This is a genomic window from Paracoccus sp. PAR01, assembly GCF_014851995.1.
GTDB classification, from domain to species: Bacteria; Pseudomonadota; Alphaproteobacteria; order Rhodobacterales; family Rhodobacteraceae; genus Paracoccus; species Paracoccus litorisediminis.
On sequence record NZ_JACVAW010000012.1, the window covers coordinates 1 to 54,154 of the forward strand.

The window sequence follows — 54,154 nt, forward strand, 5'->3', positions numbered from 1 at the left end:
TGCCGGAAACCAATGGCCGGGTGGCCGAGACCTTTGTCGACATCAACCAAAGCGTCAAACAGGGCGATCCGCTGTTCCGGCTGGACGATACCAGCCAGCGCGCCGCGGTTGAGACCGACCGCCGCGCTTTGGCCGAAATCGAGGCCGAACTGAAAGTCGCGCAGATTCAGGTCCGCGAGGCGGATGGCCGCATCGCGCAGGCTCAGGGGATGCTGGCGCAGGCCACGGACGAATATGAGACCCGCAATACCCTGCTCAAGCAGAACTCCAGCGCCGTCGCCCGCCGCGATGTCGAGCGTGCGCAGGTGCAGGTCGAAACCCAACAGGGCATGGTCGATGCGGCCATCGCCGCGCGGGATGCGCTAAAGGCTCAGGTCGAATTCCAACTGCCTGCCCGCAAGGCCAGCGCCGAAGCCGCCCTGCACGAGGCGCAGGTCGAACTGGACAAGACGCTTGTGCTGGCAGGCACCGACGGGATCGTCCAGCAGTTCGCATTGCGGCCCGGCGATGTGGTCAACCCGATGCTGCGCCCGGCGGGTATCCTGGTGCCGCAGCGGCAGGTCACCGGTCTGGTCGCCGGCTTTGGCCAGATTGAATCCCAGGTGATGAAACCCGGCATGATCGGTGAAGTCGCCTGCATCGCCAAACCGTGGCAGGTGATCCCGATGGTGGTGACCGAAGTTCAGGACGTGATCGCCGCCGGTCAGATCCGGCCCACGGATCAGCTGCTTGACATGCAAAACCTGGTACAGGGCGGCACGATCACCGTGATCATGGAGCCGCTGTTCGAAGGCGCGCTGGACGGGCTGCCGCAGGGTGCGACCTGCATCGCCAATGCCTATACCAGCAACCATGACGCGCTGGACGATCCCGGCACAGGCTCATTTAAACGCTTCGGGCTGCATGCGATCGACACGGTGGGGCTGGTGCATGCGCTGATCCTGCGCATTCAGGCCATTCTGCTGCCGGTGCAGACGCTGGTGTTGAAGGGCCATTGAACGTAGCGGGCGGGCCGGTTTCCCGGCCCGCCGCTGATCTTATTGCTTCACTTCCTCGGCGGGCAGATGCTCGCTGCCGCCCAAGGCCCAGCGGGTCAGCGGCCGCGCCGCCAGGATCAGCAGCACGCCCGGGATGACGCTGCCCCAGAACAGCCGATCGAACAGATGCGGTAGGCTGGTCGGGCTGGAAGTGTCCATGCCCGTCGCCAGCAGCCCCGCCATCAGGCTGCCCAGCGAGCTTGCAACGAACCAGAAGCCCATCATCTGGCTGGTGAAGCGCTGCGGCGCGAGACGCGAGAAGGTGCTGAGGCCAACCGGGCTAAGCAGCAGTTCGGCGCAGGTATGGATCAGGAAAGTGCCGGTCAGGAACAGGAACGACACTTTCGCGCCACCCGCCGCCATCCGTGCCGCAGGCACCAGCAGCCAGAAGCCCAGACCCACAAGGATCAGCGCAAGGCCGAATTTCACAAAGACCGAGATCTCCCATTTGCGCTTCTGCGCGGTCAGCCAGAAGGCGGCAAACAGGGGCGTCAGCAGCACGATGAAGGCCGGGTTCAGGTTCTGAAACCACGAGGCCGGAACCTCGAAACTGCCCAGCTGACGATCGGTCAGATCGGCGGCAAAGATCGACAGCGACGACCCGGCCTGCTCGAAGCGCGACCAGAAGACGGCAGCGGCCACGAACAGCACCGCCAGAACGATCATCCGGCGTTTCTCGGCGGGTGTCAGGTCACCGGCGAAATAGATGTTCAGGAAGAAGCCCACCGCCACGGTGACGATCAGCACACCCATCGCGCCTGCAATTCCGGTGGCGCTGGACAGGTCCAGCCAACCGGCCATCATCATGCCTCCGATCACCAGCACCGCCGCGCCACACAGGATCACGGTGGTCAGATGGTCGAAACGCGCCGTCCCGCTATCGGGATGGTGATGCGGTTGGGGAGCCCCGCCCAGACCGCGCAACGAGTTCTTGCCCGCATAGATGAAGTTCACCAGCCCCAGGGTCATGGCGATGGCAGCGGCGCCAAAGCCCCAGTGCCAGCCCCATTTCTCGCCCAGATAACCGGCGATGAAGCCGCCAAGGATCGCACCGATATTGATGCCCATGTAGAAGAACGAAAAGCCCGCATCGCGCCCGCCGATGTCGTCCTTGTCGTAAAGCTCACCGACCATGCTGGAGATATTGGGCTTGAGCAGCCCGGTACCGATGGCGATGCAGGCCAGCCCGACCAGGAACAGACCCGCGCTTGAACCGGCAAACGCCAGCAAGATATGGCCGATGATGATGACCACGGCACCGACGGTGATCGCACGGCGCGAGCCCCAGTAACGGTCGGCGATCCAGCCGCCCGGCAGGGCAAGGATATAGGCCGAGGCCGTATAGATGCCATAGATCGCCACCGCATCCGCGGTGGCAAGGCCAAGGCCGCCATTGGCGACGACATCGACCAGATAAAGAACCAGGATGGCGCGCATCCCGTAATAGCTGAAGCGCTCCCACATCTCGACGAGGAAGAGCGAGGTCAGACCGGCGGGGTATTTTCCGAGTCGGGTCATGTTTACCTGCGACTTTTTCATTCGCGGGACGGGTTACTCCAGCTTGCTCCGGGGGGAAATGGGCAGATGGACGTCCGACGCAGGGTATTTTGCACCTTTTGCTTGATTCAGTCCCTCGAATTCTGTCACTTGGCCTGATCGGCCTGTCATCCTGACTGCGCATAATCTCGCTGCAATGGACCGATTCCCGCGCTTTTCGGCCCGCGCCCCCTGATCGAACAGCCCATGCATTTGGCTTGATTTGTCAGCCATCGCCCCGCAGGATTCACCGCGAACCGAACCCGCGCCCGACAGGCTGCGACGATTTGTCGGCCCGACAGGGGCCTCGCACAGCCTTCCTATATCTTGTGTTTTTTGCTCATCAGACCCATATAGGTGGAAGTTTTCCGACAATTTCGCAGCCAGGACAGGCCCATGAACCAGATCCATCCCATCGAGAACGATTCCGTCTTTGCGGCTCCGATCGCCGAGCAGATCTGGGACATGAAGTACCGCCTGAAAGAGGCCTCGGGCGCACCGCGCGACCTGTCGGTGCAGGACACCTGGCGGCGCATCGCCCGCGATCTGGCCCGAGTCGAGGCCGACCCCGCCGCATGGGAGGATCGCTTCTACGCCGCGCTGGAAGGTTTCAAGTTCCTGCCAGCCGGTCGGATCATCGCGGGCGCAGGCACCGGCCGCGACGTGACGCTGTTCAACTGCTTCGTCATGGGCACCATCCCCGACAGCATGGCCGGTATCTTCGACATGCTGAAGGAAGCCGCGCTGACCATGCAGCAGGGCGGCGGCATCGGCTATGACTTCTCGACGCTGCGGCCCAAGGGCGCGCCGGTCATGGGGGTGGCGGCGGATGCCTCGGGGCCGCTGACCTTCATGGATGTCTGGGATTCGATGTGCCGCACGATCATGTCGGCCGGCTCGCGCCGCGGCGCGATGATGGCGACCATGCGCTGCGACCACCCGGATGTTGAGGAATTCATCACCGCCAAGCAGGACGCCAAGCGGCTGCGCATGTTCAACCTGTCGGTGCTGGTCACCGATCCGTTCATGGATGCGGTCAAGGCCGATGCCGACTGGCCGCTGGTCTTTGGCGGCAGGACCTTCCGCACCGTCAAGGCACGCGAGTTGTGGGACCGCATCATGCAGTCCACCTATGACTATGCCGAGCCGGGCGTGATCTTCATCGACCGCATCAACAAGGCCAACAACCTTGGCTATTGCGAAACCATCTCGGCCACCAATCCCTGTGGCGAACAGCCCCTGCCCCCCTATGGCGCCTGCCTGCTGGGCTCGGTCAACCTAGCCCGGCTGGTGACGCATCCGTTTACGGACAAGGCGGAACTGGATGCGCGCGGCTTGGACGAACTGGTCCGCACCGCCGTCCGCATGATGGACAATGTCGTCGATGCCTCGAAATTCCCGCTGCCCCAACAGGAGGCCGAGGCCCATGCCAAGCGCCGCATCGGGCTGGGCGTCACCGGACTGGCCGATGCACTGCTGATGCTGGGCCTGCGCTACGGCGCTGACGATGCCGTCGCCCATACCCGCGTCTGGATGAAGGCCATTGCGCGTTCGGCCTATCTGGCCTCGGTGGATCTGGCCCGCGAAAAAGGTGCCTTCCCGCTGTTCGATGCCAAGAAATATCTGAAATCCGGCTTCATGCAGAAGATGGACAAGGATGTGCGCGATGCCATTTCGCAGCACGGTATCCGCAATGCGCTGCTGACCTCGATCGCGCCGACCGGGACGATCTCGCTTTACGCGGGCAATGTGTCGTCGGGGATCGAGCCGGTCTTTGCCTATGCCTATACTCGCAAGGTGCTGCAAAAGGACGGATCGCGAACCGAGGAAGAGGTCGTCGATTACGCCGTCCAGATGTGGCGCGACCTGCATGGCGATGCGCCTTTGCCGGATTATTTCGTCAACGCCCAGACGCTGGCACCCCGCGATCACGTCGCCATGCAGGCGGCGGCGCAGGAATGGGTGGACAGTTCGATCTCCAAGACCATCAACTGCCCGCAGGATATCGGCTTTCAGGAATTCAAGGATGTCTACATGGCCGCCTGGGATCTGGGCTGCAAAGGCTGCACCACCTATCGCCCGAATGACGTGACCGGCTCGGTCCTGTCCGTCGAGCCCGAGAAGAAGCCCGAACCCACACCGGCTCCGGTGCCCGCCCCCGCCGTCACCCCCCTGGCCCGCGCCGAGGTTCTGTCGGGCGAGACCTACAAGCTGAAATGGCCCGACAGCCAGCACGCCATCTATGTCACCGTCAACGACACCATCGACGAGGACGGCATCCGCCGCCCGTTCGAGGTCTTCATCAACTCCAAGAACATGGAGCATTTCGCCTGGACGGTGGCGCTGACCCGGATGATCTCGGCCGTATTCCGGCGCGGCGGCGATGTGGGCTTCGTGGTTGAGGAACTGAAGGCCGTCTTCGACCCGCGCGGCGGATCGTGGATGAAGGGCAAATACGTGCCCTCGATCCTGGCCGCGATCGGCAATATCCTTGAACAGCACATGATCGCGATCGGTTTCTTCACCGCGCCCGAAGCAGCTGCCGCCGTCCCGGCCATCGCGACGGAGCGGCCCAAGGGTCAGGCCTGCCCCAGCTGCGGCGAGTTCACCGTGATCCATGCCGATGGCTGCGAAAAATGCACCAGCTGCCTCTGGAGCCGCTGCGGCTGAAGCCACTCTCCCCGGTTTCTTTCTTGTAGAAATATCCCGGGGAGATCCCGAAGGGATCGGGGCAGAGCCCCCTGCAAGGCATGCCACCGGCGCGAACAGCGCCGTCAGGCCACCTTGCCCAAGACCCCACCAACCTGCCCGGCCATGGCGCGATCCTCGATCACGATCTGCGCCAGCTTCGCCCCGATCATCATCGCGGGCGCGTTGGTATTTCCGGACACGATCTCGGGCATGATCGAGCAATCGGCGACACGCAGCCCTTCGACCCCGCGCACCCGCAGGCGGGGATCCACCACGGCTCGATCATCCACCCCCATCCGGCAGGTTCCGGTGGGGTGATAGATGGTGGTCGAATTTTCACGCGCCCAGGCCAATGTCTCGTCATAGCCCTGAACGCCGGGGGCGGGCCGGAACTCCTCGGAAATCGCTGCGCGCAGCGGCTCGGTCCGGGCGATCTGGCGGGCGATCTCGATGCCCGCGACCACGGTGTCGCAATCGGTCCGGGTTGACAGGTAATTCGGCTGGATCAACGGCGCATCACGTGCGTCGGGACTGCGCAATGTCACCGTGCCCCGGCTTTCGGGACGCAACTGGCAGACCGATTGCGTGAAGGCCGAGAACGGATGCACGCCCTCGCCGGGGCTGTCAGCGGACCAGGGCTGGATGTGGAACTGGATGTCGGGCGTGGCCAATTCGGGCCGGGTGCGCAGGAAACCAAAGACCAGACTTGCCGCCATGGTCATCGGCCCCGTACGGAACAGCGCATATTCCAGCCCGATCCGCGCCTTGTTGAACAGGCTGCGGACCTCATCGTTCAGGGTCGCCTCGCGGCATTTGAACACCAGCCGCGCCTGCAGATGGTCCTGCAGGTTGCGGCCGACCTCGGGCGAATGGCGGGCGACGCGGATGCCCTGCCCGGTCAATTGTTCAGCGTCACCGACACCCGACAGCATCAGCAATTGCGGAGAGCCGATGGCCCCGGCGCACAGGATCACCTCGCGCGCGGCGCGGATCACGTCGCGGCTGCCGTCGGGGCGGATAATCTCGACGCCCGTGGCGCGGCCTTCTTCGATCACCACGCGCAGCACCTGCGCATGTGTCTCGATCCGCAGGTTTGCGCGGTCGCGGATCGGCGTCAGGAAGGCCTTGGCCGAGGAGCAGCGCCGCCCCTTGTCCACGGTCAGCTGGAAATGCCCGACCCCGTCCTGAACCGGGCCGTTGTAATCGGGATTATAGGGAATGCCCTGCGCTTTCGCGGCCTCGATCCACAATTCGCAGATGCGGCGGCGCAGGCGCGGATCGGAGACCTGCAGCGCGCCTTCGGACCCTCGCCCCTCGCCGCTGCCGCGCTGGAACGTCTCCAACTCCTCGAAAAGCGGGCCGACCTCGGACCATGACCAGCCGCGATTGCCCATCTGCGCCCAATGGTCGTAATCCTGCCGCTGGCCGCGCACGTAAAGCAGCCCGTTCAGCGAGGACGAGCCCCCCAGCACCTTGCCGCGCGGCCAGTAGATGGCGCGTCCGGCAAGGCCGGGATCAGGCTCGGTCCGGTAGCACCAGTCGAATTCGGGATTGTGCATGGTACGGAAATAGCCGACCGGAATGTGTATCCATGGGCTGGTATCGCGGCCCCCGGCCTCTAGCAGGGTGACGCGGATGCCCGGATCGGCGCTCAGCCGGTTCGCCACCACGCATCCGGCGGAACCAGCGCCCACCACCACGTAATCGGAAATTTCCTGACCTACGGCCATGTCTTATCCCTCACAGTGACAATGTGGCGGCGCCCCGGTGGCGGGACGCCGCAGTGCCTTGGTTAGCCGCGCGCCTCACGCCGCCCGATCAGGATCGCGCAGATCATCGACACAAGACCGGCAAAGACCACATAGCAGCACAGCCAGAACGGATCGTTGTTGTTCGAGGCCATCAGCCATGTCGCGATCATCGGCGTGATCCCCGAGGCAAAGATCCCCGAGAACTGATAGACGAAGGACACGCCGGTATAGCGCACGCTGGGATCGAACAGATCGGCGAACAGCGCCGCCTCGGGGCCGTAGCAAATCGGGTAGATGATGCCAAAGGGCAGCACGATCCCCAGAACGATCAGCACCGGATTGCCCGAGGTCATCAGCGCGAATGCCGGAAACACGCTGAGACACAGCAAAAGCGCGCCCATCGCATAGGTCTGCGGTCGCCCGACCCGGTCGGAAAGCCGGCCAAAGAACGGGATGCAGAACACCATCACCACCGCTGCCGCGCAGACCGTCCACAGCGCGAAACTGCGCTCGAGTCCGACATACTTGGTCAGGTAGACGATCGAGAACACCGCGAAGATGTTGAAGAACACACCGTCGATATAGCGCGCGCCCATGCCCAGTGCGACATTGGCCGGGTAGCGCTTGATCATGTCGGTAAAGGGCAGGCCCTGATCGCGGCCCCGCGATTCCGCCTTGGCCTTCTCGAATTCCGGGCTTTCACCGATATTGCTGCGGATCCAGGTTCCCAGACCGACAAGAATGATCGAAGCGACAAAGGCCGAGCGCCAGCCCCAGGCCAGGAAGGCCTCTTCCGGCAGCATGGTCAGCAGCGCCATCACCCCGGACGCCATGAACAGACCCAGAGACAGGCCGATCTGCGGGATCGAGGCATAGAAGCCGCGCTTTTCCTTGGGCGCGAATTCATAGGCCATCAGCACTGCCCCGCCCCATTCGCCACCGATGCCAATGCCCTGCAGGATACGCAGAAACAGCAGGATGATCGGCGCGGCGATGCCGATGCTTTCATAGGTCGGCAAAAACCCGATGGCGACCGTTGCACCGCCCATCAGCAGCAGGGTGATGACCAGCATCGTCTTGCGTCCGATGCGGTCGCCGAAATGGCCAAAGACCAGCCCGCCCAGCGGACGGGCGACAAAGCCCATCGCGAAGGTGGCATAGGCCAGCAGGATCGAGACGGTTTCGTTGTCCGTGGGAAAGAACAGCTTGTTGAACACGATCCCGGCAACGACGCCGTAAAGAAAGAAATCATACCATTCGATGGTCGAGCCCACGAGGCTGGCGAACACGACCTTTCTGACATTGTTCTCATGTTTGGCAGTGCCATAGGCACCGATGCTCAGATCCGACATTCCGCCCTCCCGTGCGTTGTTCGTCGTCTGCAATCTGTTCGGAACCGGCACGCTCCTCCCATGCCGGTGATCGGATGCTGCCCGAGCCATCGGCATTGAGTCAAAGTAATTTTGAGACAATGAGTCTCATTTATGACAGAACGCATATCCGTTCCGCGGTTGGACAGCGCCCCGCCCCGCGCTAGACTGGCGCCCCGGACAGGAAAGCATGATGCCGATGGACCAAAGCCCCGACTCCATTTCCAGCGCACCCAGCCTGCGCAACCTGCAGATCCTGCAGGTGATCGCACTTGAGGCGCGGCCGATGACGCCGACCGAGATCAACGCCGTCCTTGGCCTGCCCAAGCCCACCATCCACCGGCTGGTCGCCAATCTGGAACAGGAGGGCTATCTCTCGCGGCATCTGGACGGGCGCAGCTACCTGCCGGGCCCGAAACTGCGCGAGATGATGCTGGGCGTGATGCGTGCCGGTCACCACCACCTGCCCCGGCGCGAGGTGCTGATGCGGCTGAACGAATCCGTGGGCGAGACCTGCAACCTGTCGATCCCCGACGGCGATGCGATGATCTATGTCGACCGGGTGGAAACCCATTGGCCGCTGCGGATCGCGCTGAAGGTCGGCTCGCGCGTGCCGCTGCACGCGACCTCGGCGGGCAAGGCGGCGCTGGCCCAGATGGGCGCGGCCGAATTCGAGCGCTTCCTGTCCAAGGCGCGGCTGCATGCCCATACCGAACGCACCATCACCGATCCCGCCGCCTTACGCAGCGAAATTGCCGCGATCCGCACGCGCGGCTACTCCACCGATAGCGAGGAGTTCGTGCCCGGCATGATCGCGGTCGCCGTACCGGTGCTGGACCGCGCCGGATTGTTCTGCGCGACGCTGTCCTTCCACGCCCCCGTGCAGCGCCTGTCACTTGAGGACGGGCTGAAACACCTGCCCGCCTTGCGTCAGGCCGCGAGCGAGTTGACCGGTCTGACCTGAGCTATCGCATCTGCTATTTGTAGCTCGCGTCGAGACATCAACGCCTGAATGGCAAGAAAACAAATCATATATTCCGACTAATGTGTTGAAATATTTAAAGATATATCGATACTCCGCTTTCCGGCATCGCAGCTATCCTGTGTGCTGCACGCGGAAGGGTAAAATCTGATACAAAGCGCATTGCACCGCCCTATCGCCCCCCGGATCTTGTATCTTGGCCCAGATTTCGCCAAAGTCTTTGGCCTGAAATTCCTTGGAAGGACCACGCCAGATCATGCGCATGCGCGACACGTTCATCAAGCCGATGCATCCGGAGGGTCGTCGTTTCGTCGCGATCTTTGCTGCCATCACCCTCGCGCTGTTCCTGCTGTGGGAGCCTCTGGGCTGGATCGGGGTCGGCCTGACAGTCTGGTGCTACTACTTCTTTCGCGACCCCGAGCGTGTCACCCCCAACCGCCCCGGACTGGTGATCAGCCCGGCTGACGGCATCGTCTCGCTGATCGAGCCCGCAGTTCCGCCGAAGGAACTGGGCATGGCCGACGCGCCTCTGACCCGCGTCAGCGTCTTCATGAGCGTGTTCAACTGCCATGTGAACCGCGCCCCGGTCGCAGGCCGTGTCACTGCCGTCGCTTACCGCCCGGGCAAGTTCTTCAACGCCTCTCTCGACAAGGCCAGCGTCGACAACGAACGCAACAGCCTGTGCATCGAGATGGAGGACGGCCGCCAATTGGCCGTGGTCCAGATCGCCGGTCTGGTGGCGCGGCGCATCGTCTGCTTCGTCAAGCCGGGCGATGCGGTGACGCGCGGCGGACGCTTCGGCCTGATCCGTTTCGGCTCGCGCCTTGATGTCTATCTGCCGCCGGGCGTTGAGCCTCTGGTCAGCATCGGCCAGACCATGGTGGCCGGGGAAAGCATCATCGCCGACCTCACCTCGACCCGGACCGAGTGATGTCCGAGAACCCGCAAAAGCCCTCGGGCGAATTGACCCTGCTGCAACTGCTGCCCAATGTGCTGACGGTGGCCGCCATCTGCGCGGGCCTGTCGGCGATCCGCTTTGGCGTGCAGGGCAACTATACGCTGGCCGTGCTGCTGATCATCCTTGCCGGGGTGTTGGACGGGGTGGACGGGCGGTTGGCCCGCGCACTTGGCAGTTCCAGCAAGATCGGCGCCGAGCTGGATTCGCTGGCCGATTTCCTGAACTTCGGCGTAGCGCCGCCCCTGCTGCTGTATTTCTGGGGCCTGGACCATTTCCGCGGCATCGCCTGGATCTCGGTTCTGGTCTTTGCGGTTTGCAGCGTGATGCGGCTGGCGCGGTTCAATGTCGGCGCCAAGGCCGATGCGACCGAACGCCCCGATACCGCCTATTTTCAGGGCGTTCCCTCGCCCGCCGGTGCGCTGCTGGTCATGCTGCCGATGTATCTGTCCTTCCTGTTCGGCAACAAGCCCGTCCTGCCCGAGCCGGTCATCTGCATCTACATGGTCGCCGTAGGGTTGTTGCTTATCAGCCGCATTCCGACATGGTCGTTCAAGAAAACCCGCATATCGCGCGAGAACGTCAAGTTTTTCCTGATCGCGGTGACGGCAACGCTGGCCGCCCTGCTGACTTTTCCTTGGGCGACGTTGATTGTGCTTTGCCTTGCCTATGTAGGCATGGTCATCTGGGCCTTGTTGGAGAAACGCAAATCATCTGCGGGTTGAGCAAGGCATATGGATATAAAGGCGGTACAGGCGTCCTACTCACGCTGGGCCCCGATCTATGACGGGACGTTCGGGGCGCTGACCAATGGGGGCCGAAAAAAGGCCGTCGGTTACATCAACTCACGTGGTGGCAGCGTGCTGGAGGTCGGGGTCGGAACCGGCCTGTCGTTGCAGCACTACGAGCCCGGCATGCGGGTCACGGGCATCGATTTCAGCCATGAAATGCTGGAAAAGGCACGTGAGAAGGTCGAAAAGCAGAACCTGACCCAGGTCCACGAATTGCGGCAGATGGATGCCCGTTCGCTGGACTTTCCCGACGACCATTTCGATACCGTGGCCGCCATGCATGTGCTGTCCGTGGTGCCGGAACCCGAAAAGGTCATGGCCGAGATCGCGCGGGTCTGCAAACCGGGCGGCAAGGTGGTCATCACCAACCATTTCGCCCGCAGCGAGGGCGCGCTGGCGGCGATCGAAAAGGCCTTTGCGCCGCTGGCCAATGTCATTGGCTGGCATTCCGATTTCCGCATCGAGACCGTGCTGGGCGAATCCTGCCTGCAGCTTGAATCGCGCGAAACCATCCCGCCCTTCATGACCTTTCTGGTGCTGGGCAAACGTCAGCCCAACTGAACGAAACCACCGGGCGGAGATCCGTCCGGTGGCCAATTTCAACAGGTTATTGCCGAAACCTAACGCGCCAATCCCGCTGCCGCCAGCCATTCGACCGAACGCATGATCCGGCCCTTGTCGCGCAGTTCAAGGATCAGCCGGGGCGAGGATTTCAACTCGGCCAGCGCGCGAAACACTCCGTGCCACAGGATATTCCCCTCGCCAATCGCCCAGTGGCGGTCGGCATATCCATCGGCATCCTGCAGATGGACGTGTTGCAGACGCTCGCCCGCACGGCGGATGAAATAATCCACCGGCGGCGCGCCGGTCGCGCCATGGGCGTAATGCGCGTGCCCGGTATCGACAGACACCGCCATGGCCGGGGAATCGAAGCTGTCGGCAAGGATGCGGCGGATATCGGGGTCCTTGTCCTCGATATTCTCGACGACCATGGTGACCCCGATATCTTCTGCGCGGGCAACGACCGGCGCCATGATCTTGTGACAATTCTCGATCACCCAGTCATAGGCCGAGCGATCCGAGAAATTGTCCAGATTGTTGAAATCCCAGGTCGTGTAGGGCGAATGGATGACCATCTGAGTCGCACCCAGATAGTCGCAGACTTCCAGCCCCTGCAGATATTTCCGGGTGATCACCGCCTGCATGTCGGGATCGGGATTGGCGATGTTCAGGCCCCAGAACGGACCGTGGATGCCCAACCGCCCCTGATAGCCAGACAGGATAAGGCGGGCCTGATCGGCCACCGATTTCCAGTCGCCATTCAGCAGATCGGCATCGAAGAAATCCTGAAGCTCGACATCGCGATCCTCGGCAAGGATGAAATCGCGAAAATCCTCAAGCGCCGCAGTCGGCAGCGCCATGCCCAGCAATGGCAGGTCGGTCATGATCAGGCTTTCTCGAAAAGGGGAAGGGAAAGATCGCTTAACAATGTGTGGAATTCGTCCATGCCGTGGACAAGATGATGCGCGCCCGCGTCAAGCAGGCGGTCGGCATGGCCCTCGCGGTGTTCCGAAGGGCCGATAAAGCCCACGGCCAGACATCCCGCGTCACGGGCGCACAGGATGCCATGCGGGTTGTCGTCGATGAAAATCGCCCGTTCCGGCGCGACGCCAAGACGCGCGGCGGCGAATATTGCCAGATCGGGGGCGGGCTTGGCACGGGCGACATGCTCGGCCGAATAGACGTGCGGACCGAAACGCCGCGCCAGCGGCGTCCGCGCGATGGAACGGTCCAGCCGCCGGATGCTGGAATTCGAGCAGACCGCCATGGCCACGTCGAAGTCCCACAACACGCGCTCGATCCCCGGTATGTGCGGGATATGCTGGTCGAACATCTGGAACAGCATCCGGTCGGCTGCCGCAAACACCTGTTCGGCGTCCAGTCCCGCCTGCGCCATCCATCCCCGGCTTTGATCGCCACCATTGCCGGAAAAGATGCGCGCGGCCTCGTCCCGGTCCATCGGGAAACCGGCAGCGGTAATGGCCTGCGCCAACGCCCCGCAGCCCAGCGGTTCGCTGTCCAGCAGCACGCCGTCGCAGTCGAAAAGGATCGCGTCATAACTCATGCGGTGCATTCCTCGGTCATCAATTCGCGGACAAGGACGGGATTGTCCGAGACGATATAGCCCGGGCCGCGCGCGATCCAGTGCCGGATCAGGTCGGGGTCGTTGACGGTCCAGACCGATGTTGCCGCCAACGGGCGCAGGCTGCGGATCAGGTCGAACTCGGCCTCGAACAACTCATGATGGATGCCGACGATATCAACCAGCCCATCGACCTCGGCCAGAAGCGCCGCGATGCCACCCTGACGCGTGGCCCAGTCGCGGTTGACCGAGATCAGCCGCCCGAATTCCGGGGCAACATCGCGGATCTCGCGCACGACGGAAATGTCGAAGCTGTGCAGGACCGAGCGCGCCTGCAACCCGCGCTGGCACAGCGCCTCGGCGGCCATGGCGACCATGCCGGGATAGGGCTGGCCGTTCTGATCCGCCTTGAGTTCGACATACAGATCGGCCGTGTCCGGGGTCAGGATATCCAGCACCTCGTCAAAGCTTGGCACGCCTTCGTCGATCAGCGCACCATCCGGGCCCTTAAGGCGCAGCGCGCGGCGGCTTTCGGGGGTCAGGTCACGGACAAGACCCACGCCGTCCGTCGTACGCTCCAGCGTGGCGTCATGGATTACCACCAGTTCACCGGCATCGGTCAGGTGCAGGTCGAATTCGATGGCGTCGAAACCGTGCCGGACGGTCTGGCGAAAGCCGTAGGCCGAGTTCTCGGCCCAGAGGTTGCGGGCGCCGCGATGCGCCATGATCTTGGACATGTCTGTATCCTTCGTTCAGCGGATTGTCGGGTCCAGCCGGTCGCGCAGCCAGTCCCCCATAAGCGAAATACTCAGCGTCGTCAGCACGATCACCACGGATGGAGCCAGCATGATCCATGGCGCGCGCGTCAGATATTCGCGGCCAAAGCCCACCATGTTCCCCAGAGAGCTTTGCGGCGGCTGCACCCCAAGCCCCAGAAAGCTAAGGCCGGATTCCATCAGGATGATCTCCGGGAAGGTCAGAGTCATCGACACGATCAGGGTCGAGGCGACATTGGGCAGGATGTGGCGCAGATAGACCCGGCGCGGTGTCGCGCCCAGTTGCACCACTGCCGCCGCATAGCCCTGGGCCGAGGCCGAAATCGCCAGCCCGCGCGCGATTCGGGCGTACCGCTCCCACCCGTAAAAGCCCATCAGGCAGACCAGCAGCCACATGGACGAGCCGAAAAACGCCAGCACCGCCAGCGACATGATCATGAAGGGTAGCGCCGCCTGAAAATCGGCCAGCGCCATCACCAGATGCTCGACCCAGCCGCGGAATTGCGCAGCCAGGAAGCCCAAGGTGGTGCCAAGGACCGCCGACAGGATCGTCGCGCCAAAGGCGATGACCAGCGACACCCGGATCGACTGGATCAGCCGCGACAGCACGTCCCGGCCCAGTTCATCCGTGCCCAGCAGGTGGCCCGGCGTGCCCATCGGCGCCAGCCGCGCCATCAGGTCCATGCGGGTGATGTCATAGGGGCGGATCTGATCGGCAAAAATCGCCACCAGCACCATCGTTGCGATCCAGATCATCGACAGCACGACAAGGAACGGCATCTTCAGACGGATGCGGGTCAGCAGATGCGGCGCGGGAAGGACGGTTGCAGTCGTCATCATCGGTCCTCAGTGAGCAGGCTTGGCGCGCAGGCGCGGGTCCAGCAGGCCATAGGAAAAATCGACCAGCAGATTGGCCACCACCATCGAGGCGGCAATGACCAGCAGCAGGCATTGCACCACCGCCAGATCGCGGTTCGCGACCGAGACGACGATCAGCCGCCCGATCCCCGGCCATGAGAAGATGCTTTCGACCACCACCGCGCCTGCGATCAGCGCGCCCAGCATGAAGCCGATCAGCGTGACGATGGGCACCGCCGCATTGGGCAGCGCGTGGCGCCAGACCACCTCGCGCCAGGGCAGGCCCTTGGCCATGGCGGTGCGGATATAGGGCTGGCCCAGCACCTCGATCATGGCCGAGCGCGAGAACCGCGCAAGGATGCCGATGCCGCCGATGGACAGGGTGGCAATGGGCAGGATGGCGTGACGCCAGCTGTCCTGCCCGCCCGAGGGCAGCCAGTCCAGCCGGACCGCAAAGACCAGAACCAGCACCAGCCCAAGGACAAAGGACGGGATGGTGAAGCCAAAGATCGACATCATGATGACGCCGCGATCCGCCACCGACTGGCGGTGCAGCGCGGCATAGACCCCCGCCGGAATGCCGATCGCCAGTTTCAGGATCAGCGCGGGCACGGTCAGCGCCAGCGTCGCCGGGATGCGCTGCAGCACCAGATCGATGGCGGGCGACTGGTCGCGCATCGAGACGCCGAAATCGAAGCTGAGGATCTGGCGCAGATAGGCCAGGTATTGCTGCCACAGCGGGTCGTCCAGACCCCAGCGGGCGCGGAAGGCATCGACCGCGTCCTGCGGCGCATCCGGCCCCAGCAGGACCTGCGCCGGATCGCCCGACAGGCGCAACACGACAAAGGCAAAGGTCACGACCAGCAGGATGGTCAGAAAGGCGCGGGCCAGCTTGGCAAGGATGAAGCGGATCATGGAAACCTCAGGCGGCAACGGGCCGGGCGTGGCCCAGCTTCAGGCAGGCGGCCTGCCGCCCGTCATGCTCGGCCAGTTCGGGCCGGGTCGCGGCGCAACCCGCATCGGAATGGCGGCAGCGCGGATGAAAGGCACAGCCGGACGGTCGGCGCGCGGGATTGGGCGGCTCTCCCTTCAGGATGATGCGCCCGTCCAGCCCCTGCCCCGGTTTCGGGACCGAGGACACCAGCGCCCGCGTATAAGGATGGCGCGGGTCTGAAAATATCCGGTCCGAGGAGGCGATCTCGACCACGCGGCCCAGATACATCACCGCCACCCGGTCACAGATATTGCGCACCACCTTCAGGTCATGGCTGATAAAGACCATGGTCAGCCGCTCTCGTTCCTGCAATTCGCGCAGCAGGTTCACCACCTGTGCCTGAATCGAGACATCCAGCGCCGAGACGGGTTCGTCGCAGACCAGAAAACGCGGGCGACTGGCCAGCGCGCGGGCGATGACGACGCGCTGGCGCTGCCCGCCGGACAGTTCATGCGGATAGCGGTCGGCCTGATCGACGCGCAGCCCGACCCGCGCCATCAGCGCGGCCACGCGGTCGCGGGCGTCCTCGCCCTTGGCCAGACCGTGGATCTCCAGCGGCTCAGATATCTGGCGGCTGATGGTCATGCGCCGGTCCAGTGCCGCCAGCGGGTCCTGATAGACCAGTTGCATATCGGCCCGCAGCTTGCGCCAATCCGCGCTGCCGGGGGCGGGCATCGGCTGGCCGCGATAGCGGACCTCGCCCTGCCACGGCCGTTCCAGTCCCAGCAGCATCCGGCCCAGCGTCGATTTTCCCGAGCCGCTTTCCCCGACAATGCCAAGGATTTCGCCTTCGTGCAGTGTCAGGTCGATGCCATCGACGGCACGGATATCATTGGCTTTTCCAAACAGGGGTTTGGCAGTGGCATAGCGCTGGACCAGCCCGCGCACCTCAAGCAACGGGCTCATGCCGGGACCTCCTGCTGGGTCATGTGTCGAAGTGACGATTGAACGGGATGAAAACAGGCGACCGCGCCGCCGGAACGCTGGTTCTTCAGGTCCGGGGCATAGGAATTGCACAGCGACGATGCGGCATCACAACGCGGAGCAAAGGCGCAACCGGCAGGCAGGGCGCGCGGATCGGGAACCGTGCCCTCGATCGGGCGCAGCCGGGCGCGGCCCGCCTCCAGATCGGGGATCGCGCGGAACAGCCCGTGCGTATAGGGATGGGCAGGTGCCGCGAAAAGGCTGTCGATGTCGTTCGCCTCGACGATCCGGCCCGCATACATCACCGCCGCCCGATCACAAACCGCCGAGACCGCGCCAAGATCGTGGCTGATAAACACCATAGCCATGCCGGTCTGACGGCGCAGGCCAGCCAGCAGGTCCAGAATTTGCGCCTGAATGGTCGCGTCCAGCGCGGTCGTCGGCTCATCCGCGATCAGCAGGTCGGGTTGGCCAGCAAGGGCCATGGCGATCATGATGCGCTGGCACTGACCGCCGGAAAACTCATGCGGGTACAGGTCGATGCGACGCTTGGCGTCGGGAATGCCGACCATATCCATCAGCCGCAGTACCTCGGTCCGGGCCTGCGCACCGCGCAGCCCGCGATGCAGGCGCAGGCCTTCGCCAATTTGCCGACCTACGCGCTGCACCGGGTTCAGCGAAGATGACGGGTCCTGAAAGATCATCGCGATGCGGGCACCGCGCACCCCTTCCAGCGTGGTCCTTGGCGCGCCGATCAGTTCCTGCCCGTCCAGCCGGACCGAGCCCTGAACCCGCGCCTTGCCCAGCAGCAATCCCAGCGCTGCCAGCCACGTTACCGACTTGCCGCAGCCGCTTTCGCCGACCAGACCGATGGCCTCGCCGCGGTCGATATCCAGATCGATACCGTGCAGGACCGGAACGCCGTCAAAGGCGACCGTCAGATCCCGGATGGAGACGAACGACATGCGCCGCCCTCCTGTCTTGCTTGGAAAAATGAAACAGGGCGGATGCTGTCACCCGCCCTGCCCGTTCGAAATCAGACGCTCCAGTTCGCGGCGCGGAAATCCATGGCAAAGGCCGGCGCGGCCTTCCAGTTCAGCTCGGATTTCATGCCGGTGAAGACCGCGTTCTGGTGCAGCACGGTATAGGCCGGGTCCTCGCGTTCGCAGATTTCCAGCAGCCGGGTAATCGCCTTCTTGCGGTCGGCGTGGCTGGTCGAGGTCTCCATGACCACGGACAGGCGGTTGACCTCGTCGTTCCAGAAGTCGCGCTTCTGCTGAGCCTCGCCATTCGGGCCGAACTGGGTGATCAGCGGCGTGATCGGGTCGTTGATATTGTTCGAGGCCGACCAGTCGCGCACGCCCTTGACCCCTTCGGGATCGTGGATCTGCGCCCAGTTTTCCTTCATCTGGATTTCGACGTTCAGGCCGACCTGCTTCCACATCTCGACCAGAATCTGCGCGGTGGGGGTCTGGTTGGTGTAGTAATTGTTCAGCAGGCGGTAGGGGATCGCATCGCCCTTATAGCCCGCCTGTTTCAGCAGGTCGCGCGCCAGTTCGGGATTGTATTCCGGCACGGTCCAGCCTTCGACGAACATGTCCGAGGTCTTGAAGCTGTCGAACTGCATCCCCGCCGGGATCGCGGTCTGCCCACCCCACAGCGCATCGACGATGGCCTTGCGGTCGATCGAATGGGTAAAGGCGCGGCGCACCAGCGGATCGGCCAGGATCTCGTTCTGCTTGTTGAAAACCGAGATGCGGTGGTTCCAGATGGTCGAGGATTGCACCTCAAGCCCCGGAGCCGCCTGAATGGTGGCGATTTGGTCGGGCGGCAGGTCGCAGGCGAAATCATATTCGCCCGACAGCAGCCCGTTGACGCGGCTGGCGACCTCGGGGACCTCGACGAAGCGGATGCGGGCCAGCGGCGGGCGGCCGCCCCAGTAATCGTCGAACGCCACCAGCGTCAGCGACACGTCGGGGCGGAATTCCTCGACCCGGTAAGGGCCGGTGGTAACGGGTTTCGCGGCCCAATCGGCATAGGTCGCGGCCTCGTCCCAGGCGCGCTTGCTGGCGATCTGCGAGCCGAATGCATACAGCCGCCCTTCCAGCGTCACGTCCGGCGTCGCGTTGTGGAAGCGGACGGTGTATTTGTCGACAGCCTCGACGCCGCGCAAGGCGGGCCACAGGCGACGGGCGATGCCGGGGACGCTGGCGGGCAGCTCCTTGGCCGATTGCGGCTTGAAATCCGCCTCATACAGGGTCTTGCCGCCCGCAGGCTCGGTCCCGGCGAAAAGCCGTTCGTTCGAGAAGGAGAACACCACGTCCTCGGCGGTCAGTTCGTCGCCATTGTGGAAGCGGACGCCCTGACGCAGCTTGAGTTCGATGGTCTTGTCGTCCAGCCGCTTCCATTCGGTGGCCAGACCCGGCACCGGGCCCTGATTTCCCATCCAGTCGCGCAGGATCAGCCCTTCCCACAGGTTCGGGAAGAAGACGCGCTCGCCGACGTTGGACTGTTCGTACCAGATGTCCAGCGTGTTGTTGTTGGTGATCTTTTGCACGGCGATGGTGATTTCGCGGCGCTGGCCCTGGGCGCGCAAGCCGCGCGGCAGGATCAGCGAACCGGCGGCGGCACCGAACAGGCCCAGCGTGTGGCGACGGTTGATAAGCATCATTCCCTCTCGTGTTCTTCTGTTGCGACTTTCCGTGAAGGTCGCGCAGCCTTTGCGCCCTGAACGTGGCGCTGGGACGAGAGTCCGGTGACGTTTCAATGAAGTTTGCCTGGCAGACGGTTGCGCCGCCGCCGGTTTCCCGGCGACGGCGCGGCTTTCGGCAGGCGCTTGGGGTGGGCTAACCCTCGTGCGCGCGCTGCAAAAGATAACCCTGAACCTCGCTGGCCGGGGCGGCGGGGGTCGCGTCCATGTCCTTGGGCACGGTCCAGCCCGGAGCCACCCCGCTCATGTCGGGCAGCTCATGCGCGATGCCCTTGTGGCAATCGATGCAGGTGCGCTGGCCGGTCAGCAGATACTGGCTGTGGATATTGGCGGCGCGCGGCGCCTGTTTCGACAGGTCCATGGCGACCGCCGTGTGGCAGTTGCGGCATTCCAGACTGTCATTGGCCTTCAGCCGCGCCCATTCATGCTGGGCCAGCTCGATCCGCTTTTCCAGAAACTTCTGGCGGGTGTTGACCGTGCCGAATATCTTGCCCCAGACCTCTTTGCTGGCCTGCATCTTGCGCGCGATCTTATGCGTCCATTCATGCGGCACATGGCAGTCCGGGCATGACGCCCGCACCCCCGAGCGGTTCGAGAAATGGACCGTATGCGACAGTTCTTCATAGACGTTATCGCGCATCTCATGACACGAGGTGCAGAATTTTTCGGTGTTGGTCAGCTCCAGCGCGGTGTTGAACGCGCCCCAGAACATGACCCCGCCGATGAACCCGCCCAGCGTCAGGAAACCCAGTCCCAGCGTTCCCGCCGGAGTCCAGAGCACGCGCCAGAACCATTTGAACGGAGCGAGGATCCAGTGCAGCATGTCACTGATCCCCCGCCGTTTCCGTGCCCATATCCGCCATGTCGGTAAAGGTGTTCTTCACCAGCGCCTCGGTATCCGCCTGCGGCACATGGCATTGCGTGCAGAAATAACGTCGGGGCGAGACATCGGCCAGCATCTGCCCCTCGCGGGTCATGAAATGCGTGATCGAGATCATCGGCGCGCCCGTCCCCAGCGAGTTTTCCCGCTTGTGGCAGGACAGGCAGCGGTTGGCATTGACCGATAGCTGATAGCCCTCGATCGAATGCGGAATGATCGGCGGCTGTTCGGGATAGGCGCGCATCTGGCGCACGTCATCGGTGACATAGCGTTCCAGCGGCGCGGCGGGGATCGGCTCCATCGGCTGGGGCGTGGGGCCTGTCAGTTCGGGCGGGTCCTGTGGAAGGCCCTGCGCCAGGGTCAGGCTGGCGGCGCAGCAGGCAAGGACAATCATGGCAGTCCGGATCGCGTTCATCACACGGCCTCAATCTTGACGGCACATTTCTTGAAATCGGTCTGCTTCGAGATCGGATCGGTCGCGTCCAGCGTCACCTTGTTGATCAGCTGGCTGGCATCGAACCACGGGACAAAGATCACCCCCTTGGGCATTCGGTTGCGGCCGCGGATTTCCACCCGCGAACGGATCTCGCCGCGCCGCGAGATCACCCGCACCTCCATGCCCTGATTCAACCCCCGCTCACGCGCGTCGGTGGCGTTCATGAAGACCTTGGCACCGGGAAAGGCCTTGTACAGTTCCGGCACGCGCATGGTCATCGAACCGGAATGCCAGTGTTCCAGCACGCGCCCGGTGACCAGCCAGAAGTTGAACTCGTCATCCGGGCTTTCCGCGGGCGGTTCATAGGGAACGCCGATGATCAGCGCCTTGCCGTCGGGATAGCCATAGAACTGCACGCCCCGACCTTTTTCGACAAAGGGATCGTAGCCTTCGCGGAAGCGCCAGCGGGTTTCCTTGCCGTCCACCACCGGCCAGCGCAGACCCCGGATCTCGTCGCTTTGATACATGTCATAGGGGGCAAGGTCGTGGCCATGGCCGCGGCCAAAGCTGGCATATTCCTCGAACAGGCCCTTCTGGATGTAGAAACCGAATTCCTGCGCCTCGGGGTTGGCATAATCCTCGCGGATTTCGGTCAGGGGAAACTTGTCGACCTGACCATTGGCATAGGCGACCTCAAAGATGGTCTTGCCCTTGTATTCGGGATTGGCCTCCAGCAGTTCCGCGGGCCAGACCTCATCGGTGGTGAAGCGTTTCGAGAACTCGACCAGTTGCCACAGATCGGATTTCGCGTCGCCCGGCGCGTCGACCAATTGGTGCCAGGCATGGGTGCGACGTTCGGCATTGCCATAGACGCCCTCTTTTTCCACCCACATGGCGGCGGGCAGGATGATGTCGGCAGCCATCGCCGTCACCGTCGGATAGGCGTCCGAGACCACGATCAGGTTGTCGGGATTGCGATACCCCGGATAAGCCTCGTTCGAGCTGTTCGCACTGGCCTGCAGGTTGTTGTTCACCATGATCCAGTAGAAGTTCAGCACCCCGTCATGCAGCATCCGGTCCTGCTGCACGGCGTGGAAACCGGGCTTCGTGTTCAGAAGCCCATGAGGAACCTTCCACAACTCCTCGGCATGTTTGACATGTTCGGGATTGGTCACCACCATGTCGGCGGGCAGGCGGTGGGCGAATGTCCCCACCTCTCGCGCCGTGCCGCAGGCCGAGGGCTGGCCGGTCAGCGAGAAGGGCGAATTGCCCGGTTCCGAGATTTTCCCGGTCAGCAGGTGGATGTTGTAGACCATCTGGTTGGCCCAGACGCCGCGCACATGCTGGTTGAAGCCCATGGTCCACAAGGACATGACCTTGCGGTTCGGATCGGCGTAAAGCTCGGCCAGTTCCTTGAGGAAGCCCGGTTCGACCCCTGAAAGCTTGCTGACGTAATCCAGCGTGTAGGTTGAGACCAGCGCCTTGTAGGCCTCGAAATCCGAGGGGTCCATCTTGCCCGCATCGGCCGCACCGGTGGCCTTCACCTCCAGCGGATTGTCGGGGCGCAGGCCATAGCCGATATCGGTCTGGCCCTTCACGAACTTGGTGTATTTGTCGACGAAGTCCTGGTTCACCGCACCGGATTCGATGATGTGATTGGCGATGTAGTTCAGGATCGCCAGATCGGTCCCCGGCTTGAACACGATCGGAATGTCGGCCAGATCCATCGAGCGATGGGTAAAGGTCGACAGCACCGCGCATTTCACCCCCGGCGTGCCCAGCCGACGGTCGGCCAGCCGCGTCCACAGGATCGGGTGCATTTCCGCCATGTTCGAGCCCCACAGCACGAAGGCGTCGGCATGTTCGAAATCGTCATAGCAACCCATCGGCTCATCGATGCCAAAGGTGCGCATGAAGGCCGTGGCCGCCGAGGCCATGCAGTGGCGCGCATTCGGATCAAGGTTGTTCGAGCGCAGCCCGACCCGCATCAGCTTGGTCGCGGCATAGCCCTCCAGCACGGTCCATTGCCCCGAGCCGAACATGCCGACCCCCTCCGGCCCCTTGGCCTTGAGCACCTCCTTGACCTTGGCGGCCATGACGTCGAAGGCCTCGTCCCAGCTGACCGGCTCGAACTCGCCTTCCTTGTCGAAGACGCCATTGGTCTTGCGCATCAACGGCGTGGTCAGGCGGTCCTCGCCATACATGATCTTGGACAGGAAGTAGCCTTTGACGCAGTTCAGGCCGCGGTTCACTTCGGCCTGCATGTCGCCATGGGTGGCGACGACCTTTCCTTCCTTGACGCCGACCATCACCCCGCAGCCGGTGCCGCAGAAACGGCAGGGCGCCTTGGACCACTTGATCTGCAATGCCTCGACCCCGCCCGGAACGGGCTGGGCCAGAACCGCAGCGGGAAGCCCGGCGGCCGTCGCCGCGAGCGCCGCGGCATGGGCCTTCAGAAGGTTACGTCTGGTCTGGTCGACACTCATCTTAGCTACCCCGCATTCTCTGCGTGCTCGAACACCATGTTGGCGCCAAGGACACCGTCTATCAGATTGATCTGCGTCAGTTTTTCGCCAAGTTCGCCGCTGCTGCGGCCTTCGATCGTGACCACGATCCGGCGATCGTCGCGGCCATGCACCTCGACATTGTCGTGGCGGGAAATCTGTTCCAGCACAGATTGCATCGCTTCCGGGACGACGCTGATCACGGCAGAGGACACATGCCATTCCTCATTCTGCATCGGCCATGTTCCTTTCGATGATGCCAATTGCCCCGTTCGGACAGGGCGCAATGCAGGCGCCACAGCCCGTGCAGGCGGCGGTGTCGATTTCGGGCAGAAAGGGGCCGCCGATGCGCGGCCGCATCGAGATCGCGTCCTCGGGGCAGGTGTCGCGGCAGGTCATGCAGCTGATCCCGGCATGCGTAAGGCAATCGCCGGAAATCGCGACCAGATGGCCCATGATCCGGGTTTCGCCAAAGACCGGCTCGGGGCAGGCGCGCGCGCATTCGCCGCAAAAAGTGCATTCGTCGCACGGCAGCAGGATCACCCGATCCTGCGCGATGGACAGGATCTGCTGCGGACAGGCGCGGACGCAATCGCCACAGCCGGTGCAGGCGTCAAGCGACACCGCCCCGGGCGGGCGCGGTTCAAAAGGCGCGGGAAGCGGGCGGCCCCTCAGAAGCTGGCGGCGCGATATGCTGGCACTGGCTGGCATATCGGGTCAGTGCCCGACTGTCGGCGGTCCGGGTGGGCCTGTGAATATCTGGTAAATCCAGACGATGAAGCCATAGGCTCCGACAAAGGCAATCGAAAGAATCGGCCAGATGGCCAATGCAAGCAAAAGGAAAATCGCAAGTTCCCTGAACCGTTGGCCGGGGGCGATGGGCCTTTCCTGCGTATCGTAGCGAGCGTCGGGCAACTGTATTCCCCCATGCAAGGCAAACGGGCAAGCTGTCGAAGTGCTGACTGAACAGGAAAAGCCTAACATGAGAAAACCACCCTCGAAAGAGAGCAGTTTTCACAATTAGATCGCTGATTGAATTGGTGTTGCAATCAATCCAACGGCGAGCGGACGGCTGATCATCCCCCGCCGTTGGATTGGGTATTTCATGCGCGATCAGCCGCGGCGCGCGGCCTCGATCGCGGCCACGTCGATCTTGCCCATCGTCATCATCGCGGCAAAGGCGCGGCTGGCCTCTTCGCCGCCCGCAGCCATGGCCTCGGTCAGCACGCGGGGGGTGATCTGCCATGACAGGCCCCATTTGTCCTTGCACCAGCCGCATTCGCTTTCCTGCCCGCCATTGCCGACGATGGCATTCCAGTAGCGGTCGGTTTCCTCCTGATCCTCGGTCTCGATCTGGAACGAGAAGGCCTCGGAGTGATGAAAATAGCTGCCGCCATTCAGCCCAAGACAGGGAATGCCCGCCACGGTGAACTCAACGGTCAGGACATCGCCCTTCTTGCCCGAGGGATAGTCGCCGGGCGCGCGATGCACCGCAGTCACCCGGCTGTCGGGGAAAACCCCGGCATAGAAATTTGCGGCCTCTTCGGCATCCTTGTCGTACCACAGGCAGATCGTGTTCTTGGCCATTGCATGAACCTTTCCTTTGGGGTGGGGCCGTGATCCCTGCGGGAATGCAAGGCCCCGGCCCGCGTCAGATCAACGCCAGATCGGCTGTCTCGATCTGCTGATCGGCATCGTCGCGTTTGGCTGCCGCCGCGCCCTCGCGCAGCGTCGAGGAAACGCTGGCCACCTCGACGATCTGGTAGGATGTGGCCAGCAGGTCGTCAAAGGCGTGGCTCAGTGCCGAATCCGCGTTTCCAAGCAATTCATCGGTCACTTCGGGGTTCGAACTGTTCAGGTCCACCAGCGCCGCGCGAAGCGAGGCCAGCAGGTCATTGGGTATTTCCGCCATGGTCTTCTTTCGTTTTTGGCCCGCCAACGCCCGGCAGGCGCAAATCGTTTCATCGCAATGACCGAAAAGCGTTAATTCTTTATGAACGTTCCGTTATTCGCCACGTCATTGCAGGCGCTTGACCAACCCACTCATTTCCACTATTCCTGAATTATGGAAATGAATCACGCCCTCGACTCGCTTTCGGCCCTTGCCCATGAAGGGCGGCTTCAGGTCTTTCGCCTGCTGGTCCGCGCCGGACCCGAAGGCATGGCGGCGGGCGAGATCGCCACGGCGCTTCAGTTCCGCGCCAATACGCTGTCGAACCACTTGAACATCCTTGCCGCGTCCGGGCTGGTCCGCGCGCTGCGCGAGGGCCGTTCGATCCGCTATTTCGCTGAGATGCAGACGATGCGCGGGCTGCTGGGCTTCCTGATGGAGGATTGCTGCGGCGGTAATGCCGCGCTGTGCCAGCCCCTGCTTGACCAGATCGCCTGCGACTGCACCTGACCCGAGGACATGATGACCGACATGACCGATGACGCCCCGGCACGACTGGGGACATTTGAACGCGGCCTGACCCTGTGGGTGGCGCTGGCGATGGGGACGGGGATCGCGCTTGGCGCGGCCGCTCCGGGGATGATCCATGCCATTGCCGGGGCCGAGGTCGCCAGCGTCAATCTGGTCGTCGCGGTGCTGATCTGGGCCATGGTCTATCCGATGATGGTCAATGTCGATTTCGGCGCGGTGGCCGGTGTGGCGCGCCAGCCGCGCGGGCTGGTGATCACGCTGGTCATCAATTGGCTGATCAAGCCCTTCACCATGGCGGCGCTGGCGGTTCTGTTCTTTGACCATGTCTTTGCCCCATGGATCGCACCCGAGGACGCGCAGCAATATATTGCCGGGCTGATCCTGCTGGGGGCTGCGCCCTGTACGGCCATGGTCTTTGTCTGGTCGCAACTGGTGCGGGGGGACGCGACCTATACGCTGGTGCAGGTCTCGGTCAATGATCTGGTCATGGTGGTGGCCTTTGCCCCCATCGTCGCGCTGCTGCTGGGCGTGACCGAGATCGCCGTGCCGTGGTCCACGCTGGTCATCGCCACGCTGCTTTACGTGGTGCTGCCGCTGGCCGCAGGCTGGCTGACGCGGCGCTGGCTGGGCACGCCCAAGGCGATCGCGGCTTTTTCCGCGCGGATCAAGCCGATATCGATGATCGGCCTGATCGCCACGGTCGCCATCCTGTTTGCGCTGCAGGGACAGGTGATCCTTGACCGCCCCTTCATCATCGCCCTGATCGCGTTGCCGATCCTGATCCAGAGCTATGCGATCTTTGCCATCGCCTATGCCGCAGCCTATGCCCTGCGCGTCCCGCATCGCATCGCCGCGCCCTGCGCCATGATCGGCACCTCGAATTTCTTCGAACTGGCCGTGGCCGTGGCGATCAGCCTGTTCGGGCTGCATTCAGGCGCGGCCCTGGCCACCGTGGTCGGCGTGCTGGTCGAGGTTCCGGTGATGCTGTCGCTGGTCGCCTTTGCCAACCGCACCCGCAACCGTTTCGCCTGAGGAGCCCGCGATGATCGTCATTCACCACAACCCCGACTGCGGCACGTCCAGAAACGTGCTACAGATCATCCGCGCCTCGGGGTCTGATCCCGTCATCATCGACTACCTGTCCGAGGGCTGGACCCGGCCGCAACTGCTGGCGCTGTTCGCGGCCTGCGACCTGACCCCGCGTCAGGCGCTGCGGACCTCAAAATCCCCCGCCGCCGAACTGGGTCTGCTGGACGAAGGCGTCAGCGACGAAACGATCCTTGCGGCCATGTTGGCCCGTCCGGTGCTGGTCAACCGGCCCATCGTCGCCTCGCCCAAGGGCACCCGCCTGTGCCGCCCGTCCGAAACGGTGCTGCCCTTGCTGGACCGCCTGCCTCCCGGTCCGCTGTTCAAGGAAGACGGCCAGATGATCCTGAATGAAAAGGGCGAGATCCTTGACTGACCTTCCCAATATCCAGCCCGCCTGCTTCGCCCCCAGCGAACCCGCGCAACTGTTCCCGACCGAACGCAGCAGCCATGCGCCGCGCATCCTGCTGCTTTACGGCTCGCTGCGCGAACGCAGCTTTTCGCGGCTATCAGCCGAGGAAGCGGCGCGCATTTTGCAAGCTTTGGGTGCCGAGACGCGCTTCTTCGACCCGCATGGCCTGCCCATGGTCGATGAGGCAACCGCCGATCACCCCAAGGTCGCGGAACTGCGCGATCTGGTCGGCTGGTGCGAGGGCATGGTCTGGTCCTCTCCGGAACGGCACGGGGCAATGTCGGGGGTGATGAAGACCCAGATCGACTGGATTCCGCTGTCACTGGGCGGCGTGCGACCGACGCAGGGCAAGACGCTGGCGGTGATGCAAGTCTGTGGTGGCAGCCAAAGCTTCAACACCGTCAACCAGCTGCGCATTCTGGGTCGCTGGATGCGGCTGCTGACCATCCCCAACCAATCCTCGGTCGCAAAAGCATGGGACGAGTTCGACGAGGCCGGGCGGATGAAGCCCTCGCCCTATTACGACCGGATCGTCGACGTGATGGAGGAACTGGTCCGCTTCACCCTGCTGACCCGCGACATCCGCGATCATCTGGTCGACCGCTATTCCGAGCGCGTCGAAAGCCATGCAGAACTGTCGCGCCGGGTGAACCAGAAGCAGGCCGTCTGACGGCGCGCCGCGTCAGGGCTTACCCGACAGATCCGGTTGACGTCTGGACTTGCGGGCCAGAAAATCGACAAAGGCCTTGACCCGCAAGGCGATCAGCCGGTTGTCGGGATAGACCGCATGCAGCGGCACCTCGCCCGCGCGCCAATCCGTCAGCACGGCCTCAAGCCGCCCGGCGCGCAATTCGTCGCCCACGACAAAGGCGGGCAATTGGCAGACGCCCGCGCCGTTCAGCGCCGCGATCATCAACGCGCTGCCGTCATTCAACTCCAGCCGGGGCAGGATCGGGACGGCAACCTGTTCATCCCCGCGGGTCATGGTCCAGACCCGCCCCCGCCGCAGGGGCGCGAAATGCAGCAGATCGTGCCCGACCAGATCGCCGGGCAGGATGGGCCGCCCGCGCCGCGCCAGATAATCGGGCGTGGCGCAGGTCATCAGCGGTGACGCCCCCAACGCCCGCGTCACAAGGTTTGGCCCGACCGCGATCGTGCCCCGGATCGCCAGATCGAAACGGCCCTCGATCAGGTTGCGCTCATCATTCGACAGGTCCAGCTCGATCCGCATGCCGGGATGGGCGGACAGGAACTCGGCAGTCCATGGGATCAGGAAACGCTGGCAGAAATCCGGCGGTGCAGTCAGGCGCAACCGGCCTTCGGGGGCGGTATGCTCGGCGCGGGCGGCGCGTTCGGCCAGATCGACGCGCTGGCCCAGATCGGACAGGTGATCGCGGTAAACCTGCCCCGCCGGGGTCAACCGCACCAGCCGGGTCGAGCGATGGAACAGCCGCACGCCCAGACGCCGCTCAAGGTCCGCGACCTGCGCGCTGACCGTGGCCCGCGACAGACCCAGCCCTTCGGCGGCCGCGGTGAAGCTTTCATGCGCGGCCACGGCAAGGAAAGCGGCGATGCCGTAAAGCGGATCGACGGTCTTCATTCGTCAAACCATCTGGACAGTGCAGCGGGATCCGGCCGCTTTATCGGCCAGCGTGGCCCAGATTATAGCGGTCGCATCCGAAAACAATCGTCTTGATGGAGAACCGAATGACCAGCTTTGAGCAGGCCGCCATTTCCCCCGCAGGCGAAGGGAAACTGGCAAGGGGCTTTGGCCCGCATCTGATCCGCATCCCGTCCGAGGCCACTGGCGGCCGCCTTGGCGTCTTTGAATCCTGCATCCCTGCCGGAGAGGGCCCACCGATGCATGTCCATGAACGCGAGGATGAATTCTTTCGCGTGCTCGACGGCTGCTTCGCCTTCTGGTGCAACGGCACGCGGGTCGAGCTTGAGGCCGGCGGACTGATCGTCGTCCCGCGCGGCGCGGTGCATCGCTTCCAGAATATCGGCGACAGCGCCGGGCGGGTGATGACCATCGTGACGCCCGGCGGCTTCGAGGGCTTTTTCGGCGCGGTCGAGGTCGAAGACCCGCAGACGCCGCAGGCCATCGACAGCCTTGCCGCGCGGTTCAACCTGCGCTTCGTTCCGGCGCTGGCGGCGGCAGTGGCCTGACAGCCTAGCGCGCGAATTTCGCCATGTCGCAGGACAGCGCGCGGGTCAGGTCGTCCGGGGCCAGCACGATCTGCAACCCGCGCCTGCCGCCGTTGACATAGATGGTGGCGTGGGCCTGCGACGATTGCTCCAGCAGGGCCGTGACCTGCTTGCGCTGGCCCAGCGGGCTGATCCCGCCGACCTTGTAGCCGGTCATCCGTTCCGCCACGTCGGGCTTCATCATCCGTGCCGATTTTCCACCGCAGACGGCAGCCAACGCCTTCATGTCAACCTCGGCATCCGAGGGCAGGATGGCGCAGATGGGCTTGCCATCGACCTCGGCCATCAGGGTCTTGAACACCCGATCCGGCGTGACCTGCATGGCCTCGGCGGCCTGCAGGCCGACACGTTCGCCGCCGGGGTCGTAATCATATTCGACCAGTTCAAAGGCGATCCCGGCCTTGCTCAGGACCAGCGTTGCGGGGGTGCCGCGGGCCATGCTTCTTCTCCTGCCTGCGCCGGAAATGTCCGGCCGGGCGGCAATGAAGCATGGCCCGCGTCCCGATGCCAGAGCCCGCTATTGCGGAATCCGCTCATCATAGGTGTGGCGCAGGGCGGACCAGCCCGCCCAGAAGCTGGACGCCGTATCGCCCGAGGCCTCGGCCACCAGCAGATCCAGATGCACGTGCCACCCGGCGCTGACACCGACCTTGGTCGAGCGCTCGGTCAGGCCGGTATGGGTCAGGGTCAGCAGCACCCGCCCATCCTTGGGCTGCAGTTCAAAGGTGACGTCGCCCTCGCCCCAACCGATCACCAGCCGGTGCGGCGGATCGGCGGCGATGACCCGGCTTTGCAACCGATGCTCCTCAGGGAAGTTCTCGGGTCGCGGATCGCCGGGGCGGCTCAGATCGTCGTTGCGCCAGACCAGCTCCAGCGGCGATCCGGGGGTCAGCTCCATATCGCCCGAGGCCAGCCATTTGCGACGCTTGTCGCTGTCGGTCAGGTAGGACCAGATCCTTTCGATCGGTCCGGGCAGCCAGCGCCGGATCACAAGCGTCGTGGGATTGACGAGGGTGCCGAAACGATCGGCCAATTCCAGATCTTTCATCGGTCGTCTCCGTGGCTTGGGTTGGGGTTGTCTTTGTCCTTGCGCTGCTGCGCGTCCTCTTCGGCCAAAAGCCGTTCGAGCACGTCAAGGCGCGAGGTCCAGAACCGCTCATAGAAGGCCAGTTCGTCATGGGCGCGCTTCAGCGGCGCGGCTTCCAGATGGCAGATATGGGTCCGCCAGCGGATCTCGCGCCGGATCAGCCCGGCCTTTTCCAGCACCTTGATATGCTTTGAGGCCGCAGCCAGCGACATGTCATGCGGCGCGGCCAGCTCGGTCACGCTGCGCTCGCCATCGGCAAGGTCGTGCAGCATCTGCCTGCGGGTCTCGTCGCTCAGCGCGTGAAAGATGGTGTCCATGGGGTGCGATTCTTGTTCAACCATATTGTTAAATTATACCCGGCCGCATCGTCAGTCAACAATTTGGTTAAATGAAATGCGGCGTGCTGCCGCTGGACAGACCCTTGGCGCTGGGGCATCAGCGGGCAAGAATTCACTGCTGCCGGAGTGGGCATGATCCTTTTCGAAGACGGGCCGGGGGAACGCGCCGCATTGTTTCGCGATCCGCGCCATCTGGTCGTCGCCTGGACCGCTGACGAGGTGCTGCCCGCGCTGCGCGAGATCGAGGCGGCACGGGCGCAAGGTGCATGGGTCGCGGGCTGGATCGGCTATGAGGCCGGGCTGGCGCTGGAGCCCCGTCTGCACCCCCTGATGCGCCTGCCGGAAAATGAACCTTTGCTGGCCTTTGGCATCCACGACGGCCCGCAACCTGCGGACGGGTTTCTGGACGCCGCCGCCCAGCAGGCCGATCAGGCGCGGCTGGCCGATCTGATGCCGCTGATGGATGAGTCCGGCTATCACGCGCGCTTCCGGCGGTTGGCCGATTACATCGCTCAGGGCGATTGCTATCAGGTGAATCTGACCTTCCCGCTGGAAACCCGGCTGGAAACTGGCACCGGGCTTGGGCTTTACGCGGCCTTGCGGCAGCGCCAGCCGGTCGGGCACGGTGCCTATGCCGATATGGGCGTGGGACCGGTGATCATCTCGCGTTCGCCCGAGTTGTTCTTTCGTCTTGATGCGGATGGCGTGATCGAGACCCGCCCGATGAAGGGCACCGCCCCCCGCGACCCCGACCCCATCCGCGACCGCGCCTTGGCGCAGGAGCTGCAGGACAGCGACAAGACCCGGGCCGAGAATCTGATGATCGTCGATCTGCTGCGCAATGACATTGCCCGCATCGCGCAGGTCGGCTCGGTCAAGGTGCCGGAATTGTTCCGCGTCGATGCGTTGGAGACCGTGCATCAGATGATCTCGCGGGTGGTCGGGCGGCTGGACGGACCAGCGCGGCTGGACCGGCTGATGCAGGCGCTGTTCCCCTGCGGCTCGATCACCGGCGCGCCCAAGATCCGCGCCATGCAGATCATCGCGGAACTGGAGCCCTTCCCGCGCGGTGTCTATTGCGGGGCGATGGGGTGGATGGGGCCGGATGGCAGCGCCTCGTTCAATGTCGCGATCCGCACCTTGCGGCTGTTCCCGGACGGTCGCGTGTTGATGAATGTCGGCGGCGGCGTGGTGCAGGATTCCACCGCCACCGGAGAATGGGAGGAAGCCCTGTGGAAAACCCGTTTCACGGATCTGGGCCGGACCTGAAGCTGATCGAGACGCTGCTATGGGACGGCAGCGACCTGATCCGCCTGCCCCGTCATCTGGCGCGACTGTCGCAATCCGCCGCGCGGCTGGGCTGGCCCTGTGATCCTGTCGCTGCCGAGACCGCCTTGCAGCAAGCAGCGCCCATGGGACCGACACGAATGCGGCTGACGCTGGACTCCTCAGGCACAGTCGAGGTGACGACGGGCGCGCTGGCCCCGACCCCGCCCCTGTGGCGGGTGGCACTGGCGGATGCGCGGATCGCCTCGGATGATCCGTGGCTTTCGGTCAAATCGACCCATCGCGCGCTTTACGATCAAAGCCGCGCCGCCCTGCCGCCGGGCATTGATGAGCTGATCTTCCTCAATGAGCGCGATCAGATCTGCGAGGGCACGATCACCAATATCTTCTACGATCTGGGCGACGGGCTGTGCACTCCGCCCTTGACCTGCGGCCTGCTGCCCGGCGTGCTGCGCGGCGAAATGCTGGCGCTTGGGCAATGCCGCGAACGGGTCCTGCACCTGTCGGAACTGCCCCGCGCCCGGATCTGGATGGGCAATTCGCTGCGCGGCCTGATCCCGGCTGAACTGACTTGATCCACGCCTTCAAAGTAGGTATACCGATCTACCTACACCGAGGAGCGCCATGGACGAGCCCGCGAAACATCCCCCCGAAAGCGCGCGCGACAGGCTGCTGCGCGCTGCTGCCATTCTGTTTTACAACAACGGCATCGGCGGCACCGGGATCGACGCCATTGTCGAACGGGCCGGAGTGGCCAAGAAAAGCCTGTATAACAACTTCGCCTCCAAGGCCGATCTGGTCAGCCAGTATCTTGAGGCGCGGCATCAGGAATGGCTGGACCTGTATCACGCGCGGATGAAGGGTGCGGTCACGCCTCGGGACCGGCTGCTGGCGGTGTTCGACGCCTATCGCGATCATGCCGAATACGCCTATGAGCGCGGCTTTCGTGGCTGCGGCCTGCTGAACGCCGCCGCCGAACTGACTGCGGGCGATGCGGGCCGCGATGCCGTCCGCCGCCACAAGGAAGAGGTCGAAACGCTGCTGCTGGCCCCGCTGACGGAATTGCTGCCGCAGGACCCCATCCGTGCGGCCCATCTGGCCCGGCAGCTTAGCTTTCTGCTGGAAGGCGCGATGGCGCGGGCGGGTCTGGAAGGGACCAGCGCCCGCATGATCGAGGCACGCGACATGGCCACCGACCTGCTGGAGACGCTGTGAACATGGGCTCAAGGGATTACGCGCTTGGCATCGCGGCGGTGCTGTTCGCCTCGGTGGTCTGGGGCACGACGGGGACGGCCGCGACCTTTGCCCCCGATGTGGGGGCTGCCGCCATCGGCGCGGCGGCGATGGGGCTGGGCGGGATTGCGCAGGCGCTGTTCGCCGGGCGCAGCATCGCCGCCAGCCTGCCCGGCCTGCTGACCCATTGGCGCAAGCTGGTGCTGGGCGGCATCGCGGTCGCGATCTATCCGCTGGCCTTCTACGGCTCGATGCGGTTGGCGGGCGTGACGATCGGAACGGTGGTGACGATCGGCTCGGCCCCGCTGTTTTCGGCGATGATCGAATATGTTCTTGACCGGCAACGGCTATCGCCGCGCTGGCTGATCGGGGCGGGGATCGGACTGCTGGGGATCGTGCTGCTTTGCGCGGCCAAGGGCGCCGCCCATCCCGGCGCAACTGGCGGCGACATGGCGCTGCCGGGGATCGGGCTGGGACTGATCGGTGGGCTGACCTATGCGCTGTATTCGTGGACCGCGCGCGGGGTGATGCTGCGCGGCATCCGGTCGAAGGTCGCAATGGGCGCGACGTTTGGCATTGGCGGGCTGCTGCTGATGCCGGTGCTGATCGCGACGGGCGGACCGTTCCTGCAATCATGGAACAATGCCGCCGTCGGGATCTACATGGCATTGGTGCCGATGTTTCTGGGCTATCTGGCCTTTGGCTACGGGCTGGCCCGCATCCCGGCCAGCACCGCCACGACCGTCACCCTGACCGAGCCGGTGGTGGCCGCGGTCTTTGCCATCCTGATCGTCGGCGAAAGGCTGAGCGCGATGGGATGGCTGGGCGTCACCCTGATCGTGTCCTGCCTGATCGTCATCACCGTGCCCTTGCGGATGCCTGTCCGGGCCGCACAAAGGGCCTGATCAGACCAACTCGCGCCGGGCTGTCGCCAGCACGGCGCGGGTCAGCCCGGCCAGCCGGTCGGCAGCCAAGCGACTGACCTGCCAGTAAAGCGGCCGGTCAAATGTGGCACCGGGCAGCAGCTCGACCAGACGCCCGGCGACCAGATGGTCGCGGGCCAGTTGCGCCGGATTCATTGCCCAGCCGATCCCCGCGACGCAGGCATCGACAAAGCTTTGCGTCGAGGGCAGCCAATGCGTCGGGTGGGCCAGATCATGGCCGAAATTCCGTTTGATCCAAAGACGTTGCAGGTCATCCTTATGGTCGAATGTCAGGCTGGGCGCCTGCGTCAGCGCCGCGACCGTCACCCCATCCGGGAAATGCCGCCGCATGTATTCCGGGCTGGCCGTCGCGTGATAGCGCAGGCTGCCCAAAGGCGTGACCCGGCAACCCTGCACCGGCTTTTCGACCGAGGTCACCGCCGCAAAGACCCGGCCCCGCCGCAGCCAGTCGGCGGTGTTCTCCTCATCGTCGATGGCAATGTTCATCAGATAGTCGCTGGTTCTGGTGAACTCGGCCACCGCATCCAGAAACCAGGTGCCAACGCTGTCGGAGTTGGCGGCAATCGCCAGCGTCACCCGCTGCGCGGGCGCGGCCAGTTCCGGCAGTTGCTGCATCAGCTCTTGTTCCAGCATGCCGACCCGGTCCATGTGGCGACACAGCCACGCGCCCTTTTCTGTGGCAATGCAGGGCTGGCCGCGCTCGATCAGCACCGTGCCCAACCGTTCCTCAAGATGCTTCACCCGCTGCGAGATGGCCGAGGGCGTCACCCCCAGCATTGCCGCCGCCCGCTCAAAGCTGCCGCTTTGCACCACAGCCGCCACGGCCCGAAGCGCGGGATAATCCATCATTAGATTTCCTGAATTCTGGTTAGGGGAATTAATTTGCCTAAATTAGCGCCCCATCCTAGGTCCGGCAATGCATTCAGTGGAGCGTGGCATGGCATTTTCAGTCTTTTTGACCGGCATAATGATGAGTCTTGGTCTGATCGTCGCCATCGGGGCGCAAAACGCCTTTGTGCTGCGTCAGGGGCTGAAGGGTCAGCATGTGCTGCCGGTGGTGCTGGCCTGCGCGGTCTCGGATGCGGTGCTGATCACGCTGGGGATCACCAGCTTTGGCCGTATCTCGGGCTGGCTGCCGTGGCTGGAGCCCGCCATGCGCTTGCTGGGGGCGGCTTTCCTGTTCTGGTACGGGGCGAAAAGCCTGCGCGCGGCGCTGCGTTCCAACGACGCGCTGGCCACAGATCCCGGTCAGACCATGGATGATCTGACCGGAACCTTACTGGCCTGTCTGGCCATCACCTGGCTGAACCCCCATGTCTATCTGGACACGGTGGTGCTGCTGGGCACGATTTCCGGGCAGTTCACAGGCGCGCGCGGCTCATTCGCCATCGGTGCGATCCTAGGATCGTTCCTGTTCTTCTTTGCCCTGGGCTTCGGAGCAACGCGACTGCGCCCGATCTTTGCCCGCCCCGCCGCGTGGCGCATCCTTGAGGCGGTGATCGCCGTCATGATGTGGTCGATCGCGGCGCGGCTGCTGATGGGGGGCTAAGCCCCCCACGCATTACGCCTTGAGCAGCTTGGCGATTTCCTCGCCCACGGCGGAGGCGGATTGCGGGTTCTGGCCGGTGACCAGACGCCCATCGACCGCGACCGTCTCGGTCCAGTCCGGGCCGGGCTGCATCTGCGCGCCCAGTTCCGCCAATCGCGAGGACAGCAGGAACGGCACGACATCCTGCAGACCGACTGCCACCTCCTCGGCATCGGTAAAGGCCGCGACCTTGCGCCCGGCAACCAGCGGCTTGCCATCGGCAAGCGTCACATTGGTCAGCGCCGCCGGACCGTGGCAAACCGCGCCGACAACGCCACCCTGCTCCCAGATCGCGCGGGATTTTTCGTTGACCGCCGCCGAGACCGGGAAATCCCAGACCGCGCCATGCCCTCCGGCAAAGAAGATCGCCGAATAATCGGCGGGGTTCACATCCGCCAGCTTCGGGCTGCCTGCGATACGGGCGCGGAAATCCGGGTCGTTCCAGTAGCGCGCATTGGTTGCGTCCTCCAGATCGAACCCGTCCACCGGCGGCTCACCGCCCTTGATCGAGGCAAAGGCCACCGGCAGCCCCTCGCGGTCGAACACCGCCAGCGGATGGGTGACTTCGGACAGGAAATAGCCGGTCGGCTGGCCGGTATCGCCTTTTTGCGAATGCGAGGTCATGACGATGAGGATCGGTTTCATGGGACTCTCCTGCTTGGTTTGATGGGTCAACACGTCAGGCTCAGGCCTGTTCCAGCCATGTCGGCCAGTCGGTATAGGCGCGGGCATCGCCGCCATAGAAGCTGGCCGGGTCGGGACGCACGATCGGCCAGCCGTGACGCATCCGCTCGACCAGATCGGGGTTCGAGGTGAAGGCCGCGCCAAACCCGGCCATGTCGATCAGCCCCTCGGCCAGCATCGCATCGGATTTCCGGCGATCCATGCCCCCGGCAAGGATCAGCACGCCCTGATAGGCCGCGCGGAACTTCTGCAAGAAGCCCTCGGGCATGGCCGGTGCCCCGCGCGAGGACTGGTCCATGATATGCACGAACGCCACGCCGCGTTCCGACAGGGCACGAGCCAACGCAAGGAAGGTTTCTTCCTCGCCTTCGAAATCACCCAGATCGTGCAGGCGACCGAAGGGCGACAGGCGGATGCCGACATGCTCGACCCCGATCCGCGCAATGCAGGCATCGACCGCTTCCAGCACGAAGCGGATGCGGTTTTCGACGCTTTGCGAGCCATAGCGGTCGGTCCGGTCATTCACCGCACCGTTCAGGAATTGCTCGACCAGATAACCATTTGCGCCGTGAATCTCGATCCCGTCGAAGCCCGCGCGGATGGCATTTTCGGCGGCGTGAGCGAAATCCTCGACCACGCGGGGAATCTCATCGGTTTCCAGCGCCCGCGGGGTCGAGGCCGGGACGAAGCCCGCCGACCCGTCAGGCAGGTAGCCAAAGGCCGAGCAATTCGCCGCCGGACGCCCGGTGGCGCTGATGGGCGCTGTCCCGCCCGGTTGCAGGGACACATGACTCATCCGCCCGACATGCCAGATCTGGGTAAAGATAGCCGCGCCCTGATCATGGACGGCCTGCGTCACCGGCTGCCAAGCGGCGACCTGATCCTCGGACCACAGGCCGGGACAATCGACAAAGCCGGAACCCTCGGGCGAGATCACCGTCCCCTCGGTCACGATCAGGCCAGCATTGGCGCGCTGCGCGTAATAGCGGGCCATCTCGGTCGTGGGCAGGTTTCCGGGCGCGCGGGCCCGCGTCATCGGCGCCATGACGGCGCGGTTTTTCAGCCGCAGCGGGCCGATCTGGATGCTGTCGAACAGGTTGGTCATGGGGAACTCTCAGTTATAGGCGCCAGCAGAATAGGTCAGCTCATAGCTGTGGGAATACAGCTCAAAGACGATGCCGAAGGGGTCCTCGACATAGACCATCCGGTAGGGTTTCTTGCCGGGGAAATAGGAACGAACCGGCATCCTGGCCTTGCCGCCTGCCGCAATGATGCGGGCCAGCAGGCCTTCGACATCCGGGTCCTGAATGGCGAAATGGAACAAGCCGGTCTGACGGAAGGGCAGGTTGTCGGCCGGCGGGTGGTTGCCGGGAAACTCGAACAACTCGATGCCGATCCGGTCGCCGGTCGCCATATGGGCGATACGGAACCTGTCCCAGCCGGGGCCGAAGACATCATTGCACATCACGCCGATATCGGTGTCGTCCTGCACGATCTCGGTCGGCGGCATGATGACATAGAAGCCCATCACGTCGCGATAGAACTCGACCGCGCGGTCCAGGTCCGGGACCGACAGGCCGATATGGGAAAACGTGCGGGGCGTGGTCATGGGTCTCTCCTGTAAGCTGAGCCTGAAATGGGCTTGGCATCCCCGATTGTGAAATTATCATTTACTTGGATGATGATTACGTTTCGGAATGGTGATGCTGAACGCGCAATGGCTGGAGACATTCGTGACCCTGTGCCGGGTGGGCCATTTCACCCGTGCCGCCGAGCGGCTGAACATGACCCAGCCCGGCGTCTCGCAGCATCTGCGCAAGCTGGAACAACAGGTCGGTCAGGCGTTGATCGCGCGTCAGGGCAAAAGCTTCACCCCTACCCCGGCGGGCGAGGCCGTGCTGGCCCTAGGCCTGCGCCGCCGAGAGGAAGAACGCGCCCTGCGGCAGGACTTGCTGCAGGACGATCCCGATCTGGGAGAGAGCTCGCTGGCTTGCTCGGGCAGCATTGCCCTGCTGCTTTACCCGCACTTCCTTGATCTGATGGAACGCGCGCCGGGGCTGGTCATCCGGCTGGAGGCCACGCCGCAGGGCCGCGTCCCCGAAGGGCTGCTGTCAGGCAGCTTCGATCTGGGCATCACCGATCACGCGCCCGGCCATCCTCGTCTGGACGGCGAACGGCTGGGCACGGATGAGCTGTGCCTGATCCTGCCGGGCGGTGCTGCCCCGCAAGTCAGCTTTGCCGATCTTCAGGAACGCGGCTTCATCGCCCATCCCGATGGCTATGCCCATGCCGAGGAATTGCTGTCTCTGAACTTCCCGCAGGACTTCCGGGGGATCGAGGGGCTGCGCCTGCGCAGCTTCATCAACCAGATCGGCCAGATCCCCGAACCGGTGGCGCGGGGCATGGGCTATACGATCCTGCCCCGCAGCGGCATCGACACCTCGGCGCTGCGCGACCGGCTGACGGTGGCGCGGCTGGATCACCCGGTGCGGCACGAATTATGGCTGGTTCAACGCAAGGGAAGGGTGCTGCCCGCAAGGATGACACGCATCCGCGCATTGGTGGCGCAGGTCGTGGGGCGGCTTTAGGCCGTGGCGATTTTTAGGGGGAAGCGGCTTTTCTGTCCCGGAAAAGCAAAACGGCCCCGCCTGCGTGGGGCCGTAAAGGTTCGGCCGTAGCCAGCCGAACCAGATCTTGTCGCGATAGGCTTAGGCCAGAACCAGGTTCCGGGCCGATTGACGGCCATCGCGGCCCGATTCGATGTCGAACGAAACGGCTTGGCCGTCGTTCAGGTGCTGGATGCCAGCGCGCTCAAGAGCCGAGATGTGGACGAAAACGTCCTTGCCGCCATCTTCAGGGGCGATGAAGCCGAAGCCTTTGGTTGCGTTGAACCATTTCACGGTGCCGTTGGCCATGGAGAGATCTCCTTAAGTTTAGTGTCGCCCACGACATGCGGCGACCCGGCTCAGTCAGATCGAAACGCAGGCTGAAGCCGAACGGTCACAGGATGCAGACAGAAATAACATAGCAGGCAAAGGTATGAAGGCAGCCCCGCAAAAAGGCAACCCCGGTTCAACCCCGACGGGCAGATCGACGATGATTATGGCCAATTTGCCGCAGAATCCCGCCTGCTTAGATGGACATTCCCCCGGCGCGGTGCTTGAATCGGGTCGGGCGCAATGGCCGTGGCCGCACAGCGCCCATGGAGGAGCAGTCATGATCCGCGCTCTTTGTCTTGCCCTTGGGCTAAGCTTGGCCGGGTCGCCGCTTTGGGCCGAGGTGGTGGTGAACTACGCCGCACTGGCCAATTCGCATGACCCGGACCTGCGCACCGAAAGCGATCGCCGCACGGTTGCGGCGGAACTGGACCGACGCATCCAGCGACTGGGCGAACGCTACCTGAAACCGGGCGAGGTCCTGCATATCCAGATCACCCGTCTGGATCTGGCCGGTCAATATGAGCAATGGCGTACCGGCTGGCAGGATGTCCGCATCCTGCGCGACATCACCCCGCCGCGCATCCATCTGCACTATACCCTGTTCCAGAACGGCAAGCCGATCCGGCAGGGCACGGCGCAATTGTCCGATATCAACTATCTGTCCGACCTCCGCGCCCGAGGCGATGACGAACGCCTCATCCATGAAAAGCTGCTGCTGGACGACTGGTTCAGGAAAACTTTTCGTCCCTGATCAACACGTTCGGCTCACGGTTGAACAATTATGGGTAAAAACCCGCCTATCTTGCAACGGGGCATGGCCAACCGGTCGCTCGACGTTTAAGCAGCGCCGCGCAACGCAAGCGAACAATTGGCAGAAACCATGCAACTAGATAGCGAAACGCGCTCGGACCTTCTGGAAACGATCAAGGCGGCGGCGGCGTCCCTGACCGATCTGGACACGGCGCTGCATTCGATGGATCTGGTCAATCTGCAGGGCAAGGTCGCGGCGCTCATGGCCAGCGAGATCGTCCTGCTGCGCCAGATTGCTGCGCGTTTCTATGGCGTCGAACTGCCCGACGATCCGGTCCGCATCTCGGAAGAGATCGGCAATATCCCCGCCTGAGGGCGATTGCCGACAGGTCGGGCGGCGCGATACTGCGCCTCGATCTCCAGCAGGCGCTGCTTGCGCCACAGCCCACCACCATAGCCGGTCAGCGACCCATCCGCACCGATGACGCGATGGCAAGGCACCATCAGCGCGATCTGGTTCGCCCCATTGGCGCGGGCCACGGCGCGGGTGGCCGAGGGCCTGCCGATGGCCTCGGCAAGCTGGGCATAGCTGCGGGTTTCGCCTGCGGGAATGCGACGCAATTCAGCCCAGACCTCGCGGCTGAAGGCGCTGCCGGGTTGGTGGATCGGGGTCTCAAAACGTGGCAGGCGACCGTCAAAGAATGCCTGCAATTCGGATCTGGCCTGTTCGGTGATCCGGTTGCGACCGATGCCGATGCCGCCGGGGGTCGTCTCACTCAGTTTCTGCAATTCGGTCGGCAGGGCCTTGCGTTCGATGAATTCCAGCAGATGCAGATGGGTCTGGCTGCAAACCGCAACCATGTCGCCCAGCGGCGTCGCGATCCAGTCCGCCACAAGAAGCCCGCCTTGCGTCAGATCGGCGGGTGCGCAACCAAGGATGCGGGCAAAGGCCGCGCGGAAGGCGCTGGGGGAATCGAAGCCCGCATCCTGCTGCGCGGCAATGACGCGGCCCGTATCCACAAGCGTCTCGAAGCCTTCGCGCAACCGCCTCTGCCGTGCCATGTCCAGAAATGTCATCGCGAAATGCCGTTTGAAGCTGCGGCGCACGGTGGACAGGTCATAGCCCATCCGTTCCAGATCGCGTTCCGACCAGCGCCGCTGCGGGTCATCGTCCAGCAGACGCAGCAGCGCCGCGATGGTCGGATCGGCATTGGCGGCGGCCTGCAAGGGATGGCAGCGTTTGCAGGGCCGGAACCCGGCCTCGATGCAGGCGCCGATCGTGGCGTGGAAACTGCAATTCTCGGGCAGAGGCTTGCGCGCCGGACAGGTCAGGCGGCAGAAAACCCCGGTCGAGGCGACGCAAACATAGGCCTGCCCGTCGTAACGGGCATCACGGGCCAGCAGCGCCTGATAAAGAGTGTCATGGTCAGGAAGGTCAAACAGCATGCCCCCCTTCTAGCATCACCCCGCGGGGCCGGCGGTCGGAAATCGGGCGTCTATTGCAGATTTTCTGCCGGGCTCAGTTGATCATCACCATGGCCAGAAATGGCCCGCCCTCAAGGAACATCTGGCTGAAGCGGCCAAAGCTTTCCGGCGTCACCATCGGCGCGTCGGTCAGGAAGTCGGTAACCGCCCATCCCTGAATGGCCCCGTCCAGCGGCAAAGGCACCGGATCTTGCAACCATTTTGCCAGATCCAGCCCGACCGGCGCGCGCCAGAAGGGGATGGATTTCCGGCCCATCAGCACCGCCTCGGCATCGTCCAGCACCGAAAGCCATGCCGGGCCGGTTCCCGGCGGAAAGACCAGCCCGGTGGCCGAAACCTGCCGGTCATTCGGAATCCATTCGCCGGCATTGTCGGTCTCGGCTTCCGTCAGTTTCCAGAACAGGCGGTTCTGCTGGACCGTGCCCAGCCAGTGATCCCTTGCCGCCCGCGTCCGTGCCGGATCGGGTTGGTGGCGCAGCATGTCCAGCACAGCCGCGACCGGCTCTAACATGGCGTCGAACGAACCCAGCGCGGATTCTGACCCTGGCGCGCGATGGCTGTCGATCGCCTTGCGGGCATCCCAGACTTTTTGCAGGCTGGGGGTCGGGTCAAAGGCCAGAACCAGCTCGGCCATGCCCGCGACCAGATGGCCATAGGCCGAAAGCCAGGCCGCATCGGCATTGTCGAAACGGATGACGGGCAGATCGGCCAAGGGCAAGGGCTGGCCGCTTTGGTCAAAGGCCGGTTCGCGGAAATAGGCCACGCCGTTCAGCAGATCGCCTGCGCCTTCCCAAGCCGCCCGTTTGCCGTCTCCGTCCACATCGAACCACAGATCCGACAGCGACAGCGCCACGCCGAATTCCGGCCCCTCGGCCAGCCCCTGCAGGGGCACCTGCAACCGCTCCATCGCGGCAAGGGTGGCGGCGGTCTGCTGGGCCAGCGCCTCGGGCGGAAAGGGCGTAACCCGCGCATCCGTCGGCAGATCCGCCCCCATGCCGAACATCATTCCCCATTCGGTGCCGACCTGATGCGCCATCCGCCATTGATAGGCGGCCTCGACCGCGGCCAGAAACTCCAGCCCGGCAGTGGCAAAGCGCTCATCCGGGCTGGGGGCGGACAGCGCCTGCAAGCGTTCAAGAACCGGAGAAATGCCGTCTTTCGCGATCTCGGCCGAAATCGGCGAAGGAGCCAGCAGGGCGGCATCCTGCGCGACACCCGCCGCAGGGACCAGAGCAAGGCAAAGCATCATCGCGCGCATGGCAACCTCGTATCAGGACCTTCGCCCCTGATCCTAGCCGGGTCTCATCCCGCAGACGAGCCCGCAACCGCTCGGCGATCAATTCCCTTGCCAGACTCTGCGCCAAGACCGAAGCTGCCGGGAACTTCGGACTTTCTCGATACTGGCCCCGCCACAGTGAGGAACGATGATCAAGCCAGCATTCCTTTCGCTCATGCTATTGCCGATGGCCGCATTGGCCGATCCGGTTCCGGTGACCACCGATAATTTCATCCGCGCGGAATCCGATCTGTTCATCGGCAATGCCGCCAAGCTTGGCGGAGTCGGCAAGTGGCACCATACCCGCGAACCCAGTCCGCTGGACAACCAGACCGTCATCCGCCTGAACCGGGACACGCTGTATTCATCCCTTGTGCTGGACCTTGATGCAGGTCCGGCCAGACTGACCGTTCCCGACGCGGGCGATCGCTTCATCTCGGCCCAGGTCGTCAATGAGGATCACTATGTCCCCTTCGTCTGGTACGAACCCGGCACCTATGACCTGACGCAACAGAATGTCGGCACGCGCTATGCGGTGCTGGCGGTGCGCACGCTGGTCAATCCGAACGACCCCGAGGATCTGAAGGCCGTCCATGCCCTGCAGGACCAGTTGCAGGTCGAACAGGCCGCGCCCGGCGCGTTTACCGTGCCGGAATGGGACCCGGAAAGTCAGGGTCAGGTCCGCCAGCACCTGAATGCGCTGGCGGCAATGCTGCCTGACACGCGCGGCATGTTCGGCACCAAGGATCAGGTCGATCCGGTGCGCCATCTGCTGGGCTCTGCCTATGCCTGGGGTGGCAACCCGGAAAAGGACGCGCTGTATCTGAACTTCGTGCCGGAAAGGAATGACGGGCAGACTGTCTACAAGCTGCTGGTCAAGGACGTTCCGGTCGATGGGTTCTGGTCGGTCTCGGTCTATGACAAGAACGGCTATTACCAGCCCAATGACCTGAACGCCTATTCCTTCAACAATGTCACCGCGAAAAAGGCCGATGACGGCAGCGTGGCGATCCAGTTCGGCGGCTGCGCGGCGGATATTCCGAACTGCCTGCCGATCACCGAGGGCTGGAACTACATGGTGCGGCTATATCGCCCGCAAGCCGCGATCCTTGACGGAAGCTGGACCTTTCCCATGGCCGAGGTGACGAAATGAATCGCCGTGAATTGCTGCAATCGGCGGCCCTGATTGCCGTCCTCCCGATGCTGGGTCATGCCCAGACCGCGCCTGCCGGTGACGTGGCCACGACCGCGCATGACGCCTATATCCACCTGTTCCCGATGGTGGAAAACTATCTGTCGATCTATCAATGGATGCTCGACCCCTCGGGCAGCCAGTACAAGGGACCGCCCAACGCCGTCCATAACGAGGCCCGCGTCTATACCCCTGCCGATACCGGGGTGGTGACACCGAATTCGGACACGCCCTATTCCTACCTGATGATGGATCTGCGCGCCGAGCCTTTGGTGCTGACCCTGCCGCAGATCGAACCGGGGCGCTATTACTCGGCCCAGTTGATCGACCTTTACACCGACAACGTGGACTATCTGGGCACGCGCGTGGATGGGAATGACGGCGGAGATTTCCTGATCGCCGGACCCGACTGGAAGGGCGACCCGCCCAAGGGGGTCAAGCGGGTGATCCAAATGCCCACGCATCTTGCGCTGGCCTTCTTTCGCACGCAGCTGATGGGTCCGGACGACATGCCACGCGTGCAGGAAATCCAGAAAGGCTATCTGGCCGAGCCTTTGTCCAGCTTCACCGGAGCCGCCGCGCCGCCTGCCGCCCCGGCCATAGAATGGCCCAGGATCAGCCGGGAAACCGCGCAGCCGGATTTCTGGAAATACGCGAATTTCCTGCTGCAATTCGCCCCGCCTTTGCCGTGGGAAAACGACCTGCGCGCCCGTTTCGCTACCATCGGCATAGCCCCCGGCGCACCATGGCCGCCCGAGGGGATGACGCCGGAAACGCTGGCCGCCATCACCACTGCCGCCGATGCGGCCAAGGCCGAGCTTGAGGACCGCGCGCATAAGCTGACGTCATCGGCCGGGATGTTCGGCACCCCCGAGGAACTGCGCGGCAAGGATGTCGAACGCGCCGTCGCAGCATTGGCCGGGCTATACGGCAATTCGACCGCCGAGGCGCTTTACCCCAATTTTCCGCTGGATGCGCAGGGTAACCCTCTGGACGGGTCGAAATCGAACTATCGCCTGACTTTCACCAAGGACGCCATGCCCCCGGTCGATGCCTTCTGGTCGGTGACCATGTATGACGGCAAGACCCGGTTTCTGGTCGACAACCCGCTGAACCGCTACCTGATCAACTCGCCCATGCTGCCCGGTCTCAAGACCGCTCAGGATGGCAGCCTGACCCTGTATCTGCAGCATGAAAGCCCCGGCCCGGATCTGGAAACGAACTGGCTGCCCGCGCCGGATGGGCCGATGAACGTGGTCATGCGGCTTTATCTGCCCAAGCCCGCCGCCATCGACGGCAGTTGGAAGCAGCCGCCGCTGGAACCCGTGCCGAAATAGCGGCGCGTCAGCCCGTGGCCAGTTCCTGCGCCAGCTGCCCGACCAGTTCGGCCGCGGGCAGCGCGCGGGCAAGCGGTGCACCCTGCCCCGCCCATTGCGCGGCGAATTCGAAATCCCCTTGACGCTGGGCGACGGCGAACAGCTGCTTGGCCGCGTCATAGGCGCGGGGATAGGCGGCGGGGCGCGGGCTGCCGTCACGCTCGCAATAGTCGATGAAGCGGTTGACCATGCCCCGTGCCGGACGGCCCGACAGCACCGGCGTCAGCCGGGTATGCTGCGCGCGCGCACCCAGCAGGTTCTGGCGGTAGCTGGCATTGGCGGCGGATTCCGGGCAGGCGATAAAGGCCGTGCCCAGCTGCGCCGCGGCAGCGCCCAGCCGCAGGGCCGCGGCGATCCCCTGCCCGTCCATGATCCCGCCCGCAGCAATCACCGGCAGGCGCGTTCCCGCGACCAGCAGCCGAACCAGAACCGAGGTCGGCAGCCGCTCATCGGCAGCGGTCGGGTCGAACATGCCGCGATGGCCCCCGGCCTCGATCCCCTGGGCGACGATGGCATCAACGCCAGCGGCCTCGATCACGCGGGCCTCGGCGGCGTTCGTGGCGCTGGCCATGGTAAAGATGCCCAATTCGCGCAGCGCCGCGATCTGGTCCTGCGGCGGCAGGCCGAAATGAAAACTGACGACAGCCGGGCGGGTGTCCAGCAGCATGCGGAACGCCTCATCGCCGCTGAGGAAACTGGGATAGATCTCCTCCAGCGCCAAGGGCGGTTGCACGCCGAATTCCGCGAAAAGCGGGACCAGAAAGCTCAGCCATTCCTGATCGGCATCGGGGTCGCGCGGCGCGGTCTGGTGGCAAAAGACGTTGACGTTGAAGGGCTTGTCGGTCAGGGCACGGGTTTCCTCGATGGCTACGCGGGCCTGCGCGACCGTGCTGGCCCCGATCCCCAACGAGCCCAGCCCGCCCGCATTCGACACTGCCGCTGCCAGCGCGGGCGTCGAGACCCCCGCCATTGGCGCCTGAATGATCGGCAGTTCCAGTCCCAGATTCAACATCGCTTGCCTCCTCGTTCGTCAGCCTGCTTCCTGCGCCTTTCCCGCAGCGACTGCAATCATCGCCGCGCCAAGCGCGCTGTCGCCCTGATCGCGAAGAGCCTCGCCAGCGCTGCGGATATCGCGGGCCTCCTTGTTCTGGCTTAGCTTGAACTTGCCCTCCAGCCGGGTGATCTGGATTTCCAGCCCGACAATCGCCTTCAGCATCGCATCCAGATAGTCGCGCGGCGCATCGCCCATCTTCCATGGCACGGGTTGCGCGGCCTCGTGCCGCTTGGTCAGAAAGGCCAGGTTATGGCGCAGGAAGCGTTCGTCATCGCGCAGGGTGACCCGGCCATGGGCATGGACCACGGCATAGTTCCAGGTCGGCACCTGTCGATGCGTCTCGTGCTTGCTGGGATACCAGTTGGGCGAGACATAGGCCTCGGCGGCGCGAAAGACGACCAGCACCTCGTCCCCGGTCGCAAGCTGCTGCCAGACCGGGTTGGCGCGCGCGACATGGCAGCCCAGGCTGCCATGCGTGCCCTGATCGCGGAGCAAGTGAAAGGGGATGTGATTGGCATCCAGCCCGCCCGCGCCATGGATGATCAGGATGCCCAAAGGGTGCTGATCGATCAGGTCGTGCAGGATCTGGGGACGGGATTCGGCAAAATGGGGCGGGATATACATGGCAGGTCCGGCTTGCAGGTGATACCCGCTTCTGCCATCGCGACTGGTCTGGATGACAGGGCCAGTTTGTGGCAATTTTCGTGGGCCAGTTGCGGAAAGGCCAAGGACATGAGCGGCACGGGCGCGCGCCAGATCTGTCAGGAATTGCGCGATCAGATTCTGGGCGGGGCATTGTCGCCGGGCGATACCCTGCCCTCATCTCGCGCGCTTGCGGCTGAGCTGGGCGTGTCGCGCACCACCGTGACCACCGCCTATGACCAGCTTCTGGCCGAAGGCTATATCGAGGTCCGGCAGGGCGCGCGGCCAAGGGTCATCGCGTCGGCAATGCTGCCCGATGCGCCCCGCAAACCGCTGGCCAACGCACCTTCGGCGCTATCCGCCTTTGGCCGCCGAATGGCCGCCATCCCGTCATGGCCCGAATACCGGCGCGAGGGGCTGGCGGTCGATTTCCGTCATGGCGATGTCGCGGCCGCGGATTTCCCGACCGCGCTTTGGCGCAAGGCGGTCTCGAACGCCGCCATGCAGCGCCCCGAGCGGCTGTCCTATCAGGACCCGCGCGGCACGGTGCGGCTGCGTCGGGCGCTGCAGGGCTATCTGTGGCGGGCACGGATGTTGCACTGCGATCTGGACCAGATCATCGTCGTCAACGGCTCGCAGCAGGGGCTGGACCTGTGCGCAAGACTGCTTCTGGACCCCACGGACAGCTTTGCCATCGAAAACCCCTGCTATCCGATGGCCCGCAATGTCTTTGCCGCGACCGGCGCGCGCGAGGTGCCGCTGTCCGTAGACCGGGACGGGCTGATGACCGAGACGCTTGAGGCAGTTTCGGCGCAGCTGGTCTATCTGACCCCCTCGCACCAGTTTCCGCTGGGCGGGGTCATGCCCATGCTGCGACGCAGCCGGGTGCTGGACTGGGCCGCCACCCAAGGGGCACATGTGATCGAGGACGATTATGACGGCGAATACCGCTATGACCTCGACCCGGTGCCACCGCTGCACAAGCTGGACGACAATGGCCGGGTGATCTATCTGGGCACCGTCTCCAAGACCCTGTCGCCAACCCTGCGGCTGGGCTACATGGTGGTTCCGCGCGATCTGTCCGACGCCTTTGCCACCGCCAAGCGCCTGACCGACCGCCACGCCCCGGTGTTGGAGCAGGACGCCCTGGCCAGCCTGATCGAATCCGGCGCCTATGAGGCCCATATCCGCAGGATCAGGCGTCACCACAATGACCGCCGCAGCGCCCTGATCGCCGCGCTGCAATGGCATTTCGGCCCGAAGCTGCGGATCGAGGGCGAGGCAGCAGGCCTGCATCTGGTCGCATGGTTCCCCCATATCCAGCATGAGCGCGAGGCCGCACTGATCCGCGCCGCCCATGCCCGTGGTCTGGGCCTGCATTCCATCGCGCCGCATTACTCGGCCATTGGGCAGCCCCGACCCGCCATGCCGGGTCTGGTCATGGGATATTCGGCGCTGAGCCTGCGCCAGATCGAAACCGGCGTCGGGATGCTGGCCTCAATCCTTGAGGCCGGTCCCTGGGACTAGAGGCCCGCGCGCAGCTTTCTGACCAGCCGGGTCGCGCGGCGCAAGGCGGTCAGGGCCGCGCCGATGGCGATGATCCACAACGCCGCGCGCAGGATATCACCTTGCCCGCCCCAAAGCGGCTCGGCCAAGGACAGCAGCGCTGCGCCAGTGACCAGCGCCATGCGGTGCTGCTTGGCCATCGGTCCGGCGAAATCCGCGCCAGCGCCGCAGCCAATCCCCAATTGCCGGACATAGGCGGTCAGAAAGGCAAAGCTGACCGCCGCCCAGCCAAGCGCGGGCTGACCCACGCCCATGGCGACCCCCATCAGGATCAGCAGATCAGCGACCCGGTCGGGAAATTCATTCCAGAACCCACCATCGGGCGAGGCCCGCCCGGCCTCGATTGCGACCATGCCGTCGAACAGATTGCACAGCAGCCGCAACTGGCAGAAGGCCGCGCCAAGGATCAGCCAGATCGCCCTGCCCTGTGCCTCGCCCGCCAGCCAGAAGCTACCGCCCGCCAGCAGCGCGGCCCCGATCCCGGCGATCGAGATCTGATTTGGCGTGATGCCGGTTCCGGCCAGCCAGCGGGTGATGCGCGCGGCCCAGCGGGTGTCGCGGCTGGCAAGGGGGCGGCGGTTTTCAGGCTCGGCCATGGTTCATCCCAGTTTCCAGAAATATCGGGTGACGTGGAAAAAGATCGGCGCGGCGAACAGCACCGAATCCAGCCGGTCGATGAAACCGCCATGCCCGGCAATGGAATGGCCCCAGTCCTTGACGCCGCGATCACGCTTGATCGCGGACATGACCAGCCCGCCCGCAAAGCCCATCATCGTGATCAGCAGGCTCATCCCCGCGGCCTGCAGCGGCGTAAAGGGCGTCATCCACCACAGGGCCGTGCCGATCAGCGTGGCGGACAGGCTGCCGCCGATGAACCCCTCGACGGTTTTCGAGGGCGAAAGCTTCGGCGCGATCTTGTGCCGCCCGATCAGCTTGCCCCAGACATATTGCAGCACGTCGCTAAGCTGGACGACGATCACCAGAAAGGCGATCAGCAGCACGCCCCGCCCGGCCGGAATGTTCAGGTTCAGCAGCGCCGGGACATGCGACACGCAGAAGACGCAGATCATCAGCGCCCATTGCATTTCCGCAATGCGGATCAGGTAGTTGCGCGTTTCCCCCGCCAAAGCCGAGATGATCGGCAGCAGCAGAAACACATAGACCGGGATAAAGATCGAATAAAGCCCGTACCACTTGATCCAGACCAGCCAGAACTGCACCGGCAGCACGATGAAGAACGCCGCCGCCAGCGTGTTGTGATCGGCGCGGGTGGCGTTGGTCAGGGTCATGAACTCGCGCAGGGCCGCGAAAGAGCACAGCGCGAACAGCGCGATCACGCCCACATGCCCGCCAAGAAAGGCCAGCGCCAGCGCCAGCGTCATCACCCACCAGGCGCGGATGCGGTCGTTCAGGTTCTCGATGGCGGAGCTTTCGCCCTGCGGCGAATAGCGCCGGGCCAGCGCCCAGCCGACGACGGATGCAAAGACCAGCACGCCGCCGATCCCGGCGATGACGGTCAGAAGGTCGGAACGTGCGTCATCCATCAGTTGGCCTCGGGCTGGGGTTTGAGCGACAGCAGCGCCGCGCGCGCGCGGTTCAGGAAATCGTCCTTGGCCTCATCGGGTGCGACATGCAGAGCCGCGCCGAAGATCACCTTGCACATCAGCGGCACGGGGATCAGCGCGCCCTTGGGCAGGACCCGGTTCAGGTTCTCGATCCAGACCGGGACCAGATCGACCTGCGGACGCTGGCGGGCAAGGTGATAGAGGCCGCTTTTCAGGGGCAACAGCGCCTCATCCGTCTGGTTGCGTGTGCCTTCCGGGAACACGATCAGCGATGCGCCGGCATCCAGCGCCTCGGCCATCAGGTCGACCGGGCCGGTGGTGGTCTGCCCGTTATTGCGCTGGATCAGCAAAGCGTTGAACACATCCTGCCCGATGAAGCTGCGCAAACGCCCCTTTTGCCAGTAATCGGCCCCGGCGACGGGCCGGGTAGCCTGCTGCTGGCGCGGCGGCAGCACGGCCCAGATCAGGATGAAATCGCCATGGCTGGCGTGATTGGCGAAATAGATGCGCTGCCGCGCCTGACCGGGGTCGAGGCCCTGCCAGACCGGACGCACCGCCGTAACCGCGCGTGCGAAAAAGGTGATGGCCCGCCCGCTGAACTGCGCCAGCCCGCTGCGCATACCCTGAATCGCCATCCCGTCCCCCCTTGCCGTTCCCGACAAGGGGGTTATGGCAATATTGCGGGGGCGCGATCAACCACCCACGCCCGCGTGATTTCGGTTGCCACAGGGGTCGGCGCGCTTTATCGGGCCGCCTGCGGCGTCATGCGCCCGGATTTGCGACAGGAGGAGACCCGGATGAGCGCGACGCCCGACCGGCAGCATCGGATGACACCCAGCGATATCCTTGCCCGCAAGGGGCAAGCGCCGATCGCCTGTCTGACCGCCTATACCACGCCCATGGCCCGGCTGGTGGACGCCCATTGCGATCTGGTGCTGGTGGGCGACAGCCTTGGCATGGTGCTGCACGGCTTGCCCTCGACCGTCGGCGTCACAATGGAAATGATGATCCTGCATGGCAAGGCGGTGGCGCGCGGCATCGAGCGCGCCTGTCTTGTCGTCGACATGCCCTTTGGCAGCTATGAGGAATCCCCCCAGCAGGCCATGCGCAACGCCGCCCGGCTGATGTCGGAAACCGGCTGTCAGGCGGTCAAGCTGGAAGGCGGGCTGCACATGGCCGAGACCGTGGCCTTTCTGGTCGCGCGCGGCATCCCGGTCATGGGCCATGTCGGCCTGACCCCGCAGGCGGTGAACACGCTGGGCGGCTACAAGGTGCAGGGCCGGGGCGAGGACGGCGCCCGCATCGAGGCCGAGGCCGCCGCGCTGGCCGAGGCCGGGGCCTTTGCCGTCGTTCTTGAAAAGCTGCCGCAAAGCCTTGGCGCGCGGATCACCGGCGCGATCCCGGTCCCGACCATCGGCATCGGTGCCGGACCGGAATGCGACGGTCAGGTGCTGGTCGTCGATGACATGCTGGGCCTGTTCGGCGATTTCCGCCCGAAATTCGTGCGTCGCTATGCCGAGCTGGGCGACAGCGCCTCGGACGCCATCGCCGCCTATGCCGAGGATGTCCGCGCCCGCCGCTTCCCCGGCCCCGAACATGTCTTTGCCGATCACGTGGCGCGGAAATGACCCGGATCGTCCGCTCGCTGGCCGAGTTGCGCGACCTGACCCGCGACTGGCGCGCGGCGGGCGCGACAATCGGCGTTGTTCCCACGATGGGCGCGCTGCATGACGGGCATCTGAGCCTTGTCCGCGCGGCGCAGGCCGAATGCGACCGGGTGATCGTGACGCTGTTCGTGAACCCGCGCCAGTTCAACAACCCCGAGGATTTCGCGAAATACCCCCGGACCGAGGATGCCGATGCGGCGATCCTGTCGCCGCTGGGCGCGGATGTGCTGTTCGTTCCCGACGCGGCCGAGGTCTATCCGCCCGGTCATGCCACCACGATTTCCGTCTCGGGCGTCAGCGAGCCGCTGGAGGGCGCGCATCGCCCCGGCCATTTCGACGGCGTGGCGACGGTGGTGGCGCTGCTGTTCAACATGACGCGGGCGGATCGCGCCTATTTCGGCGAAAAGGACTGGCAGCAGTTGCAGGTCGTGCGCCGGATGGTCGCGGATCTGCATCTGCCCATCCTGATCGTGCCCTGCCCGGCCATTCGGGCGGCGGACGGGCTGGCGCTGTCCTCGCGCAATCAGCGGCTGTCGCCCGATGCGCGGGCGCGGGCGGCCTTGTTGCCCGCGGTGCTGCTGGGAACGGCGGCACGGATCGAGGCGGGCGGGACCATTTCCCCGACCCTTGCCGGGGCCACGGTAAAGCTGGTCGAGGCCGGGTTGTCCCCGGTCGAGTATCTTGAGTTGTGCGACGCCGAAAGCCTTGGCGAGGCACAGCCCGGACGCCCCGCGCGCCTGCTGGTCGCGGCTTGGCTGGACGGTGTGCGGCTGATCGACAATGTCGCGGTGACACTCCCGGCGCAGGGCTAAACGCCCTGCCCGGCGGCACGGGCGGCGCGGCTCTCAAGCCGTTGGAACAGATGGTGGATCAGCACCGCGATGATGCCGACCACCATGCCGCCTTGCAGGACAAAGGCGGTGTTCGACGACAAAAGCCCGGCGATGATGACCTCGCCCAGGGTCTTGGCCGCGACCGTCGATCCGATGGTCGCCGTCCCCATCGAGATCACCGCCGTCAGCCGCATCCCGGCAAGGATCAGCGGCAGCGCCAGCGGCAGCTCGACCTGCCACAACCGCTGCCTGTTGGTCATGCCCATGGCGCGGGCGGCCTCGGTGACTTCGGGCGGCTGATCGGTCAGGCCCGCCAGCGTGTTTTCAAATACCGGCAGCAGGCCGTACAAAAACAGCGCAACCAGCGTCGGCGCAGTCCCAAACCCCATGACCGGCACGGCCAAGGCCAGCACAGCGACCGGCGGAAATGTCTGCCCGACCGAGGTGACGGTCCGCGCCAAGGGCAGAAACTCGCGCCCCGAGGGCCGCGTCACCAGCACCGCCAGAACCAGCGCCACCAGCGTCGAGGCAAGCACCGCCACCGCAACGATGGCCAGATGCGAGAGCGTCAGGGCCAGCAGGCTGGTCTGGCCATAGATCGGCGGTGCGCCATTGCGGGTAAAGGGCCGAAACAGCGACGCGAAGCTGTCAGGGCTCAGCAGAAAGATCAGCAAAAGCCCCGCCACCAGCGCCGGAAGGACGCGACCGATCATTCCGGGGCCTGACGGGCATGGGCGCGCAATGCCGCCAGCGTGACAATGCCGCCGCCTTCGACGGGCAGGGCGTCACGGCCGCTCCACAGGCATTCGGCCAAGGCATCGCGCAGACTGGCGTCAGCGGGAATGGCAGGGCCTTGCGTCTGTCCCGGCTGGGTCATGCCCGAAACGGCGCTGAGCGACAGCAAGTGAAAGGCGCGCTCGCTAGGGCCGATCAGCGCCTGCACAAAGGGCGTGGCGGGATCGGTCAGGATGCGTTCGGGCCGGTCGTGCTGCAAGATCCTGCCGTGATCCATGACGGCGATGCGGTCGCCAAGCTGCACGGCCTCGTTGATGTCATGGGTGACAAGGATCATGGTCGTGCCCAATTGCCGCTGGACCCCGCGCAGATCCGCCTGTGCGCGGGCCCGCCCGATCGCATCCAGCGCGCCGAAAGGTTCGTCCAGCAGCAGCAGATCGGGCCGCG

General features: G+C 64.3%; 61 protein-coding genes (1 of these 61 cut by a window edge). 24 read left to right on the top strand and 37 right to left on the bottom strand.

Translation table 11 applies throughout. The annotated features are described in order from the left end of the window. The coding region (locus IB235_RS16665; protein WP_192337648.1) for an HlyD family secretion protein at window positions 1–998 on the top strand (998 nt) is incomplete at its 5' end. A gap of 39 nt (window positions 999–1,037) precedes the next feature. On the opposite strand, the gene IB235_RS16670 is transcribed toward IB235_RS16665, so the two are convergent. Further along, on the bottom strand, window positions 1,038–2,555 hold the full coding sequence (locus IB235_RS16670; RefSeq protein WP_192337649.1) for a peptide MFS transporter: 1,518 nt from the start codon (window positions 2,553–2,555) through the stop codon (window positions 1,038–1,040). Window positions 2,556–2,969: 414 nt separating this feature from the next. Between IB235_RS16670 and IB235_RS16675 the strand changes: the two genes are divergently transcribed. After that, window positions 2,970–5,243 carry an adenosylcobalamin-dependent ribonucleoside-diphosphate reductase gene (locus tag IB235_RS16675; protein ID WP_192337650.1) on the top strand — a complete coding sequence of 758 codons (2,274 nt, stop codon included), beginning with the start codon at window positions 2,970–2,972 and terminating at the stop codon, window positions 5,241–5,243. Window positions 5,244–5,347: 104 nt separating this feature from the next. On the opposite strand, the gene IB235_RS16680 is transcribed toward IB235_RS16675, so the two are convergent. Then, entirely contained in the window at window positions 5,348–6,994 is a 1,647-nt protein-coding gene (locus tag IB235_RS16680) for a GMC family oxidoreductase (RefSeq protein ID WP_192337651.1), read from the bottom strand. A gap of 62 nt (window positions 6,995–7,056) precedes the next feature. Beyond that, the gene (locus tag IB235_RS16685) at window positions 7,057–8,367 is read right to left on the bottom strand and encodes an MFS transporter (protein WP_155040687.1); all 1,311 of its coding nucleotides are present in this window, start codon (window positions 8,365–8,367) and stop codon (window positions 7,057–7,059) included. A gap of 211 nt (window positions 8,368–8,578) precedes the next feature. Here IB235_RS16685 and IB235_RS16690 point away from each other — a divergent pair, with 211 nt between their 5' ends. The 4 genes from IB235_RS16690 (at window position 8,579) to IB235_RS16705 (ending at window position 11,674) form a co-directional block, all read left to right on the top strand. Next, window positions 8,579–9,349, top strand: coding sequence for an IclR family transcriptional regulator (locus IB235_RS16690; RefSeq protein WP_370576916.1), 771 nt, complete (start codon window positions 8,579–8,581; stop codon window positions 9,347–9,349). A 274-nt stretch (window positions 9,350–9,623) separates the two neighbouring features. After that, window positions 9,624–10,298 (top strand): phosphatidylserine decarboxylase, encoded by a 675-nt coding sequence (locus tag IB235_RS16695; protein ID WP_192337739.1) that lies wholly within the window; start codon window positions 9,624–9,626, stop codon window positions 10,296–10,298. Then, a complete protein-coding gene (gene pssA, locus IB235_RS16700; RefSeq protein WP_155040689.1) occupies window positions 10,298–11,047 on the top strand; it encodes a CDP-diacylglycerol--serine O-phosphatidyltransferase in 750 nt (249 codons plus the stop codon). Before IB235_RS16695 ends, pssA begins: the two co-directional genes overlap by 1 nt. A 9-nt stretch (window positions 11,048–11,056) precedes the next feature. Then, entirely contained in the window at window positions 11,057–11,674 is a 618-nt protein-coding gene (locus IB235_RS16705) for a class I SAM-dependent methyltransferase (protein WP_155040690.1), read from the top strand. A gap of 59 nt (window positions 11,675–11,733) precedes the next feature. Here IB235_RS16705 and IB235_RS16710 read toward each other — a convergent pair whose 3' ends face one another. The 16 genes from IB235_RS16710 to IB235_RS16785 all read right to left on the bottom strand — a co-directional run bounded on the left by IB235_RS16710 (window position 11,734) and on the right by IB235_RS16785 (window position 25,250). Continuing rightward, a complete protein-coding gene (locus IB235_RS16710) occupies window positions 11,734–12,558 on the bottom strand; it encodes a sugar phosphate isomerase/epimerase (protein WP_192337652.1) in 825 nt (274 codons plus the stop codon). A gap of 2 nt (window positions 12,559–12,560) precedes the next feature. After that, the gene (locus IB235_RS16715; RefSeq protein ID WP_170297692.1) at window positions 12,561–13,238 is read right to left on the bottom strand and encodes an HAD family phosphatase; all 678 of its coding nucleotides are present in this window, start codon (window positions 13,236–13,238) and stop codon (window positions 12,561–12,563) included. Continuing rightward, window positions 13,235–13,993 (bottom strand): glycerophosphodiester phosphodiesterase family protein, encoded by a 759-nt coding sequence (locus IB235_RS16720; RefSeq protein WP_192337653.1) that lies wholly within the window; start codon window positions 13,991–13,993, stop codon window positions 13,235–13,237. The genes IB235_RS16715 and IB235_RS16720 overlap by 4 nt, the downstream gene beginning before the upstream one ends. Before the next feature lie 15 nt (window positions 13,994–14,008). Then, window positions 14,009–14,869 (bottom strand): ABC transporter permease, encoded by an 861-nt coding sequence (locus IB235_RS16725; RefSeq protein WP_192337654.1) that lies wholly within the window; start codon window positions 14,867–14,869, stop codon window positions 14,009–14,011. A 9-nt stretch (window positions 14,870–14,878) separates the two neighbouring features. Then, window positions 14,879–15,805: an ABC transporter permease gene (locus tag IB235_RS16730; RefSeq protein ID WP_192337655.1), complete on the bottom strand. Its 927-nt coding sequence runs from the start codon at window positions 15,803–15,805 to the stop codon at window positions 14,879–14,881. 7 nt (window positions 15,806–15,812) lie between these two features. Further along, on the bottom strand, window positions 15,813–16,790 hold the full coding sequence (locus tag IB235_RS16735; RefSeq protein WP_192337656.1) for an ABC transporter ATP-binding protein: 978 nt from the start codon (window positions 16,788–16,790) through the stop codon (window positions 15,813–15,815). Beyond that, a complete protein-coding gene (locus IB235_RS16740) occupies window positions 16,787–17,773 on the bottom strand; it encodes an ABC transporter ATP-binding protein (protein ID WP_192337657.1) in 987 nt (328 codons plus the stop codon). The genes IB235_RS16735 and IB235_RS16740 overlap by 4 nt, the downstream gene beginning before the upstream one ends. 71 nt (window positions 17,774–17,844) lie before the next feature. Then, window positions 17,845–19,476 (bottom strand): ABC transporter substrate-binding protein, encoded by a 1,632-nt coding sequence (locus IB235_RS16745; RefSeq protein ID WP_225612412.1) that lies wholly within the window; start codon window positions 19,474–19,476, stop codon window positions 17,845–17,847. Window positions 19,477–19,654: 178 nt separating this feature from the next. Continuing rightward, on the bottom strand, window positions 19,655–20,341 hold the full coding sequence (locus IB235_RS16750) for a NapC/NirT family cytochrome c (RefSeq protein WP_155040699.1): 687 nt from the start codon (window positions 20,339–20,341) through the stop codon (window positions 19,655–19,657). 1 nt (window position 20,342) lies between these two features. Further along, on the bottom strand, window positions 20,343–20,813 hold the full coding sequence (locus IB235_RS16755) for a nitrate reductase cytochrome c-type subunit (RefSeq protein ID WP_225612413.1): 471 nt from the start codon (window positions 20,811–20,813) through the stop codon (window positions 20,343–20,345). Continuing rightward, window positions 20,813–23,320 (bottom strand): periplasmic nitrate reductase subunit alpha, encoded by a 2,508-nt coding sequence (gene napA / locus IB235_RS16760; RefSeq protein WP_192337659.1) that lies wholly within the window; start codon window positions 23,318–23,320, stop codon window positions 20,813–20,815. Before napA ends, IB235_RS16755 begins: the two co-directional genes overlap by 1 nt. 5 nt (window positions 23,321–23,325) lie before the next feature. Continuing rightward, window positions 23,326–23,574 carry a chaperone NapD gene (locus IB235_RS16765; RefSeq protein WP_192337660.1) on the bottom strand — a complete coding sequence of 83 codons (249 nt, stop codon included), beginning with the start codon at window positions 23,572–23,574 and terminating at the stop codon, window positions 23,326–23,328. Next, on the bottom strand, window positions 23,564–23,962 hold the full coding sequence (locus IB235_RS16770; RefSeq protein ID WP_370576919.1) for a ferredoxin-type protein NapF: 399 nt from the start codon (window positions 23,960–23,962) through the stop codon (window positions 23,564–23,566). Before IB235_RS16770 ends, IB235_RS16765 begins: the two co-directional genes overlap by 11 nt. Before the next feature lie 93 nt (window positions 23,963–24,055). Then, window positions 24,056–24,322 (bottom strand): periplasmic nitrate reductase, NapE protein, encoded by a 267-nt coding sequence (napE, locus tag IB235_RS16775; protein WP_192337662.1) that lies wholly within the window; start codon window positions 24,320–24,322, stop codon window positions 24,056–24,058. A 129-nt stretch (window positions 24,323–24,451) separates the two neighbouring features. Then, window positions 24,452–24,925, bottom strand: a complete 474-nt coding sequence (locus tag IB235_RS16780; protein WP_192337663.1) for a VOC family protein — start codon at window positions 24,923–24,925, stop codon at window positions 24,452–24,454. 64 nt (window positions 24,926–24,989) lie between these two features. After that, window positions 24,990–25,250: a hypothetical protein gene (locus tag IB235_RS16785; RefSeq protein ID WP_192337664.1), complete on the bottom strand. Its 261-nt coding sequence runs from the start codon at window positions 25,248–25,250 to the stop codon at window positions 24,990–24,992. Window positions 25,251–25,403: 153 nt separating this feature from the next. Here IB235_RS16785 and IB235_RS16790 point away from each other — a divergent pair, with 153 nt between their 5' ends. The 4 genes from IB235_RS16790 to arsH are packed head-to-tail and all read left to right on the top strand — an operon-like array spanning window position 25,404 to window position 27,928. Continuing rightward, entirely contained in the window at window positions 25,404–25,739 is a 336-nt protein-coding gene (locus tag IB235_RS16790; RefSeq protein WP_155040706.1) for a helix-turn-helix transcriptional regulator, read from the top strand. Between the two features lie 12 nt (window positions 25,740–25,751). Further along, window positions 25,752–26,792 (top strand): ACR3 family arsenite efflux transporter, encoded by a 1,041-nt coding sequence (gene arsB, locus IB235_RS16795; RefSeq protein WP_304612857.1) that lies wholly within the window; start codon window positions 25,752–25,754, stop codon window positions 26,790–26,792. Window positions 26,793–26,802: 10 nt separating this feature from the next. After that, a complete protein-coding gene (locus IB235_RS16800) occupies window positions 26,803–27,222 on the top strand; it encodes an arsenate reductase family protein (protein ID WP_192337665.1) in 420 nt (139 codons plus the stop codon). After that, the gene (gene arsH / locus IB235_RS16805; protein WP_192337666.1) at window positions 27,197–27,928 is read left to right on the top strand and encodes an arsenical resistance protein ArsH; all 732 of its coding nucleotides are present in this window, start codon (window positions 27,197–27,199) and stop codon (window positions 27,926–27,928) included. Before IB235_RS16800 ends, arsH begins: the two co-directional genes overlap by 26 nt. Window positions 27,929–27,940: 12 nt before the next feature. Here the strand turns inward: arsH and IB235_RS16810 are convergent, their stop codons facing one another. Continuing rightward, complete coding sequence (locus tag IB235_RS16810; protein WP_192337667.1) at window positions 27,941–28,858, bottom strand: LysR family transcriptional regulator; 918 nt, start codon at window positions 28,856–28,858, stop codon at window positions 27,941–27,943. A 107-nt stretch (window positions 28,859–28,965) separates the two neighbouring features. On the opposite strand from IB235_RS16810, the gene IB235_RS16815 reads away from it, so the two are divergent. Continuing rightward, window positions 28,966–29,427, top strand: a complete 462-nt coding sequence (locus tag IB235_RS16815; protein WP_155040711.1) for a cupin domain-containing protein — start codon at window positions 28,966–28,968, stop codon at window positions 29,425–29,427. Between the two features lie 4 nt (window positions 29,428–29,431). Here IB235_RS16815 and ybaK read toward each other — a convergent pair whose 3' ends face one another. The 3 genes from ybaK to IB235_RS16830 form a co-directional block, all read right to left on the bottom strand. Then, window positions 29,432–29,905: a Cys-tRNA(Pro) deacylase gene (gene ybaK / locus IB235_RS16820; RefSeq protein WP_192337668.1), complete on the bottom strand. Its 474-nt coding sequence runs from the start codon at window positions 29,903–29,905 to the stop codon at window positions 29,432–29,434. A gap of 78 nt (window positions 29,906–29,983) precedes the next feature. Then, a complete protein-coding gene (locus IB235_RS16825) occupies window positions 29,984–30,514 on the bottom strand; it encodes an SRPBCC family protein (protein WP_192337669.1) in 531 nt (176 codons plus the stop codon). Then, window positions 30,511–30,870, bottom strand: coding sequence for a helix-turn-helix transcriptional regulator (locus IB235_RS16830; RefSeq protein WP_211595128.1), 360 nt, complete (start codon window positions 30,868–30,870; stop codon window positions 30,511–30,513). The genes IB235_RS16825 and IB235_RS16830 overlap by 4 nt, the downstream gene beginning before the upstream one ends. Window positions 30,871–31,023: 153 nt before the next feature. Between IB235_RS16830 and IB235_RS16835 the strand changes: the two genes are divergently transcribed. From IB235_RS16835 to IB235_RS16850, 4 genes are read left to right on the top strand one after another with little or no spacing between them, the layout of a single operon-like run. Then, the gene (locus IB235_RS16835) at window positions 31,024–32,160 is read left to right on the top strand and encodes an aminodeoxychorismate synthase component I (protein ID WP_192337670.1); all 1,137 of its coding nucleotides are present in this window, start codon (window positions 31,024–31,026) and stop codon (window positions 32,158–32,160) included. Further along, window positions 32,109–32,753 (top strand): aminotransferase class IV family protein, encoded by a 645-nt coding sequence (locus IB235_RS16840; RefSeq protein ID WP_192337671.1) that lies wholly within the window; start codon window positions 32,109–32,111, stop codon window positions 32,751–32,753. The genes IB235_RS16835 and IB235_RS16840 overlap by 52 nt, the downstream gene beginning before the upstream one ends. Window positions 32,754–32,802: 49 nt before the next feature. Beyond that, the gene (locus IB235_RS16845) at window positions 32,803–33,393 is read left to right on the top strand and encodes a TetR/AcrR family transcriptional regulator (protein WP_192337672.1); all 591 of its coding nucleotides are present in this window, start codon (window positions 32,803–32,805) and stop codon (window positions 33,391–33,393) included. 2 nt (window positions 33,394–33,395) lie between these two features. Continuing rightward, on the top strand, window positions 33,396–34,316 hold the full coding sequence (locus IB235_RS16850) for a DMT family transporter (protein WP_155040796.1): 921 nt from the start codon (window positions 33,396–33,398) through the stop codon (window positions 34,314–34,316). Here the strand turns inward: IB235_RS16850 and IB235_RS16855 are convergent, their stop codons facing one another. After that, window positions 34,317–35,204 carry a LysR family transcriptional regulator ArgP gene (locus tag IB235_RS16855; protein WP_192337673.1) on the bottom strand — a complete coding sequence of 296 codons (888 nt, stop codon included), beginning with the start codon at window positions 35,202–35,204 and terminating at the stop codon, window positions 34,317–34,319. Window positions 35,205–35,325: 121 nt separating this feature from the next. Between IB235_RS16855 and IB235_RS16860 the strand changes: the two genes are divergently transcribed. Continuing rightward, the gene (locus IB235_RS16860; RefSeq protein WP_225612414.1) at window positions 35,326–35,904 is read left to right on the top strand and encodes a LysE/ArgO family amino acid transporter; all 579 of its coding nucleotides are present in this window, start codon (window positions 35,326–35,328) and stop codon (window positions 35,902–35,904) included. 12 nt (window positions 35,905–35,916) lie between these two features. Here IB235_RS16860 and IB235_RS16865 read toward each other — a convergent pair whose 3' ends face one another. The 3 genes from IB235_RS16865 to IB235_RS16875 are packed head-to-tail and all read right to left on the bottom strand — an operon-like array spanning window position 35,917 to window position 38,236. After that, window positions 35,917–36,588, bottom strand: a complete 672-nt coding sequence (locus IB235_RS16865; protein ID WP_192337675.1) for a type 1 glutamine amidotransferase domain-containing protein — start codon at window positions 36,586–36,588, stop codon at window positions 35,917–35,919. 40 nt (window positions 36,589–36,628) lie between these two features. Further along, window positions 36,629–37,732, bottom strand: a complete 1,104-nt coding sequence (locus tag IB235_RS16870; protein WP_192337676.1) for an alkene reductase — start codon at window positions 37,730–37,732, stop codon at window positions 36,629–36,631. Between the two features lie 9 nt (window positions 37,733–37,741). Further along, complete coding sequence (locus tag IB235_RS16875) at window positions 37,742–38,236, bottom strand: lactoylglutathione lyase family protein (protein WP_155040722.1); 495 nt, start codon at window positions 38,234–38,236, stop codon at window positions 37,742–37,744. Window positions 38,237–38,330: 94 nt separating this feature from the next. Here IB235_RS16875 and IB235_RS16880 point away from each other — a divergent pair, with 94 nt between their 5' ends. Further along, window positions 38,331–39,215: a LysR family transcriptional regulator gene (locus IB235_RS16880; protein WP_192337677.1), complete on the top strand. Its 885-nt coding sequence runs from the start codon at window positions 38,331–38,333 to the stop codon at window positions 39,213–39,215. 120 nt (window positions 39,216–39,335) lie between these two features. On the opposite strand, the gene IB235_RS16885 is transcribed toward IB235_RS16880, so the two are convergent. Then, window positions 39,336–39,542 (bottom strand): cold-shock protein, encoded by a 207-nt coding sequence (locus tag IB235_RS16885; RefSeq protein ID WP_155040724.1) that lies wholly within the window; start codon window positions 39,540–39,542, stop codon window positions 39,336–39,338. Between the two features lie 301 nt (window positions 39,543–39,843). Between IB235_RS16885 and IB235_RS16890 the strand changes: the two genes are divergently transcribed. After that, window positions 39,844–40,317, top strand: coding sequence for a DUF3016 domain-containing protein (locus tag IB235_RS16890; protein WP_192337678.1), 474 nt, complete (start codon window positions 39,844–39,846; stop codon window positions 40,315–40,317). Window positions 40,318–40,446: 129 nt separating this feature from the next. Further along, window positions 40,447–40,689: a hypothetical protein gene (locus IB235_RS16895; protein ID WP_155040726.1), complete on the top strand. Its 243-nt coding sequence runs from the start codon at window positions 40,447–40,449 to the stop codon at window positions 40,687–40,689. Here the strand turns inward: IB235_RS16895 and IB235_RS16900 are convergent. Continuing rightward, window positions 40,623–41,762, bottom strand: a complete 1,140-nt coding sequence (locus IB235_RS16900; RefSeq protein WP_192337679.1) for a bifunctional transcriptional activator/DNA repair enzyme AdaA — start codon at window positions 41,760–41,762, stop codon at window positions 40,623–40,625. The two genes, IB235_RS16895 and IB235_RS16900, sit on opposite strands and share 67 nt — an antisense overlap. A 73-nt stretch (window positions 41,763–41,835) precedes the next feature. Next, window positions 41,836–43,059, bottom strand: coding sequence for a hypothetical protein (locus IB235_RS16905; protein ID WP_192337680.1), 1,224 nt, complete (start codon window positions 43,057–43,059; stop codon window positions 41,836–41,838). A 166-nt stretch (window positions 43,060–43,225) separates the two neighbouring features. On the opposite strand from IB235_RS16905, the gene IB235_RS16910 reads away from it, so the two are divergent. Both IB235_RS16910 and IB235_RS16915 read left to right on the top strand, forming a co-directional pair. After that, entirely contained in the window at window positions 43,226–44,230 is a 1,005-nt protein-coding gene (locus tag IB235_RS16910) for a DUF1254 domain-containing protein (RefSeq protein ID WP_192337681.1), read from the top strand. After that, entirely contained in the window at window positions 44,227–45,606 is a 1,380-nt protein-coding gene (locus IB235_RS16915; RefSeq protein WP_192337682.1) for a DUF1254 domain-containing protein, read from the top strand. The genes IB235_RS16910 and IB235_RS16915 overlap by 4 nt, the downstream gene beginning before the upstream one ends. A gap of 7 nt (window positions 45,607–45,613) precedes the next feature. On the opposite strand, the gene IB235_RS16920 is transcribed toward IB235_RS16915, so the two are convergent. Further along, window positions 45,614–46,657 carry a nitronate monooxygenase family protein gene (locus IB235_RS16920; protein ID WP_192337683.1) on the bottom strand — a complete coding sequence of 348 codons (1,044 nt, stop codon included), beginning with the start codon at window positions 46,655–46,657 and terminating at the stop codon, window positions 45,614–45,616. Window positions 46,658–46,675: 18 nt separating this feature from the next. Next, entirely contained in the window at window positions 46,676–47,323 is a 648-nt protein-coding gene (locus tag IB235_RS16925; RefSeq protein ID WP_192337684.1) for an FMN-binding negative transcriptional regulator, read from the bottom strand. 108 nt (window positions 47,324–47,431) lie between these two features. Between IB235_RS16925 and IB235_RS16930 the strand changes: the two genes are divergently transcribed. Then, a complete protein-coding gene (locus IB235_RS16930) occupies window positions 47,432–48,868 on the top strand; it encodes a PLP-dependent aminotransferase family protein (RefSeq protein WP_192337685.1) in 1,437 nt (478 codons plus the stop codon). Here IB235_RS16930 and IB235_RS16935 read toward each other — a convergent pair. The 3 genes from IB235_RS16935 to IB235_RS16945 are packed head-to-tail and all read right to left on the bottom strand — an operon-like array spanning window position 48,865 to window position 51,107. Continuing rightward, on the bottom strand, window positions 48,865–49,503 hold the full coding sequence (locus IB235_RS16935) for a CDP-alcohol phosphatidyltransferase family protein (protein ID WP_192337686.1): 639 nt from the start codon (window positions 49,501–49,503) through the stop codon (window positions 48,865–48,867). The two genes, IB235_RS16930 and IB235_RS16935, sit on opposite strands and share 4 nt — an antisense overlap. A 3-nt stretch (window positions 49,504–49,506) precedes the next feature. Next, window positions 49,507–50,451, bottom strand: a complete 945-nt coding sequence (locus IB235_RS16940; protein ID WP_155040734.1) for a phosphatidate cytidylyltransferase — start codon at window positions 50,449–50,451, stop codon at window positions 49,507–49,509. Next, window positions 50,451–51,107 (bottom strand): lysophospholipid acyltransferase family protein, encoded by a 657-nt coding sequence (locus IB235_RS16945; RefSeq protein ID WP_225612415.1) that lies wholly within the window; start codon window positions 51,105–51,107, stop codon window positions 50,451–50,453. Before IB235_RS16945 ends, IB235_RS16940 begins: the two co-directional genes overlap by 1 nt. A 162-nt stretch (window positions 51,108–51,269) precedes the next feature. Here IB235_RS16945 and panB point away from each other — a divergent pair, with 162 nt between their 5' ends. Together panB and panC are read left to right on the top strand one after the other, a co-directional pair. Further along, window positions 51,270–52,100, top strand: coding sequence for a 3-methyl-2-oxobutanoate hydroxymethyltransferase (gene panB / locus IB235_RS16950; protein ID WP_192337687.1), 831 nt, complete (start codon window positions 51,270–51,272; stop codon window positions 52,098–52,100). Beyond that, the gene (gene panC, locus IB235_RS16955; protein ID WP_192337688.1) at window positions 52,097–52,951 is read left to right on the top strand and encodes a pantoate--beta-alanine ligase; all 855 of its coding nucleotides are present in this window, start codon (window positions 52,097–52,099) and stop codon (window positions 52,949–52,951) included. The genes panB and panC overlap by 4 nt, the downstream gene beginning before the upstream one ends. Here the strand turns inward: panC and IB235_RS16960 are convergent. Further along, window positions 52,948–53,685, bottom strand: coding sequence for an ABC transporter permease (locus IB235_RS16960; protein WP_192337689.1), 738 nt, complete (start codon window positions 53,683–53,685; stop codon window positions 52,948–52,950). The two genes, panC and IB235_RS16960, sit on opposite strands and share 4 nt — an antisense overlap. Beyond that, window positions 53,682–54,154: the 3' portion of an ABC transporter ATP-binding protein gene (locus tag IB235_RS16965; protein WP_192337690.1), read on the bottom strand. Its footprint extends 454 nt past the window's final position; only the last 473 of its 927 coding nucleotides appear in the window; its start codon lies beyond the right edge, outside the window; it ends in the stop codon at window positions 53,682–53,684. The genes IB235_RS16960 and IB235_RS16965 overlap by 4 nt, the downstream gene beginning before the upstream one ends.

Bases quoted from the DNA above. Each gene is read 5' to 3' on its own strand.
- panC (WP_192337688.1), top strand. From the start codon at position 52,097: ATGACCCGGATCGTCCGCTCGCTGGCCGAGTTGCGCGACCTGACCCGC.
- IB235_RS16730 (WP_192337655.1), bottom strand. From the start codon at position 15,805: ATGATCCGCTTCATCCTTGCCAAGCTGGCCCGCGCCTTTCTGACCATC.
- IB235_RS16850 (WP_155040796.1), top strand. From the start codon at position 33,396: ATGGGCTCAAGGGATTACGCGCTTGGCATCGCGGCGGTGCTGTTCGCC.
- IB235_RS16750 (WP_155040699.1), bottom strand. From the start codon at position 20,341: ATGCTGCACTGGATCCTCGCTCCGTTCAAATGGTTCTGGCGCGTGCTC.
- IB235_RS16740 (WP_192337657.1), bottom strand. From the start codon at position 17,773: ATGTCGTTCGTCTCCATCCGGGATCTGACGGTCGCCTTTGACGGCGTT.
- panB (WP_192337687.1), top strand. From the start codon at position 51,270: ATGAGCGCGACGCCCGACCGGCAGCATCGGATGACACCCAGCGATATC.
- IB235_RS16765 (WP_192337660.1), bottom strand. From the start codon at position 23,574: ATGCAGAATGAGGAATGGCATGTGTCCTCTGCCGTGATCAGCGTCGTC.
- IB235_RS16800 (WP_192337665.1), top strand. From the start codon at position 26,803: ATGATCGTCATTCACCACAACCCCGACTGCGGCACGTCCAGAAACGTG.
- pssA (WP_155040689.1), top strand. From the start codon at position 10,298: ATGTCCGAGAACCCGCAAAAGCCCTCGGGCGAATTGACCCTGCTGCAA.
- IB235_RS16945 (WP_225612415.1), bottom strand. From the start codon at position 51,107: ATGGCGATTCAGGGTATGCGCAGCGGGCTGGCGCAGTTCAGCGGGCGG.
- IB235_RS16890 (WP_192337678.1), top strand. From the start codon at position 39,844: ATGATCCGCGCTCTTTGTCTTGCCCTTGGGCTAAGCTTGGCCGGGTCG.
- ybaK (WP_192337668.1), bottom strand. From the start codon at position 29,905: ATGGCCCGCGGCACCCCCGCAACGCTGGTCCTGAGCAAGGCCGGGATC.
- IB235_RS16680 (WP_192337651.1), bottom strand. From the start codon at position 6,994: ATGGCCGTAGGTCAGGAAATTTCCGATTACGTGGTGGTGGGCGCTGGT.
- IB235_RS16695 (WP_192337739.1), top strand. From the start codon at position 9,624: ATGCGCATGCGCGACACGTTCATCAAGCCGATGCATCCGGAGGGTCGT.
- IB235_RS16835 (WP_192337670.1), top strand. From the start codon at position 31,024: ATGATCCTTTTCGAAGACGGGCCGGGGGAACGCGCCGCATTGTTTCGC.
- IB235_RS16940 (WP_155040734.1), bottom strand. From the start codon at position 50,451: ATGGATGACGCACGTTCCGACCTTCTGACCGTCATCGCCGGGATCGGC.
- IB235_RS16960 (WP_192337689.1), bottom strand. From the start codon at position 53,685: ATGATCGGTCGCGTCCTTCCGGCGCTGGTGGCGGGGCTTTTGCTGATC.
- IB235_RS16745 (WP_225612412.1), bottom strand. From the start codon at position 19,476: ATGCTTATCAACCGTCGCCACACGCTGGGCCTGTTCGGTGCCGCCGCC.
- IB235_RS16735 (WP_192337656.1), bottom strand. From the start codon at position 16,790: ATGAGCCCGTTGCTTGAGGTGCGCGGGCTGGTCCAGCGCTATGCCACT.
- arsB (WP_304612857.1), top strand. From the start codon at position 25,752: ATGACCGACATGACCGATGACGCCCCGGCACGACTGGGGACATTTGAA.
- IB235_RS16830 (WP_211595128.1), bottom strand. From the start codon at position 30,870: ATGGACACCATCTTTCACGCGCTGAGCGACGAGACCCGCAGGCAGATG.
- IB235_RS16815 (WP_155040711.1), top strand. From the start codon at position 28,966: ATGACCAGCTTTGAGCAGGCCGCCATTTCCCCCGCAGGCGAAGGGAAA.
- IB235_RS16810 (WP_192337667.1), bottom strand. From the start codon at position 28,858: ATGAAGACCGTCGATCCGCTTTACGGCATCGCCGCTTTCCTTGCCGTG.
- IB235_RS16780 (WP_192337663.1), bottom strand. From the start codon at position 24,925: ATGGCCAAGAACACGATCTGCCTGTGGTACGACAAGGATGCCGAAGAG.
- IB235_RS16895 (WP_155040726.1), top strand. From the start codon at position 40,447: ATGCAACTAGATAGCGAAACGCGCTCGGACCTTCTGGAAACGATCAAG.
- IB235_RS16860 (WP_225612414.1), top strand. From the start codon at position 35,326: ATGAGTCTTGGTCTGATCGTCGCCATCGGGGCGCAAAACGCCTTTGTG.
- IB235_RS16875 (WP_155040722.1), bottom strand. From the start codon at position 38,236: ATGACCACGCCCCGCACGTTTTCCCATATCGGCCTGTCGGTCCCGGAC.
- IB235_RS16880 (WP_192337677.1), top strand. From the start codon at position 38,331: ATGCTGAACGCGCAATGGCTGGAGACATTCGTGACCCTGTGCCGGGTG.
- arsH (WP_192337666.1), top strand. From the start codon at position 27,197: ATGAAAAGGGCGAGATCCTTGACTGACCTTCCCAATATCCAGCCCGCC.
- IB235_RS16675 (WP_192337650.1), top strand. From the start codon at position 2,970: ATGAACCAGATCCATCCCATCGAGAACGATTCCGTCTTTGCGGCTCCG.
- IB235_RS16870 (WP_192337676.1), bottom strand. From the start codon at position 37,732: ATGACCAACCTGTTCGACAGCATCCAGATCGGCCCGCTGCGGCTGAAA.
- napE (WP_192337662.1), bottom strand. From the start codon at position 24,322: ATGTTAGGCTTTTCCTGTTCAGTCAGCACTTCGACAGCTTGCCCGTTT.
- IB235_RS16790 (WP_155040706.1), top strand. From the start codon at position 25,404: ATGGAAATGAATCACGCCCTCGACTCGCTTTCGGCCCTTGCCCATGAA.
- IB235_RS16825 (WP_192337669.1), bottom strand. From the start codon at position 30,514: ATGAAAGATCTGGAATTGGCCGATCGTTTCGGCACCCTCGTCAATCCC.
- IB235_RS16915 (WP_192337682.1), top strand. From the start codon at position 44,227: ATGAATCGCCGTGAATTGCTGCAATCGGCGGCCCTGATTGCCGTCCTC.
- IB235_RS16845 (WP_192337672.1), top strand. From the start codon at position 32,803: ATGGACGAGCCCGCGAAACATCCCCCCGAAAGCGCGCGCGACAGGCTG.
- IB235_RS16755 (WP_225612413.1), bottom strand. From the start codon at position 20,813: ATGAACGCGATCCGGACTGCCATGATTGTCCTTGCCTGCTGCGCCGCC.
- IB235_RS16840 (WP_192337671.1), top strand. From the start codon at position 32,109: ATGGGAGGAAGCCCTGTGGAAAACCCGTTTCACGGATCTGGGCCGGAC.
- IB235_RS16670 (WP_192337649.1), bottom strand. From the start codon at position 2,555: ATGACCCGACTCGGAAAATACCCCGCCGGTCTGACCTCGCTCTTCCTC.
- IB235_RS16710 (WP_192337652.1), bottom strand. From the start codon at position 12,558: ATGACCGACCTGCCATTGCTGGGCATGGCGCTGCCGACTGCGGCGCTT.
- IB235_RS16705 (WP_155040690.1), top strand. From the start codon at position 11,057: ATGGATATAAAGGCGGTACAGGCGTCCTACTCACGCTGGGCCCCGATC.
- IB235_RS16715 (WP_170297692.1), bottom strand. From the start codon at position 13,238: ATGAGTTATGACGCGATCCTTTTCGACTGCGACGGCGTGCTGCTGGAC.
- IB235_RS16865 (WP_192337675.1), bottom strand. From the start codon at position 36,588: ATGAAACCGATCCTCATCGTCATGACCTCGCATTCGCAAAAAGGCGAT.
- IB235_RS16725 (WP_192337654.1), bottom strand. From the start codon at position 14,869: ATGACGACTGCAACCGTCCTTCCCGCGCCGCATCTGCTGACCCGCATC.
- IB235_RS16885 (WP_155040724.1), bottom strand. From the start codon at position 39,542: ATGGCCAACGGCACCGTGAAATGGTTCAACGCAACCAAAGGCTTCGGC.
- IB235_RS16690 (WP_370576916.1), top strand. From the start codon at position 8,579: ATGCCGATGGACCAAAGCCCCGACTCCATTTCCAGCGCACCCAGCCTG.
- IB235_RS16910 (WP_192337681.1), top strand. From the start codon at position 43,226: ATGATCAAGCCAGCATTCCTTTCGCTCATGCTATTGCCGATGGCCGCA.
- napA (WP_192337659.1), bottom strand. From the start codon at position 23,320: ATGAGTGTCGACCAGACCAGACGTAACCTTCTGAAGGCCCATGCCGCG.
- IB235_RS16920 (WP_192337683.1), bottom strand. From the start codon at position 46,657: ATGTTGAATCTGGGACTGGAACTGCCGATCATTCAGGCGCCAATGGCG.
- IB235_RS16855 (WP_192337673.1), bottom strand. From the start codon at position 35,204: ATGATGGATTATCCCGCGCTTCGGGCCGTGGCGGCTGTGGTGCAAAGC.
- IB235_RS16925 (WP_192337684.1), bottom strand. From the start codon at position 47,323: ATGTATATCCCGCCCCATTTTGCCGAATCCCGTCCCCAGATCCTGCAC.
- IB235_RS16785 (WP_192337664.1), bottom strand. From the start codon at position 25,250: ATGGCGGAAATACCCAATGACCTGCTGGCCTCGCTTCGCGCGGCGCTG.
- IB235_RS16900 (WP_192337679.1), bottom strand. From the start codon at position 41,762: ATGCTGTTTGACCTTCCTGACCATGACACTCTTTATCAGGCGCTGCTG.
- IB235_RS16930 (WP_192337685.1), top strand. From the start codon at position 47,432: ATGAGCGGCACGGGCGCGCGCCAGATCTGTCAGGAATTGCGCGATCAG.
- IB235_RS16720 (WP_192337653.1), bottom strand. From the start codon at position 13,993: ATGTCCAAGATCATGGCGCATCGCGGCGCCCGCAACCTCTGGGCCGAG.
- IB235_RS16935 (WP_192337686.1), bottom strand. From the start codon at position 49,503: ATGGCCGAGCCTGAAAACCGCCGCCCCCTTGCCAGCCGCGACACCCGC.
- IB235_RS16685 (WP_155040687.1), bottom strand. From the start codon at position 8,367: ATGTCGGATCTGAGCATCGGTGCCTATGGCACTGCCAAACATGAGAAC.
- IB235_RS16905 (WP_192337680.1), bottom strand. From the start codon at position 43,059: ATGCGCGCGATGATGCTTTGCCTTGCTCTGGTCCCTGCGGCGGGTGTC.